Origin of the sequence: Streptomyces sp. MMG1533, from assembly GCF_001279775.1 — a bacterium.
Classification (GTDB): Bacteria; Actinomycetota; Actinomycetes; order Streptomycetales; family Streptomycetaceae; genus Streptomyces.
Genome location: NZ_LGDG01000178.1, coordinates 57444 through 104608 on the forward strand (window position 1 = coordinate 57444; position 47165 = coordinate 104608).

Sequence of the window (47165 nt, forward strand, 5' to 3'; positions counted from 1 at the left end):
GGCGATCAGCGGGGCGTGGAAGACGGAGCCGGCGAGGCCGTAGCCGACGAGGCCCACGCGGAGAGGGGTACCAGCAGTCTTGCGTCCAGTCATGTCCTCCACTTTCGCAACGCTGTTGCCAAAGTGCAAGCGTGGGGGACAATGGGGGTGTGAACAGGACGAACGGCAGGACGAACGGCAGGACGTACGGCAGTGGGTCAGCCAGTGGGTCCGGCGGTGCCAATCTGCTCGCGCTGCGCAGCCACAACGCCGCGCTGGTGCTCGACCTGCTGCGCACTGCGGGCTCGGACGGCATCAGCCGCCTCGAACTCGCCGAGCGGACCGGCCTGACCCCCCAGGCCGTCAGCAAGATCACCGCCCGGCTCCGGGAGGAGGGGCTGGCGGCGGAGGCCGGGCAGCGCGCGTCGACGGGCGGCAAGCCGCGCACGGTGCTGCGGCTGGTGCCGGGGGCCGGACACGCGATCGGAGTCCATCTGGACCGCGACGAACTGCGTGCGGTCCTTGTCGACCTGATCGGGACCGTGGTCGGCGAACGCCGGGCCACGCTGGACCTGGGCGCGCGTGCGGAGGTCGTGGTGGGGGCGGTGGCGCGAGAGGCCGAGTGCTTGGTGGCGGAGAGACTCGAAGCCTCTGGCACACCGCTCGCCCACGCCACCTCCCTCCTCGGCCTCGGCGTCGCCCTCCCCGGCCCTCTCGACCACGCCCGAGGCGTGCTGCACCGGGTCACCGGGTTTCCCGAGTGGGACGGGTTTCCGCTGAGGTCCGCGCTGGTACAGCGGCTCGGGGTGCCCGTCGTCGTCGACAAGGACACCAACGCGGCGGCGCTCGGGCTGGCCGTGGCGGGACACGGCGGCGGGGGTGGGTCCTTCGCCTATCTCCACCTCAGTACGGGGCTCGGCGCCGGACTCGTGATCGGCGGGGCCGTCCACCGGGGGGCGCGGACCGGCGCGGGGGAGTTCGGCCACCAGGTTCTCCAACTGGACGGGCCGCGCTGCGAGTGCGGGAACCGGGGCTGCATCGAGACCCTGTGCCTGGGCGCGGTGGCACGCGGCGAGATCGCGGAGGCGGCGCGGGTACTGGGCGAGGGCGCCGCGAACCTCGTCGCACTGCTGGACATCGACCTCGTCCTGCTCGGCGGCCGTACGGTCACCGCGACCCCGGATGCCTTCGTACGAGGGGTCGCGATCGTTCTCGACGCCCGCGCCCGGGGTGTGATGCCGGTGCCGGTGCGGATCGCCCCCGGCGGGGTCGCGGAAGGCGCGGCCCAGCTGCTGCTGGCGCCGCTGTTCGGGCGGGGCGACGGGTGACGCAGGCCCGTTTGTGCGCGCGGGTCGGGTGTGACCGAGCGGGGCGGGTCGCGCAGCCGGGCGCTGACGAGGTGCGGCACCTCTTCGGGTCGGGAGCCGCCCCAACGGCACGACTGCACGACTGCACGCGGACTGCGTGGCGCGACTGATGGCGGGTTGACCGCCCGCGGTTGGGCGAGGGCGGGCGCAGCTTGATGGGTACGGCAGCCCGCAGCCGCAGCCCGCAGCCGCAGCCGCAGCCGCAGCCCGCGTGGCGCGACTGCCCGCGGCTGGACGGCAGGCGACTTTCCGCGGTCTGTGCGGCTTGGCTGCCCGCAGGCTGCCTGCCCTGCTCGCCCGTCGCACGCACCCCCGCCAATCGGGCGGAATCCCGCCGCCATCGGTGCCCCGTCCGGCATGGCACCGTCGCCGCCCCACCCCCACCCGGCATGGTCATGTGTTCATGCGACTGCCCATGCTCATGCCCGTGCCCGCATCCGCATCCCTCTGCCTCGCAGCCGCCGCCTCCCTCGTGACCACACCGGCGCACGCCGACTCCTCCTGCGCCACCCCCGGTGACCGGGCCTTCCCGGTGACCACCCGGATCCACGGCGGCCCCGACTCCTACGAGGCCGGGGGCGGTTACGGCACCTGGTACCTGGACCTCACCAACACCACCACCCGGACCTGCACGAACATCCACCCTGTGGTCGTCCTCGCCGACGACGAGCGGTCCCTCGAGCCCTCCCAGCCCCGCCTGGAGTTCTACGACGGCACAGCGCAGGGCGGCACCCGCCCCCGCCCCGTCCGCCTAGAGCGCACCGACGCCGACGAACTCGTGGGCGTCTTCGCCGACGAGCAGGCCGGCTTCCCCGGCTTCACCGTCGGCCCCGGAAAGACCCTCACCGTGAAGGTCCGGCTCGCGGTCACCTCGGACGCGGTACCGAACGAGGTCACCGCCAACGCGGCCGTCGTGCAACGCCACGACGACGACGGCGACTGGATCGGCCAGTCCAACGACTACCGCTTCGGCATCGACACCGGACCGGCCCCGGAGCGCAGCCCGGCCTCCGAATCCACGGCACCCACCGCACCCACCCCCGACCGCTTCCCCTTCGCCGACGAAGCCGAGGAACTCGCCCGCACCGGCCGCCCCGGCTTCCCCGTGGTCGCCGCCCTCGTGGCCACGGCCCTGCTGCTCCTCACCGGCGGCGCCCTGGTGCTGGCCCGCAGACGCCGCTGAACCGGTCTTCCGCCTTCCCAGCAGAAACTGGCCATTCCCCAAGATCCGGCCACTGTTTAGGCTGGGGCGCACCCAGCACCGCGTACATGCGGCATGCGTACGGCAGGAGATCCCGCACATGGCAGACCGCAGGCCCATCGAGTCGTGGCTCACCGACATGGACGGTGTGCTCATCCACGAGGGCGTACCGATCCCCGGCGCCGACGCCTTCCTCAAGAGGCTGCGCGAGTCCGGGAAGCCCTTCCTGGTCCTCACCAACAACTCGATCTACACCCCGCGCGACCTGCACGCCCGGCTGCGGCGCATGGGTCTGGACGTGCCGGTCGAATCCATCTGGACCTCGGCCCTGGCCACCGCCCAGTTCCTGGACGACCAGCGGCCGGGCGGATCGGCGTACGTCATCGGCGAGGCGGGCCTGACCACCGCGCTGCACGACATCGGGTACATCCTCACCGACCACGAACCCGACTACGTCGTCCTCGGCGAGACCCGCACGTACTCCTTCGAGGCCATGACCAAGGCCGTACGGCTCATCGAGGCCGGCGCCCGCTTCATCGCCACCAACCCCGACGAGACCGGCCCCTCCACCGAGGGCCCCCTCCCCGCGACCGGTGCCGTCGCCGCGCTGATCACCAAGGCGACCGGCAGGCAGCCGTACTTCGCGGGCAAGCCGAACCCTCTGATGATGCGGACCGGCCTCAACGCGATCGGCGCCCACTCCGAGACCAGCGCCATGATCGGCGACCGGATGGACACCGACGTGCTGGCCGGCATGGAGGCCGGAATGCAGACGTTCCTGGTGCTCACCGGCCTGACCCGGCCCGAGCAGGTCGAGAACTTCCCGTACCGGCCGTCGAAGGTCGTGGACTCGATCGCGGATCTCGTCGACCGGGTCTGAAACCCCACCGGCCGGGAACATGACCCGTTCGGAGCAGTGCGGCCCCGCTGAGGATGCGGGGCCGCGGCCCGAGGGGGAGGCTCCAGGTATCTGGAGGTTCACGATGCGTTCCATACGTCTCACTCTCTGTACCGGCCTGATGCTCGGCACCGCCCTCACCCCCGCGGCGTACGCGGCGGACGGAGGGGGCATCGCGGTGACCCCCTCGTCCCCCGCCCCCGGTACCGACATCGCGCTGCGGGTCTCCGGCTGCACGGCCGCGACCGCCACGGCCGTCTCCGCCGCCTTCGTCGCGGAGGCCCGGCTCACCGGCGCCGACGGCACGCTCATCGGCGAGACCCGCATCCGCACCTCGCTCAGGGCGGGCTCGTACGACGTGAAGGTCACCTGCGGCGGCACCGACCGCACGGCCGCCCTGACCGTCGTGGAGAAGTCCTCGCAGTCCGGCCGGCCGACGCCTGAGCCCACCGCCCCGGCCTCCCCGGTCGCCCCCGTGCACGCGGGTGGCGGCGGCACCGCGCACCTCGCCGCCGTGAACACCGCCGAGGAGACCAGGCCCGCCGGCCCCGGTACCGGGCACGCCGTGATCGGGCTGATCCTCGCCGCGGCCGCCGCGGTGGCCGTCGTGCTCCGGAGTACCCGCCGGAGCCGCGGGACGGGCTGACCCGCCATGTCCGACCACGAACGTTCCTCCGGCTCCGGCCGTCTGCTGACCGGCGTGGCCTGGGCGGTGCTGCTGCTCGGGCTGTGGCTGTGGGGGCGCGAGGTGACCGACGTACGGCAAGGGATATCCGCGCCGACCACGGGTGACATGGCGGCGGTCGGGCGGCCGCCCGAGGTGGAGCTGCCGCCCGCACACCGGCCGCTCGGCGCGGCCGTGCCGCAGCGCGTCGACATCCCCTTCCTCGGGGTGCAGGCGCCGGTGGTGGCGCGGGGGCTCGACGGGGCGGGGGCGATCGAGCCGCCGCCGTTCGACCGGTCCGAGGTCGTGGGGTGGTACGCGGGCGGCGTCAAGCCGGGGGCGGCCGGGACCGCGCTGATGGTGGGGCACGTCGACACCGAGACCCGGCCCGCCGTCTTCTACAAGCTCAGCTCCCTCAAGCCCGGCGAGACGGTCCGGGTGCTCCGCGACGACGGCAAGCTCGCCGAGTTCACCGTGGACGACGTCCAGGTCGTCACCCGCGACGACTTCGACGCACAGCAGGCGTACGGTCCCCGCGAGTCCGGACGCGCCGAACTGCGGCTGATCACCTGCGGCGGCAGCTTCGACCGGGCGAGCCGCAGCTACACGGCCAACGTGATCGTCTCGGCGTACCTCACGGGCACGGGCCTCTAGGAGTACCCGCGGCCTGGTCCCGACGTCCCCGCACCGCGGAGGAAGTCACCGTCGGCGCGGACCTGGAGGTGAACAGTGACGTCTTCCGGGCGGCACCTGCCCGGTCGGCGACCCGCTCCCCCTGAAGCCGCCGACCGGGCTGGTCCTCAACCGCGCGCGCACGGGCTGCGGGAGTAGCCCGGCGCCGGCGCGGGAGGCTTGAGTGGCCGGGGGCTTGGGCCGTATGAGGAGACTCTAGAACGGATGAGCGCTGGGGCCCAGGGGTCGTCTGACGCCAAGTCCCGGCACGGTGGCTCTCCGTCATCCGCGCTGGTGATGCGAAGTCCGGCAGGGTGGTGAGCGGTTACTACGACGGTTCGTCGAAGGGCCTCTCCAACTCCCGGCGCACTTCGGTGTCGTCCGCGAGCCGCTCGTTGACCGCGCGCGTACCTCGACGACCGGTGCTGTAACAGCTCTCGGACAAGGCTCGGACGACCTCGTGGTCGACGCGACGGGTGTGTCAGGATTGAGACTTGGAACGGTGCACCCAAGGGGGAGTTGGATGTACGTCAGCAGGGGGGCTGGAACACGAGCTTCCGCGGCGGTGGTGCTGGGGGCGGCACTGCTGATCGCGGGGTGTTCCTCATCGGGAGACGGGGAGGACAAGGAGAACGACGGCGCCGGCGCCGGGATCACCCAACAGCCCAAGGCGACCGACCCGTTCTGGGTCAACCCGGACGGCAACGCGGCGGAGCAGGTGGCCGCCTACGAGAAGGCCGACAAGAAGTCGGACGCCGAGCAGATCCGCAAGATCGCCGAGCAGCCGACCGGTGAGTGGATCGGCGTGGAGAACCCGGAGCAGGAGGCACGCGGCTTCACCGAGGCCGCGGAGAAGGCCGACCGCACGGCCCTGTTGGTCCTCTACAACATCCCGCACCGCGACTGCGGCCAGTACTCGCAGGGAGGCGCCGCCGACGGCGACGCCTACCGGACCTGGATCGACGGCGTGGCCAAGGGCATCGGCGACCGCTCGACGACGGTGATCCTGGAGCCGGACGCCCTGCTGCACCTGGTCGACGGCTGCACGGGCGAGGAGTTCCACGAGGAGCGCTACGCCCTGCTCACCGAGGCCGTGGGCAAGCTCCAGGCCCTGAAGAACACCAAGGTCTACCTCGACGCGGGCAACGCCGGCTGGGGCCACCCCGACCAGATCTTCGAGCCCCTCCAGCGCGCGGGCATCGACCAGGCCGACGGCTTCTCCGTCAACGTCTCCAACTTCTACTCCACCAAGGACTCCATCGCCTACGGCAAGGACCTCTCCTCGAAGGTGGGCGACAAGCCCTTCGTCATCGACACCAGCCGCAACGGCAACGGCCCCTACACGGGCGGCAACCCCGACGAACGCTGGTGCAACCCGCCGGGCCGGGCACTGGGGGAGACCCCGACGACCAAGACGGCGGACCCCTTGGTGGACGCGTACGTCTGGGTCAAGCGCCCGGGAGAGTCGGACGGCGAGTGCAAGGGCGGCCCGAAGGCGGGCGAGTGGTGGGCGGACTACGCACTGAAGCTGGCCAAGGCTTCCGGATAGTCCCCGCTACGTGACTGGGGGCGCCCTCCGTGACGGAGGGCGCCCCCAAGTGCGTTGTGCCGCTGGGCCACCTGCTAGGGCACCTTCACCCACTGCGCCTTGCTCGGCGTCCCCTGGTCGTCGTTCACGAACACCATGTACCACCCCGACTGAACAAGGTTCCTGCTCTTCGGCACGGTCACCGTGATCTTGTTCCCGGACACCTTGTAGTCCAGCGCGATGGACCGCTGATCCACGTCGGTCACATGTGTCGACGCACTCGGCCGGATCAACCGCACCGACTTGATCGACGACGCGTGCTGCGAGGTGAACGTCCCCGACTCACCGCGCTCGATGGTCTGCGGCCCCCCGGAGAGCGACGGTCGCGAACCCTGGTACAGATACGGCGGCGTGTAGATCTCGATCCGCTGCTCGAACGTCCCCGGCTTCGTGTTCGCCTTGTCCGCGTACAACGAGTCCGACCCGAAGAACATCACCCGACCGTCCGGCAGCAGCAGCGACCCGGAGTGGTAGTTCCGGCCCACCAGCGGATCGGCGACCTCCTCGAACGTGTTGGTGTCCGGGTGGTAGAGCCGCGCCTGCAGGATGTTGGAGTCACCGCGCCCGCGGTAGTCCTCCGAACCGCCCGACACCAGCACGGTGTCGTCCGGCAGCACCGAGGCCTGCGCGTACCGCGTGCCCTTCTCCAGCGTCGGCCCGTCCACGAACTTCGGGCTGTCCGCCTTCAGGTCGACGATCCGCGTCTTGTTGCTGGACTGCTTGGACTCGCCGACCCCGCCACCGCCGATCACCATGTACTTCTCGTCCTGCGCCGGCGGCAGCAGCACGGTCCCGGACGTCTCCAGCAGGTTCGGGTCGCTCAGCCCGGGAATCTTGGTGAACTTGTTGCTGTCCACGTCCCAGACACCCGGCTCGCGGCCCACGTCGTCCGGCCCGTAGCCCGCGTTCGAACCCGAGTAGAAGACCTTGCCGTTCTGCATCAGGAACAGCGCCGGGTACGTCGGGAACTGCCTGGTCTTCGGCAGGTAGGTCCACTTCTTGGTCTCCGGGTCGAAGACCTCGTTCTTGCCCGGGACCAGCTGCCCGATGTCGTCGAGGCCGGAGACGCTGAGGATCTTCCCGTCGCTCAGGGTGGTGAGCGTCGGGTACCAGCGGGCCTCCTTCATCGGGTCGACCTTGATGTACTTCTCGGCGATCGGGTCGAACTCGAAGGCGTCCCGGATGCCCTGGAAGTCCTTCTTGTCGAGGGCGAGCTTCTGCGCGATGCCGTACGTGTTCTTGGCCTCGGCGCCGGACAGACCCTGGATGGTGTAGTTGTCCTGCGTGCCGGTCTCGTACTTGGCGCCGCTCTTCTGGGCCTCGACGTAGATACGGCCCAGACCCGGGGTGTTGCCGAGGAACTTGCCGGTCGCCTTGTCGAACTTCTTCGTCGCCCGCTCGACGACGACGGGGTCCTTCGACACGAAGGTCTTGCCGTTCTCCTTGCCCACGAACTTGGTACCCGCGGGCAGGGTGATCGGCTTGTCCGGGTTCTCGTTGTGGACGATCATCAGGCCGCCGGCCTTGGTGACATCACCCTTCAGCTTCTCGTACCGCTTGGTGCCGCCGGCGATCAGCAGGTTGCCGTTGGCGAGCTGAGTGTGGCCGGTGCAGAACAGGTCCTTGGGCGTCGGGACCTTCTTGATGGTGCCCTTGATCGGGTCCCAGATCCGGGTGTCGAACTTCTTGTCGTCGAAGTTGTCCTGGTTGTTGCCCGACCCCGCGACGAGCAGCACCTTGCCGGTGCGCAGCAGCGCCGCGTGGATGGTGTTCTGCCGGTACTCCTCCGGGAACTCGATGACGTCCCACTTGCCGTTCTCGGCTTTGTACTCCGGTTTGTTGATTTGGTACTGGTGGTATTTCTCGGTCCCGAAGCGGTAGAGCCACGGCCCGTTCATCCCGGCCAGCGCGAGCACCACCGCCGTGCCGATCGCGAGTCGACGGGCGCGGCGGCGGCCTGCACGGTCGTTCATTCCTTACGTCCCCCAAGTCCACCAAGGGCGATCTGCATGGTCTGGTCGCCCGTCCCGTTCGAAGCGGCCCAGCTCGGCTTGGGCTGCGGGGCGTGCTGGGCCGGCGTGCGCTGCGTGGGCAGCGGCTGCGGCTCGTAGGGCCCCCCGGGCCCCGCGGGGTCTGCGGGCTGGTGGGCGACCGGAGCCGCGTCCTGCGGCTCCTGCTCGGGCACGGCCGGCTTCTTCTTCTCCTGACGCAGCATGTGGCGCCAGGCGAAGATCGGCGTCGCGGTGATCAGCGTGGCGAACGTCGCCCAGATGATCATCGCGGGGTGCGAGTGCCCGAAGACGAATCCGGCGGCGATCGAGGCGCCGAAGAGCACGATGAAGTACCAGTGGTACCGGAAGGTGCCGAACCACCGGTCCGGGCTCGCCGAATCGCCCTTGGGCGTGACCACGAACTTGCTCTTGCGGCGCAGGACGGAGTCGATCAGCGCCTTCGCGTAGAGCGGCGCGGAGAGTGCGGACATCACCATGCCGGCCACACCGCCGGAGCCCTCCGGCTCGTGCGGCGAGACGTTGTGCCGGCGGTTCCAGATGTACAGGCCGATCTGCAGCGCCGAGGCGTTGCCGTAGAGCATCAGCCACACGGTCGGGTCGATGTTCACACCCGAGGCGCCCAGGCCCAGGAACAGCGCGCAACTCAGTGCCGCGAGGATCCAGTTGAGGGCGGACATCGGGTAGAAGATGATCATCATCGTGTAGTTGAAGAGCTTGCTCGGCGGCAGCGAGTACCAGCCCTTCCAGTACTGCTTGAGGATCGTCTCGTACGTCCCCCGCGACCAGCGCATCTGCTGGGTGAAGAAGTCCGTCCAGGCGCTGGGGCCCTCACCGACCGCGAGCACGTCCGGGGTGTAGACCGAGCGCCACTTCTTGCCCGTCGCCGGGTTCTTGTGGCGGTGGATCTCGAAGCCCGTGGCCATGTCCTCGGTGATCGAGTCGTACAGGCCGCCGACCTGCTTGAGCGCCTTGATGCGCACGGCGTTCGACGTACCCACGAACATCGGCGAGCCGTAGCGGTTGCCGGCGCGCTGGATCAGCGCGTGGAAGAGGAACTGCTGCGACTCGGCGGCCTTGGTGACGAAGTTGTCGTAGTTGCCGTAGACCTGCGGGCCGATGACGAAGCCGATGTTCGGGTCGCGGAAGAAGCCGAGCATCCGCTCCAGGTAGTTCGGCAGCGGCACGTGGTCGGTGTCGACGGAGGCGAAGAAGTCGTAGTTGTCACCGTGCGCGTCCAGCCAGGCGTTGTAGTTGCCGTGCTTGGTCTTGGCGCGGTGCGGGCCCTTGGCCTGGTTCCACTTCGCGACGCCCTTGCGGGAGAAGTGGTGCACGCCGAGGCGCTCGCAGACCTCCTTGACCGCCGGGTCGTCGCCCTCGTCGAGCAGCCAGACGTGCATGAGGCCGCGGTGGCGGATCCGCACCGCGGCTTCCAGGGTCTTCGTCACCATCTCCAGCGGTTCCTTGCCGGGCACGAAGGAGGTGAGGAAGGCCACTCTGGTGCCGGTCTCGGGCACCACCGGGATCGGGTCGCGGGCGACCAGGGTGGCGTGGGCGTTCGACAGCACGTTCATGCACCGGAAGAACTCGATCAGGCCGATCGAGACGAGCATCACGATGTCGAGCGCGGGCAGCCAGGAGAAGGCCGGGTAGTCGCGCTCGGTCCAGTGCTCGGGCTGGAGCAGCCAGGCCAGCAGGACCAGCGAGAGCAGCGGCGCGGCGGCGAGCATCAGCGCGACCCTGATGCGGTGCGGCTCCTGCGAGATCAACGAGCGGTACTGCACCCTGTACGGCTTGCCCGGATCGGGCTGCGTGAGGGGGCCGGCCAGTCTGCTGTAGTGCTCGTAGTCGTACTTGGGCAGTGTTTTCTTGATCCGGCGGAACGCACCGGTCCGATGCGAAGGCACCCTGAGCTGGGTGGTCTGGGACGGGTCGAAGTCCTGCCGGGCGCCCGTCGGCGTCGACGTCATGAGTCATTCCCCCCACACGCGGGAACGCCGCGTGTTTCGTCGTTTCCTTACGTCTGCTCAGGTCCCCCTCGACCTTCACAGCCGTATCAGCGGTGGGTCGCAGTCACCACATGCTCCACACTTACAAGACACGGAACCACGACCTTCCGGTTGCATGATGCCCCCCTCGGCATCCGGTCATGAACGGGGCCCCTCTCCCCGACCAACCGGGCAACCGGCTCCTTGCCCCCCAACTGCCGCGTATCCGCAGCATCTTGAAAACCAGGGTTCTACGGTGTTCATCATGATCGCAAGATGCGAAACGCGGTGTTTACCGGTCATACGCGTTCATTGTGGCGCCTGTGGGGGCCTTGTGGAGTCATTGTGGACGGCGGGGTGGTCGACGGCCCCGGCCGAACACGCAACAGGCCCCCCGCCTGGGCAGGGGGCCTGTCATGTCTGTGCGCCGCCAGGGACTCGAACCCCGGACCCGCTGATTAAGAGTCAGCTGCTCTAACCAACTGAGCTAGCGGCGCCCGCTGACCTGCACAACTCTACCGGATGGCGGAGGGTGTCACGGACCACCGGCGCGGCGCGGACTCCGGCCCGGAGGGGGTCCGCCGTACATCATTCGGACCGTCAGCATGCGCGTCGGGAAGACAGTTGAGAAACTGGCGAACGTGCACAGGTGCGGACATTTCCATTTGGAGCGTGAGGGGAATCGCATGACGACTCCGGTCTTCGAGGAATTCGATCCCGCGAGCGACTGCGACTGCCCCGGATGCGTTCACCGGCGGCTGATCCTGCCGTATGCCCCGACGTCCCCGGCCGGCCGTCACCCCGCCGCCCCCCGGGCGGTGATCCTCGCCGCGGCGGCCTCCACAGCGATCGTTTCCGGCCATTCGGCACCGGCCCTCGCCGCCCCCCACGTGCCCGCCCGCCCGGGCGTTCCCGCAGGTGACGAGCCTGATACCCCGCAGGGCGACAAGGCCCCGCTGCACGGCCCGGGCGGGCGTCCGGCTCCGGCGAAGGCGCCCACGACCACCCGCGCGGACATCGTCAAACGGGCCAAGGAGTGGGTCGCCGCGAAGGTCCCGTACAGCATGACCGGGTACTGGTCCGACGGGTACCGGCAGGACTGCTCGGGCTTTGTGTCAATGGCCTGGAACCTGCCCGGAAACGAGTGGACGGGCAGCCTCGACCAGTACGGGGTGCGGATCGCCAAGGACGATCTGCAGCCCGGCGACATCCTGCTCTTCCACAATCCGGCGGACCCCGAGGACGGCTCGCACGTCGTGATCTTCGGCGGCTGGACGGACTACACGCACACCTACTACATCGCCTACGAGGAGACCCGCCCGCACGCCCGCCGGCAGTCCACCCCGTACGCCTACTGGAGCCACTCCGGGCAGTACGTCGCCTACCGCTACAAGGGGGTCGCGGGCAGTACGGCGGGCGCGGAGCCGGACACCGCGAAACCGGCCGCCCCGGTGGATACGCCGTTCCCGGGAGCGGCGTACTTCGGGCCCGGCGCGAACAACAAGTACGTCACCCAGCTCGGCCGCATGCTCGTCGGGCGCGGCGCCGGCCACTTCTACACCTCCGGCCCCGGCCCGCGCTGGTCGGACGCGGACCGCAGGGCGACCCAGGCCTTCCAGCAGGCCCAGGGCTGGCTGGGCCGGCACGCGGACGGGCTGCCGGGTCCGCAGACCTGGGCGCTGCTGGTGACGGGGCAGGGCAGGGACGCCGCGGCCGGGGCGGCCGGGTCTCCCGCGCCCTCTTCCCCAGGGGTGCCCGGCTATCCGGGGCGGGCCGTGTTCCGGCCCGGGGCGAACAACCAGTACGTCACGCAGCTCGGGAAGCGGCTGGTGAAGAAGGGGTTCGGCAAGTACTACACGACCGGGCCGGGACCGCGCTGGGGCGAGGCGGACCGGCGAGGCGTCGAGGCCTTCCAGCGCGCCCAGGGCTGGCGGGGCGGCGCGGCGGACGGCTACCCGGGTCCGGAGACCTGGCGGCGGCTGTTCTCGTAGACCCGCGCACTGCCGCGGGAAAAGACCCACGCTGCCACGGGGAAAAAAACCCACGCTGTCGCGGGCAAAAACCCACGCACTGTCATGGCGTATCTGGCGCGGAGGCTGGAGGCACGCATGAGTACGACCACTTCCCACACCCCCGAGTCCGAGGGCCCGTCGAGGCCCGCCCGGCTCATCCAGAACGAGGCGACCACCGAGATCCCCGTCCACCTGCTCTTCCGCGACGAGCCCGACCCGGTGTCGGTGTCGCTGAAGCCGGCGATCGTGGGGCGGCGGCAGGGGACGGGGGAACAGCCCCGCTTCCGGCGGCAGGTGCCCCTGAAGCCCCGGCCAGCGCCGGAGGTCGATCCCGCACTGACCGAACGGCCCGCGCGGGTGCTGCCGGGCGCGGCGGGCGTGTTCGCCGGTGCCTGCGGGGCGGCCGGCTGTCTGGCCACGTCGTGGTGGTCGGGTGCGCTGCCGCCGCTCGCGGTTCAGGCGCTCGGGCTGCCGTCGTACGCCGGGGCCGGCCTCGGTCCCGCGCAGTGGGCGGCGTACGCGGGAGCGGGCGCCCTCGGGCTGTTCGGCTTCGGTGGGCTGGCCCGGGGCCGGACCGGGCGGGCCTGGGTGCTCGGCCTGTTCGGCCGCTACCGGGGCACGGTCCGGCGCACCGGCCTGATGTGGGTCAACCCGCTGCTGCTGCGCCGCCGGGTGGACGTACGGCTGCGGCACTGGCGCAGCGAGCCGATGCCCGCGGCCGACGCGAGCGGGGTCGCCCTCAGAACGGTGGTCCTGGTGGTGTGGCGGGTGCGGGACACCGCACGGGCCACGCTGGGCGTCGAGGACCACGAGACGTATCTGCGCGAGTGCGTGGAGGCGGGGCTCGCCCGGTTGCCGGTGGAGATGCCGGGATCCGGCCGGGGGTCCGCCGACACCGCCGGGGACGAGCTGACCCGGCTGGTCGCCGCGGACGCGGCGCCGGTCGGGATCGAGGTCTTCTCGGTGCAGCCGGTACGGGTGGAGTACGCGCCCGAGGTCGCGTCCGCGATGCACCGCCGCCGGATCGCGGCGCTGGACGCCCAGCACCGGGCGAGCGTGCTCACGTCGGTCGTGGACTCGGTGGAGGACACGGTGACGAGGCTGACCATGCGGGGGCTGGTGGAGCTGGACGACTACGAACGCAAGGCGTTGGTGAAGGACTTGACGGTGGCGTTCTGTGCCGGGCGGGGAGAGGCGGGGGCCGTGAATTGACCCCTGCGATTGGTATGGACATGTTCAAGGCGCGGCAATAATCTGGGACTTGGTCTAGACCTACCTGCACAGCTCACTGAACCTCCCCCACGTTCTCCAGGAGCGGCAGCATGCGCAAAAAGACCAAGTGGTACGCCGCCGCGCTCGGCCTCACGACGACCGGAGCCCTCGTGCTCTCGTCCGGAGGCGCGAGCGGCCACGGCTACACCGATCTCCCCATCAGCCGTCAGAAGCTCTGCCAGAACGGCTCCGTGACCAGCTGCGGCGACATCCAGTGGGAGCCGCAGAGCGTCGAGGGCCCGAAGGGCTTCCCCGGGTCCGGTCCGGCCGACGGCCGGATATGTTCCGGCGGGAACACGCGCTTCGCCCAGCTCGACAGCCCGAAGACCCCGTCGGGCGGCGCCTGGCCCGCCACCAAGGTGACGGGCGGCCAGAGCTACACGTTCCGCTGGCAGTTCACGGCCATGCACGCCACGAGCGACTTCAAGTACTACGTCACCAAGGCGGGCTGGAACCAGAACCACAACCTGGCCCGCTCCGACCTCAACCTCACCCCGTTCCTGACCGTCCCCTACGGCGGCCAGCGACCCCCGTCCACGCTCTCCCACAGCGGCACCCTGCCGTCCGGCCTGAGCGGCCGTCACGTCGTCGTCGCGGTGTGGACGGTCGCGGACACCACCAACGCCTTCTACGCCTGCTCGGACGTCACGTTCTGACCGCCGCCCGTCGGGGGGTGCCGGAACTCTGAGCCTTACTTGAGACAGTCGGGCACCCCCCGTGGGTACGTTCCCCACACGCCGCCGAACAGCACGGCGTGGAAACATCGGGGGACACCATGGAAGCGTTCTTCTTCGTCGTGCCGTTGCTCATGCTCGGGATCGTGGGCTTCGCCGCGTTCGCGGTGATCCGTCGCGCCCAGGAGGTCAGCAGCGCCTGGAACAGCGGCCTGACGGCCCAGGCGCGCTGTCTGCGGGCGTACACGACGACCAGCGGTGGCGGCAACGCGTCCGTGCACACGACCCTGCACCACGTCTACGAGTTCGTCACGTGGGAGGGCCGCGCCGTCCGGTTCGACGAGCCGGGCGGCCCGAGAACGACCGTCGAGGGCGACATCGTCATCGTGCACTACGCGGCAAGCCGCCCGGAGCGGGCCACGGCCAAGCCGCCGGCCCACGGGAAGCTGGCGGCCAGCACCGGCTGCCTGCTGGCGCTCCTCGGAGTGATCGCCCTGTTCTGCCTCGGCTTCATGGCCGTGGCGCTGGCGGTGTTCGTCTGACGGACGACTTCACGACCTGGGCCTCCACATCTGACGGCACGTCAACTAACGTGCGCGGCCATGGAGTCCAAGGCGCGCACGGTGGCCGAACTCGTCGCCGACCGGTGGGGTGACCACCGGCCGGGACTGTGGTGCGAGATGGGGGTCCCCCCGCTCGAGCGAAGCCGAGAGTGGGGGAGGGTGCTCACCCACCACGAGGTGGCGGCCGGTGCCGCGGCCCGGGCGGCCCTGCTGGCCGACCTCCTGCCGCCCCGTGCGCATGTCGGGCTCCTGCTCGACAACACCCCCGAGTACCCGCTGTGGCTGAGCGCCGCCGCCCTCGCCCGATGCGCCGTCGCCGGCGTCAACCCCACCCGTCGCGGCCCAGAACTCGCCCGCGACATCCTGCACACCGAGTGCCGGATCCTGGTCACCGAGCGCACCCACCTGCCACTCCTCACCGGCCTGGACCTTCCCGGCGTGCGCCTCCTGGTGACCGATGCGCAGGAGTACGACGACCTCCTCGCCCCTTACGCGGACGCGCGGCCGGACGCCTCCCGGGCCACCCCGGCCGACCACCTCCTCCTCTACTTCACCTCCGGCTCGACCGGCGCCCCGAAGGCGGCGCTGTGCTCGCAGGGCCGCCTGGCCGCCGCCGGACGCTCCCTGGCCGACCAGTTCGCCGTCCGCCCCGACGATGTGCACTACGTCTGCATGCCGATGTTCCACGGCAACGCGGTGATCGCCGACTGGGCCCCCGCCCTCGCGGCCGGGGCGGGCGTGGCGCTGCGCCGGCGGTTCTCGGCGTCACGGTTCCTGGCGGACGTACGGGCGTACCGGGCGACGTACTTCACCTACGTGGGCCGGGCGATCCAGTACCTCCTCGCGACCGAGCCGCGCCCCGACGACCGGGACAATCCGCTGCGGCTGGGCTTCGGCACGGAGGCGGGGGCGGTGGACGCGGCGGCCTTCGAGCGGCGGTTCGGGGTGCGGCTGGTGGAGGGGTACGGGTCGTCCGAGGGCGGCGCGGCGATCCAGTGGCGGCCCGGCACCCCGCCCGGCGCGGTCGGCCCGTCGGCCCCCGGACTCGCGGTGCTCGATCCGGCCACCCGCGAGGAGTGCCCACCGGCCGTCTTCGACGAGGCCGGGCGGCTGCTGAACGGCGACGAGGCCATCGGGGAGCTGGTGAACCGCGGCCCGAGCCCCTTCGAGGGCTACTGGCGCAACCCGGAAGCGGACGCGGCACGGCTGCGGGACGACGGCTGGTACTGGACCGGTGACCTCTTCTACCGCGACACCGACGGCTACCTCTATTTCGCCGGCCGCACCGACGACCGGCTGCGCGTCGACAGCGAGAACCTGGCCGCCGCGATGATCGAGAACATCCTCGCCCGGTACGAGGGGGCGGTGGCCGTCGCCGTGTACGCGGTGCCGGACCCGGTGACCGGGGATCAGGTGATGGCAGCGGTCGCGGGGGACTTCGAACCGCAGGCCTTCGCCGAGTTCCTGCTGGCCCAGCCCGACCTCGGGACGAAGATGGCGCCCCGGTTCGTGCGGGTGGTGGAGCGGATGCCGGTCACGGCCACGAACAAGATCCACCGGGCGCGGCTCAGGAAGGAGGGGGTCAGGTGTGCCGATCCGGTGTGGTGGCGGCCTCCCGGCGAGCAGACGTACCGGCGGCTGACCTCGGCAGACGCCGAAGGGCCCCTCGTGTCCACGAGAGGCCCTTCATCTGTGCGCCGCCAGGGACTCGAACCCCGGACCCGCTGATTAAGAGTCAGCTGCTCTAACCAACTGAGCTAGCGGCGCATGACTCCCGCCGACCGCTCTTCGCGGCCGACGACAGAGAAAATACTACCCGGTCCGGAGCAGTGCTTCTGACCGTGCCGACCCGCCGGGCAGACCCTAGATCGCCAGGGACAGCAGCACCGGAGCCGCCCCCCGGTTCAGCTTGTCCGCGGCCTGGCGGAGCCGGTGGGCGTGTTCGACCGGCAGGGACAGGGCGAGGCAGCCGACCGAGGAGCCGGCCGTGATCGGGACGGCCGCGCAGACCGTGCCGACGGCGTACTCCTGGAGGTCGAGGTGGGGCACCGTGGGCGGCTGGGTCTCCAGGCGGGAGAGCAGCAGCTTGTCGCTGGTGATGGTGCGCGAGGTGAGGCGGGCCATCTTGTGGCGGGAGAGGTGGTCCCGGCGGCCGTTGTGGTCGAGCTGGCCGAGGAGGCTCTTGCCGAGCGCGGTGGCGTGGGCGGAGTAGCGGAAGTCGACCCACTCGTTGACCGAGGGGGTCGCGGGGCCGTCGGCGTACTGGGCGATGGTCACCTCGCCGTCCACGTACCGGCTGATGTAGACGGCGGCGCCGATCGAGTCGCGCAGTCGGTCGAGGGTGCGCTGGAGCTTCTCGCGCAGGGCCCCCTCACGGCCCTGCGCGGAGCCGAGGCGGCTGAGGGCCGCCCCGGTGACGTACGCCCCGTCGGCGCCCTGCTCCACGTATCCCTCGCGGCGCAGCATCCTCAGGAGCGTGGTCAGTCGCTCCGAGCTCAGGCCGGTCAGGCGGGCGAGACGGGTGTCGGTGACTCCGGTGGTGTGTCGCGCCACGGTCTCCAGGACGCGCAAGGCGTCCTGGGCCGAGTGGTACGGCGCGGTCGGCTCGTGCATCAGCGCCACGGTGTTCCCCCTGCGCTCGCTCGGTCGCTCTTACAACTGGGCCGTAATCCGGACAGCGAATCCCTCCACGATAACGGGCAAGAGCCTTGCAGTGAGCGGCTGTTGACGAGATTACGTCGGTGCCGCAACCCCCTCAGCAGGGACACTGGCACTCTGGCATATGCCAAAGTCAAGCTCCGGTCGTTGGACCTCGGGTGTTGAGCCACGTTCACTTCTTGTAGTCACAGGACGGCGCTGAGAAATTCTCGCGTCCGGTCGTGCTCCGGCTCGCTGAAGATCTTCTCCGGCGCTCCCGACTCGATGACCCGGCCGGAGTCGAACATCAGGACCTGGTCGGATATGTCCCGGGCGAAGTTCATCTCGTGGGTCACACAGAGCATCGTGATGTCGGTGGTGCGGGCGATGTCCCGCAGCACGTCCAGGACGCCCGCGACCAGCTCCGGGTCCAGCGCCGAGGTCACCTCGTCGAGGAGCAGCACCTGCGGCCGCATCGCGAGCGCCCGGGCGATCGCCACCCGCTGTTGCTGGCCGCCGGACAGCTGGCTCGGGCGGGCGTCGCACTTGTCGGCGAGGCCCACCAGGTCGAGCAGCTCGCGGGCGCGCTCCTCCGCCTCGTCCTTGGACATGCCCAGGACGGTGACGGGAGCCTCGGTGATGTTCCTGAGGGCCGTCATGTTCGGGAACAGGTTGAACTGCTGGAACACCATCCCGATCTTCTTGCGGACCTCGCGGACCTGCTTCTCGGGCGCCGGGAAGAGCTGCTGGCCGTCGACGGTGATCGTGCCCTCGTCGGGCTTGGTCAGCGTCATCAGCAGCCGCAGGATCGTGGTCTTGCCGGAGCCGGACGGGCCGATCAGGGTGACGTGCTTGCCCGCGTTGACGGAGAAGTCGAGGTGATCGAGGACGGTGTTGTCCCCGAACCGCTTGGTGACCTGCTCCAGGCGGATCAGCTCGCTCCCGTCCACCGGCGGGTTGGCGTTGGCGTCGGGCTCTTTCATCAGGGGGGCGTCAGTGGACAAGACGTCGCTCCAGTGCTCGCAGGAGAAGGGAGGCCAGATAGGAAATGAGGATGAAGGCCACGCCGATCACGGTCAGCGGCTCGGTGAACTGGAAGTGCTGCTGGGAGTAGAGCCGCGCCTGGCCGAGCATCTCCAGCACGGTGATCACCATCAGCATCGGCGTGTCCTTGAGCATCGCGATGACGTAGTTGCCGAGCGCCGGCACCACGCGGCGGATCGCCTGCGGCAGGATCACCACCCGCCAGGTCCGGGCCATCGGCAGGTTGAGGGCCGTGGCGGCCTCCCACTGGCCGGGCGGCACGGCCTCGATGCCGGCGCGGTAGACCTGCATCGTGTACGTCGAGTAGTGCAGCCCGATCCCGATCACACCGGTGGTCAGGGCCGACAGGGTCACACCCCACTCGGGCAGCACGTAGAAGAGGAAGAACAGCTGCACCAGCAGCGGGGTGTTGCGCACGAACTCCGTGACCACGCCGACCGGCCAGCGCACCCAGCGCGACGGCGTGCGCATCAGCAGCGCCCACACCAGGCCGAGGGCGAACGAGATCAACGAGCCCAGGACCAGCGCCTGCAGGGTGACCAGCAGACCGTCCCAGAACTGCGGCATGAAGCCGCTCACGGCATCCCAGTCCCACTTCACGAGGCACCTCCGATGCTGCCGCCGACCCCGGTCGTCTGGGGGCGCGTGAGCTCGTCCTTGACGGACACCCCGCGCTGCGGCTCCTTGCCGACCCCCGCCTTCAGCTTCTTCTCCAGCCCCCGCATCACGCGGGTGAGCAGGAAGGCGATCACGAAATAGATCACCAGCAGATACGAGTAGATCTCCGCGCTCTCCTGCAGCGCCAGCCGCACCAGATTGCCGCTGAACGCCAGGTCGCCCATGCCCATCACCGACACCAGCGCGGTGCCCTTGAGCAGCTCGATCAGCAGGTTGGAGAACGGCGGGATCATCTCCGGCACCGCCTGCGGCAACAGGATCAGCCGCATCCGCTGCCAGGGCGTGAAGCTCAGCGCGATCCCGCCCTCCTGCTGCGCCGGGTCGACGGCCTTCAGGGCGCCGCGCACGATCTCCGAGCCGTACGCCCCGTAGGTCAGCCCCAGCGCGAGCGTGCCCGCCCACATCGGTACCAGCTGCCAGCCGAAGGCGATCGGCAGCACGAAGAACACCCAGAAGATCATGACCAGCGCGGAGGTCCCGCGGAACACCTCGGTGTAGAGGCCCGCGAGGAAGCGGACGATCCACAGCCGGTGGGTGCGGGCGACGCCGGCCACGAAGGCCACGGCCGCCCCGAGCAGCGCGCTGAAGACGAGGAGCTGGACGGTGGTCCATATCCCCTTGAGTACGAGTTCCCAGAGTCCCGAGGTCATCCGCCGCACAACTCCTTCGCGGTGAGGTCGGTCATCTCGGCCTCGGTGAACCCGAAGGGCTTGAGGATCCGGAACAACTCCCGACTCTTCTTCAGCTTCCGCAACTCGACGTTGAAGGCGTCCCGCAGATTGGTCTCGGTGGGCCGGAAGGCGAACGCGCCCCCGTCCACATGCGGTTTGCCGTCGACGAGCGGCGCGAAGGCCTTGGTGGCCTCGGCCTTGCCCGACTTCTTCACCACCTCCCGGGTGGTGAGCGCGGTCCCGGCGAAGACGTCGACGCGCCCCGCCTCCACGGCGTTCAGCCCGGCGACCTGATCCGGCACGATCAGAATGTCGCTCTCCTTGTACCCCGCCTCGACGGCGTACTGGATCTCGGCGTACCCGGTCCCGGTGGCGAACTTGGCCTTCTTCTCGACGATGTCCTTGTAGTCGTGCAGCCCCTTCGGGTTGCCCTTGCGCACGATGAACGAATCGAGCATCTGGTAGTCGGGGTCGGAGAAGATGACCTGCTCGCAGCGCTCGGGATTGACGTACATCCCGGCGGCGACGACATCGAACTGCTGCGAGTTCAGCCCCGGAATGAGCGACCCGAACTCGGTCGGCACGGGCTGCACCTTGTCGACCCCGAGCCGCTTGAAGATCACCCGTGCGAGCTCGGGCGCCTCGCCCGTCAGCTCGCCGTTCTTGTCGATGTACCCGAAGGGAATCTCCCCCGCGATTCCCAGCCGAACGACGCCCTGCGCCTTCAGCCGGTCGAGGAGTTCACCGCCCTTGATGCTCGACGCGGTGGCCACGCGCGAGCACCCGGCGGTCCCCAGCGCGCCGAGCGCCGCTACCCCCGCGAGCAGCGACCGGCGTGTGGTCCCGGACGTGTGTGTGCCATGTTCCATTGGTGGAGCCATGGCGGCGCAGCTACCCGAGAGCATGCGAGTTATGCAGATCGATTTCAGCCCCGATCTCCGACGAGGCCCTCTTGACCGGCGAGAGACCATGGAACGCATGGTTGATCGCTACATCGAAGTCTCCCTGGTCAAGCGCGGTATCACCTGCACGGCCAAACTCCTCGACGACCGCGCGCCGATCACCTGCGCGGCCGTCTGGGACGCCCTGCCGCTGGCCGGTGACGTCTACCACGCGAAATACGCACGCAATGAGATCTACGCCCTTTTCCCTCCTTTCGCCCAATCCGAGCCACCCCTGGAAAACCCGACAGTCACCCCCATCCCCGGCGATCTCTGCTATTTCTCCTTCGCCGGAGCGGAGTTGGGCACGCAGGCCTACGGCTACGACCGCGAGGTGCGCCCCGGCACCACGGTCGTCGACCTGGCCCTCTTCTACGAACGCAACAACCTGCTGCTCAACGCGGACGTGGGCTGGGTGCCGGGGATCGTCTGGGGCCAGATCGTCGAGGGCCTGCCGGAACTGGCGGACGCCTGCAACGACCTGTGGCGGACGGGGGCGGCGGGGGAGACGCTCAGCTTCCGGAGGGCGTGACGCCTGCCTCGTAGAGCGCATGCGCGGCCCGCAGCACCAGGTCGTCGCGGTGCCGGGCCGCCACCAGCTGAAGCCCTACCGGGAGGCCGTCGGCGTCCGCGCCCACCGGTACGGACGCCGCCGGCTGCTGGGTCATGTTGAAGGGGTAGGTGAAGGGCGTCCAGCCCGTCCAGCGGCGATGGCCCGAGCCCTTCGGGACCTCGGCGCCCGCCTCGAACGCGGTGATCGGGAGCGTCGGGGTGACCAGCAGGTCGTAGGAGTCGTGGAAGTGGCCCATGCGGCGGCCGAGTTCCATGCGGACATCGACCGCGGCCAGGTAGTCGAGGGCGGTGAGGGCGGCGCCCTGGGCGCAGATCTCCTGTAGGCCGGGGTCGAGCAACTCCCGCTGGTGGGGGCCGAGATGCTGGGTCACGCGGGCCGCGCCGCTGAACCACAGGGTGTGGAAGGCCTCCACCGGTTCGGTGAAGTCGGGGTCGGCCTCCGTGACGTACGCACCGAGTTCCGCGAGGCGCTCCACCGCCCGCCGGACCGCCGCCGCGACCGCCGGCTGGACGGCGACCTGGCCGCCGAGGGAGGGGGAGTAGGCGATGCGCAGGCCCCGCACTCCGCCCGACAGGCCCGCCGCGAAGGAGCCGGGCGGCGGGGCGAGGGCCGACCAGTCGCGGGAGTCCGGGGTGCCGATGACGTCGAGGAGCAGGGCGGCGTCGGCCGCGTCCCGGGTCATCGGGCCCACGTGGGCGAGGGTGCCGAAGGCGCTCGCGGGGTAGAGAGGGACGCGGCCGTAGGTCGGCTTCAGGGCGAAGATCCCGCAGAAGGCCGCCGGGATACGGACGCTGCCGCCGCCGTCGGTGCCGAGGGCCAGGGGTCCCGCGCCCAGCGCCACGGCCGCCGCCGCGCCGCCGCTGGAGCCGCCCGCGGTGCGGGTCGGGTCGTGGGGGTTGCGGGTCACGCCGTTGAGTGGCGAGTCCGTGACGCCCTTCCAGCCGAACTCGGGGGTCGTGGTCTTGCCGAGGAAGACCGCGCCGTGCTCGCGCAGCCGGGCGACGGAGGGTGCGTCCTCGTCCCAACGGCCCTGCTCGGAAATCGTCTTGGAGCCCTTGAGGGTCGGCGCCCCGCGCAGCAGCAGGATGTCCTTCACCGTGACCGGCACGCCGTCCAGCAGACCGGCAGGCTCGCCGCGCCGCCACCGGTCGGCCGACGCCGCCGCCTGTGCGAGTGCCTCGTCGGCGGTGAGCCGTACGAACGCGTTCACCACCGGCTGGATCCGCTCGGCCCGTTCCAGTGCCGCGCGGGTCGCGTCGACGGGGCTGAACTCGCCCTTGCGGTAACCGTCGAGGAGTTGTACGGCACTCAGGCCGGTGAGTTCGAGGTCCTGCTCCGTCATGCGCTCTCCAGCCGTGGGGAGTTCAGCGACCGGGGACGTAGCCCCGCTTCTTGTCGACCACGTTCGTCAGTGCTCTGCCCGCCTCCCAGCGCTCGTACAACTCCACGAACTGGGCGCCGAGTTCGTCCCGCCAGCCGACCGTGTCGCCGCTCATGTGCGGGGACACGATCAGGTTCGGGACCTGCCACAACGGGCTGTCGGGGGCGAGGGGTTCGTGCTCGAAGACGTCCAGGGCCGCGCCCGCGATCCACCGCTTGGCCAGCGCCTCGGCGAGCGCGTCCTCGACGACCAGCTGCCCCCGGCCGACGTTGACGAACCGCGCGGAGGGCTGCATCACGCCGAACCGGCGGGCGTCGAACATGCCGTGCGTCTGCTCCGTCAGCGGCGCCGCCGCGATCACCCAGTCGGCGCGGGCCATCAGCCGGTCCAGTTCCTCCGGGCCGTGGATACCGGTACGCGGGGTGCGCCCGACGAGTGCGGCGGTGATGCCGAGCGCCTTGAGCGTGGCGACGATCGCCCGCCCGATGGGCCCGGACCCGACGACGCACGCGCGCGTGCCGGCGACCCGCTGCGACTCGCGGTGCCGCCAGGTCCGCTCGCGCTGGAGATCCCACGTCAGGGGCAGATCCTTGGCCATCGCCAGGACCAGCGCGGCGACGTACTCGGCGATCGGCTGGTCGAAGACGCCCCGGGCGTTCGTCACCACCGTGTCGGATTCGGCGAGTTCGGGACACATCAGGTGGTCCACGCCCGCACTCGCCGTGTGCACCCAGCGTGGCCGAGGCCCCTCGCCCGGCCAGGCCGAGCGCACCGCGTGCGAGGCGAAGTCCCAGACCAGCAGCACATCGGCGGACGGCAGCCGCTCGGCCAGCGTCGACGCGTCCGCGTGCTCGATCCGGGCCCGGCCGGTGAGGCGGCCGAGACGGGGGAGCGGGTCGGCGTCGAGGACGAGGAGGGTGGGAGGGGGACCGGACGGGGAGGCGGTCATTCTGGAGCCGTTTCTGGAGCCGATGCTTTTGCCGGTTTCTTGACCCGGTTTCCTGACCTGGTTTCTGGAGCCGTTTTCCCGGATGGTGACGGCCGTCCGACATGGGCGGACATGAGCAGGTGACCATGGCGTGACCTGGGCGTCACGAGGACGGATTGACCACGCTCGCACCCGAACCTACCTTCGTCAACACGGGCACGTGCACGGTCCGTTCCCATCCCGCTTCCCACAGTGAGGCCGGTGTCTGCCATGGACGTTACCTTTCTAGGTGGTCCCCGCCCCCAGCGCGGCGTCGGTGTCGTCGCCCCCTTCGACTTCGCCCTCGACCGCGAACTGTGGCGCTGGGTGCCCGACGAGGTGTCCCTCCATCTGACCCGCACGCCGTACGTCCCCGTCGAGGTCAGCCTCGACCTGGCCCGGCTGGTCAGCGAGCACGAGACCCTGCACGACGCGGTACGCACCCTCACGGCGATCGCCCCCGAGGTCGTCGCCTACGCCTGCACCTCCGGCAGCTTCGTCGGCGGGATCGCCGGGGAACGCGCGATGTGCGGCGCGATGACCCACGCGGGCGCGCTGCCCTCGGTGACGACGTCCGGCGCGCTGCTGGAGGCGCTGGCCGAGCTGGACGTACGGCGGGTGGCGCTGGTGACGCCCTACACGGTGTCCGTCACCCGGGCCCTGGAGGAGTACGTGGCGGAGGCGGGTGTCGCCGTCACCGGTTGCGCGTACATGGGACTGACCAGGCACATCTGGAAAGTGCCGTACCGGGACGTGGCCGACATGGCGCGCCGGGCGGTGGACGGCGGCGCCGAGGCGCTCTTCATCAGCTGCACCAACCTGCCGACGTACGACGTGATCCCCCAACTGGAGGCGGAACTGCGCATCCCGGTGATCTCGGCCAACCAGGTGACGATGTGGGCGGCGTTGCGCCGATTGGGTACCCGAGCCGTGGGACCGTACCAGGCGCTGATCGATCCGGAGGCGCGGCGGACCGGTCCCGTACTGCCCGACGTGCCGGCACTGCCGGACGCGCAGGGCCTGTCGGACGTGCCGGGACTGCCGGACGAAGAACAGCAGCAGGAAGGCTGGACATGACCGCACTGGGATTCCTCTACCCGGGCCACTCCGCCGAGGACGACTACCCGCGCATCGAGCAACTGCTGGGCAGCGACATCCGGCTGGATCTGGTCCACACCGACATCGGCGAGGACGCCCACCGGGTCGACGCCCTGCTGGAGATGGGCTCGGCGGGGCGGCTCGCCGCCGGCGTCGGGGAGCTGCGCATGGCCGGCGCCGAGTCGGTGGTCTGGGCGTGCACCAGCGGCAGCTTCGTGTACGGCTGGGAGGGCGCCCACGACCAGGTGCGCGCCCTTGCCCGTACGGCGGGCATGCCGGCCTCCTCCACGTCCTTCGCCTTCGTGCACGCGGTACAGGAGCTCGGGGTGGGGCGGGTCGCGGTGGGCGCGACCTACCCGGACGACGTGGCCGGGCTGTTCGCGGAGTTCCTGCGGGCGGCGGGCATCGAGGTGACCGGGGTCCGCGGGTCCGGGATCATCACGGCGGCGGAGGTCGGGACGTGGGGTGAGGCGGAGGTGTTCGCGCTCGCCCGCGAGGCGGACGACGAGTCGGCGGAGGCGGTACTGCTCCCCGACACGGCGCTGCACACCGCGGCCCACATCCCGGCCCTGGAGAAGGAACTCGGCAAGCCGGTGCTGACGGCGAACCAGGTCACGGTGTGGGAGGCGCTGCGGCTGGCGGACCGGCGTGTGAACGCACCCTCGCTGGGCGCCCTGTTCACGAGGGAACCCATCGTGCAGGCCTGACCCTCCCCGCGAGGTACCAGGGAGCTCCGCCCCCTGGCCCCTCGACCTGTGCCCACCCGCCACCCGCCACCCGACTCGGTCGGCCGAGAACGCACCGTCCCGGGGCTCCGCCCCCAGACCCGACCTGTGCCCACCCGCCACCCGACTCGGTGGGTGGGCACAGGCCCTGCGGTCTGGGGGCGGAGCCCCGGCGCGCGCCCGCACCGGAGCCGGGCAACAGGGAATAAGCGGGGACTGCCTCCTGTTAACCCCCGGAGGACAGCGCACGGCCCACCACAGGAGGCACCCACCGTGACCGCAACGGCAGACGAGACCCGGGGAACAACGCACGGCACCGCCCCCACCCCCCTCTCCGTACTGGACCTGGTCACCGTCGGTGCCGGACGCACCGCCACCGACGCCCTCCGCACCAGCGTCGCCATCGCCCGCCTCGCGGAGTCCCGCGGCTACCACCGCTACTGGGTCGCCGAGCACCACTCCATGCCCGGCATCGCCTCCTCCTCCCCGGCCGTGATCCTCGCCCACCTCGCCGCCCACACCACCCGCATCCGCCTCGGCTCGGGAGGCGTGATGCTTCCCAACCACGCCCCGCTCGTCATAGCGGAACAGTTCGGCACGCTGGAAGCCATGGCCCCCGGCCGCGTGGACCTCGGCCTCGGCCGCGCCCCCGGCACGGACGGCGCCACGGCCGCCGCCCTCCGCCGCGCCGACCGCCTCGACGAAGGCGCCGACGACTTCCCCCAGCAGCTCGCCGAGCTGATCCGCTTCCTGGACGACGACTTCCCGGACGGCCACCCCTACCGCCGTATCCACGCCGTACCCGGCCCGATCCAGGCGACCTCCCCCGGTGGCGTCCAGGACCCGCACCGCCCGCCCGTCTGGCTGCTCGGCTCCTCCGGCTTCAGCGCCCGCCTGGCCGGCTCCCTGGGCCTGCCCTTCGCCTTCGCGCACCACTTCTCGGCGCAGAACACCATCCCGGCCCTGGACCTGTACCGGGAGTCGTTCCGGCCCTCCGCCGCCCTCGACGAGCCCTACGCCCTCATCGGCGTCTCCGCCCTCGCCACCGACGACGAGAAGGAGGCCCGCCGTCAGGTGAAGGCCGCCGTGCTCAACATGATCCGGCTGCGCACCGGCCGCCCTGGCCTCGTCCCCACCCCGGAGGAGGCCGAGGCCTACGAGTTCAGCCCGATGGAGCGCGACTTCGCCGACTCCTGGAACGCCAACGTCATCCACGGCACCGCCGACGAGGTCCGCTCCGGCCTCGACGACCTCCACAAGCGCACGGGCGCCGACGAGCTGATGATCACGGGCAACGCCCACAGCGGGGACGTACGCCTGCGCTCGTACGAACTCATCGCCGACGCCTACGGGCTGCCCACCACCTGAGCCCCGCGGCGCCCGTCACACCCGTACGTCCAACAATCCGGAGATACGATCCGGCGGCACCGGCCGCGAGTACAGCCACCCCTGGCCGGTGTCGCACCCGATCCGCCGCAGCCGGGACGCCTGCGCGGACGTCTCCACGCACTCCGCGGTGACGGTCAGGCCGAGCCGGTGGGCGAGCTGGATCATCGCCTCGACGACGACCTCGTCGGCCGGGTTCGGGGGGACGCCCTCGCCCTCGTACTGGAAGCCGCGTACGAAGGACCCGTCCAGCTTCAGCACCGACACCGGGAGCCGGCTCAGATAGGCCAGGTTCGAGTAGCCGGTGCCGAAGTCGTCGATCGCGATGCCCACGCCCATGTCGCTGAGCGCCTGGAGGGCTTGCAACGGGCGCCCTGCCGAGCCCATCACCGCCGACTCCGTCAGCTCCAGCTGCAACAGATGCGGCTCCAGCCCCGTCTCCGCCAGGATCTCCGCGACATCCGCGACCAGATCCGAGTCCCAGACCTGACGCACCGCCACGTTCACGCTCACGAAGATCGGCGGCTCGTCGGGATGGTCCAGCTGCCACTGCCGCGCCTGGCGGCAGGCCGTGGCGAGGACCCAGCGGCCGAGCTGCACGATCGAGCCGTCCTCCTCGGCCAGTCCGATGAACCGATTCGGCGTCAGCATTCCGAACTGCGGGTGATTCCAGCGCACCAGGGCCTCGACGCCCCGCAGCCGGCCGTCCTCCATGCACACCAGCGGCTGGTACTCCAGGACGAACTCGTCGCGGTCGACGGCCGGGCGGAGCGTGGAGGCGAGAGCCTGGCGGGTCATGCGGTGGGCGTTGCGCTCCGGGTCGAAGAGGGTCCAGCGGGCCTTGCCGTCGGCCTTCGCCCAGTACAGCGTGGTGTCGGCGGCCTGCATCAGACCGGTGGCCGAAGTCCCGGCCGCCTGGCGTTCCACCACGCCGATCGAGGCCGACACCGACATCCGCCGACCGGAGAGGTCGAAGGGGGCCTGCACCGCCTCCAGTACGGCCTCGGCGAGATCGGCGAGCTGCTCGGTGCCGGTGGAGTCCTCGACGAGCAGGGCGAACTCGTCCCCGCCGAGCCGGGCGACCAGCGGGGCGGTGGCCCGGCCGTGGCCCGCCTCGTCCGCGCAGCGCGTGAGGCGTTCGGCGACGGCGGCCAGCAGCCGGTCGCCGACCCGGTGGCCGAGGGTGTCGTTGACGGCCTTGAAGCCGTCCAGGTCCAGGTAGCACAGCCCGATCCGGCCGGTGCCGCTCCGCTCGTACGACTCCGCCTCCAGCGCGGCCGAAAGGCGTTCGAAGAACAGGGTGCGGTTGGGCAGCCGGGTCACCGGGTCGTGCATCTGCAAGTGCCGCAGCCGCGCCTGGAGTTCACGGCGGGCGCTGATGTCGGCGACCGACAGCAGGACCCCCGGTTCGTTCTCCGCCAGGGGAACGACGGTGACCTGCACCCACAGGGAGTGCCCGTCGGGGTGTTTGAGGCGGCGCGTGCAGCGCAGTTTCGCCTGGCGGCCGCGCAGCACCTCGCGGTAGGCGTGCCAGGTACGGGCGTCCGAGGCGAGGTCCACCAGATCGGCGGCGAGCCGGCCGGTCAGCGACTCGGAGGCGCCGAGCAGGGTGTCGAACATGTCGTTGGCGTCGACCACCAGGCCCTCGCGATCGACGACCGCCATCGCGAGTGGCGCGGCGCCGAACGCCGAGCGGTAGGACACCGCGTCGTACGACGCGGTCTCGATACCGGGAGACGTGCGGACATCACTCTCTGTTACGACTGACCCGTCGAGGTCTGCCGCGGCCGTCGGCCCTTCGGACGTTCCGCTCACCGCTTGCTCCCGCAGTGCACTCGATCGCTGTCCGCCAGGAAAGTGTGCCGATCATAGAGGCTGGCCCCAGGCCCTTCCAGCCACAGACCAGTGTCCCGGACCAACAGGCCCTTCTGCCAGATCGTTTCTGCATGCGTCTGGACGGGTCCTTTAGGCGCCTGACCAGTTGTGACGTTCCGTGAGCGATTCGGGGGTGTCGGTCCTGAGGGTTCTTCGGCCTTCTCACTCGTCTGGTGCAGACAAACAGGGCGTAGTACGACAATAACCAGCAATCTGGGTGCGGTGTCCCGTGAACCGTACCCGGAGGTCCCTGTGCCGCGTCCGTTCCCGCGTCCCCGACTGCGCAGTACCGCGGCCGTGTTCACGACGTTGTCGGCGCTCGCCGCGACCTCCCTCGTGACCGGGCCCTCGGTCGCCGAACCGTTCGCGGGCACGCCGTGCGCCCTCCAGCGCACGGAGGCCCACCACTCGGAGGGCGTGGACACCTGGAACGCCGCCTATCCGCGCCCGGCCCGCTCGCTGGACGCGGTGATGGTCTTCCTGTCCTTCCCGGACTCCGTCCCGCTGACCACCCCGGCCGAGCTGACCGCCGACCACTTCCCGGCCACCAGCCGCTTCTTCGAGCGCGCCTCCTACGGCAGGTTCACCCTGCGCGCGCACCCGCTCCGCCACTGGATCCGGATGCCCCGCCCCTCGACGTCGTACGCCATAAAGCGCGACTGGAACGCCGCCCACCGCGCCGCCTATCTGCGCGACGCGCTCGCCGCGGCCGACGGGCAGGTCGACTTCTCGCGCCACGACGTCGTGTACCTCGTCGCCGATCCGGACGCGCCCGGCGTGGACTCCGACGCGACGAAGGTCGTCAACCTCGACTCCCCGCTGCGGGCCGACGGCACCGACATCCGTCGGGTCGTCACGGTGTTCGAGCAGCATCCGCCGGACCGGCTGGTGCTGGCCCACGAGACCGGGCACGTCTTCGACCTGCCCGACCTCTACCACCGCCCGGTGGACGGCAAGGGCGACTGGGACACCTTTGTCGGCGACTGGGACCTGATGGGCAGCCAGTTCGCGCTGGCGCCGGACCTGTTCGGCTGGCACAAGTGGAAGCTCGGGTGGCTGAAGCCCCGACAGGTGGCGTGCGTACGGGGAGCCGGGCCGACCCGGCTGACGCTGGAGCCGCTCGGCGCGGGCCCCGGCGTCCCGGCCGTGGGTGCCGCCGGGGCACCGGCCTTCGGGCTGGGCAGCGGGACCAAGCTGGCGGTCGTGCGCACCGGGGCCGACAGCGCTCTTGCCTTCGAGGCGCGCGGGCCCGTCGGCAACGACGCGGAGGTCTGCCGGCCGGGCATCCTCGTCTACCGGGTGCGCAGCGGCGCCGCGTCCGGCGGCGGACCGGTCGAGGTGATCGACGCCCACCCCCGCAGCGAGGCCTGCTGGGAGACCTCGGTCTACCCGCCCCTCGCGGACGCCCCGATCGGTCTCGGTGAGAGCTTCACGGTGCCGGGCGAGGACGTCAGGGTCGAGGTGGAGGGGCGGACGGTCTCGGGGGCGTGGACGGTGAAGATCACGAACGGATAAGCGCTCGTCCGGTTCCCTTTTCGGCGATACGAGAAAGGCCCCTCGCTTTCGCGAGAGGCCTTTTCGTGTCTGTGCGCCGCCAGGGACTCGAACCCCGGACCCGCTGATTAAGAGTCAGCTGCTCTAACCAACTGAGCTAGCGGCGCCTGCTGACGTCGTAGACCTTAGCATCCTGATCGGCCGGGGGAAAAATCGATATCCGCACGGCCGCGCGGGCCGCTCGTACGGCCGCCCAGAGCAGGATCTCGGGGCCCGGCAGCCAGGGGCGACGGGTGTCCGGGGCGACCAGCCAGCGGCAGCCGGACGGGGTGGCGGAGCCGACGGCGGCCATCGGTGCGGGGACGGTCACCGCGTCGCCGGTGCCGTGGCACAGCAGCGGCGGGATGGCTCCCGTACGCCCGAACTCCTCCCAGTGCAGGAGCGAGGGCAGCCGCTGTGCCGTGCCGGGCGCGGCGAACAGCAGCATTCGGCCCCGGAACGCCGCGACCGGCCCCGACCCGGGGCCCTCGTCCCACAGCCGGTCGAGCATCCGGCGCCCGAAGATCGCGGGCGCGCCGACGACGTCGAAGGCGGTGCCGCAGGGCAGGACGACCGGGGCGTCGGGCCGCTCGTCCCAGAGCGCGAGGGTGCTGCGCGGATACGTTCCCGCCGAGGCGAGCCAGGCGGCTCCGTCCGGGGTGACCCCCGAGACGTCGAAGCGGTCGGAGACGGTCTCTTGGCGTGTGCTGCTCATGCCGACAACATCTACTCGGCGTGAGCATTCCGTCTCCCAGGGTTGCCGGAAATCGGGACGGGCTGGGGTGCGAAGGGGTATCTTGCCCGCCCGGCATATGCCATGCGGTGCATGCCCCGCGTGCCGCATCCCGCTGCCGCATCCCGGGTGCGGCTCGGTGGCTCCGCGGCTCACACCGGGTCGGCGTGTCCCGGTCCCTCGGCGCCCCGCAGCAGATCCCGGCCGAACTCGACCATCTTCTTCGCGTAGTCCTCGGTCCACTCGGCCCGCGCGGCGATGTCCGCCGGCGTCAGCCGGTCGAAGCGGCGCGGGTCGGCCAGCTGGGCCGCCGCCATCGCCTGGAACTCCACGGCACGGTCGGTCGCCGCGCGGAACGCGAGCGTCAGCTCCGTCGCGCGGACCAGCAGGGCGCGGGGGTCGTCGATCGACTCCAGATCGAAGAAGTGCTCCGGGTCGTCGGCGACCTGCGCGGGCTCGAAGAGCAGGGGCGCGGGGCGTAGCCGCGGTTCGTTCCGACGCGGCGTGGGCTCCGCCATGTCTTCTCCTCCTCGTAGTCACGGTTGACCCGTCGGTGGGTGGGCCACCGTCCATTGTCCCGCGCCCGCGCAAGAGGGCCGGGACCCGCCAGGAGTCTCAAGGTCTCCAGGCCAGGCGATGTTCCCCGAGCTGCGCAGGCACCGCGTGGTTCGCCTCCCGGCCGTCCGGGCCGTGTTCATCGGCGCTTCCGGCGGCGTGTCGGACTTCGTCCGGCGATCGGTGGCGTGGCAGTCGTCGGTGTCGATTGTGCCGGTCACGGTCGCCAGGCCACCCTGTGCTCCGCCAGATGCGCCAGCACCGCATGGTTCGCCTCCCAGCCGTCGGGGAACTTCACGAGCGTTCCCAGCTGGACCGGTTCCGTCGACGGGTAGTCGTCCAGCAGGTCGGTCACCCCCTCGCGGCACACCACGATGCAGGCGTGCCGGTGCCGGGAGGCCAGGACGCACAGGCGGCCCGTCTCCAGGTGGAACGCGGTGGCGTCGGGGCGGCCGGAGAGCGGGTGCAGGACGACCGTGACGTCGTACTCGCGGCCCTGGAGGCGGTTCGCGGTGTCGACGGTGACGTCCGTGACGCCCAGCTCGGCCAGGGCCGCGCGGACCGCCGCCGCCTGGTCCCGGTGCGCCGTGCCGACGGCGATCCGGTCGGCGGTCAGGGGCGTGGGGTCGGGGGAGCGCTCCGACGTGGCCGCGCCACCCCGGTCGAGCAGACGTCGTACGACCGTCGCCACGGCCCGTACCGCCTCGGGATCCGTCCGTGGGGTGTGCCGCGCGGGCAGCTCCAGCAGGCCCCAGCCGGACTCGGCCGCCTCGTCGATCACCCGGTCGGGGCCGGAACCGTCCGCCGGGACGGCGAAGGCGAGCCGCCGGTCGCCGTGGTCCGTGCCGCTGCGGAAGGGCGTGTACGGGTAGAAGGCGTCGGAGACGAGGGGTGCGGCCGACGCCGGGAGCCGCCAGGACACCGGCAGGCGGTGCTGCGGCAGCTCGGGGTTGTGGGCGAGCAGGGTGGTCACGGCGGAGGCCGAGGGGTCGTACGACAGGCCCGCCCACTGTTCGCTGCCCACGATCGCGAACGGGTCCAGCTGGCCCGGGTCGCCCACGAACAGGGCCCGCTCGAAGAGCCCGGCCACGGCGAGCAGTGCGTCCGAACGCATCTGGTAGGCCTCGTCGACGATGGCGTGTCGCCACGGCACGTCGACCTTGACGTGCCCCCACTTGGCGGCCGTGGAGATCACGACCGCGAGCCCGGTGAGGTCACCCGCCTTCGCCGACTTCCGTACGTTCACAAGGTCGTCGAGCGCCTTGTCGTACGGGTCGGCGTCACTGCTGTGCAGGCGGCCGACCGGCAGGTCGGGGTTCTTCTCGGCGAGTCTGAGCACCAGGTCGTCGACCTGGGCGTTGGTCTGCGCGACCACCATCAACGGGCGCCCCGCGTCGGCCAGTTCCAGCGCCGCGCGTACGACGAGCGTGGACTTGCCGGCGCCCGGCGGGGAGTCGACGACGACACCGCGCGCCGAGCCGTGCAGGGTGTCGTGGAGGATCGCCTCGGTGGCGCGGGATGCCTCGGCGCCGGGATCGAAGGCGGTCACAGGACGTCCTCCTCGGTCACCGGGTCGGGAGCCGGTGTCGTCGGCTCGCCGGGCGGCCCGCCGTGCGTCCACGGGGTGTCTTCCGGGTCGGGCAGCTTCGCCCCGCCCCGCTGCTCGTGCTCGAAGAGCGTGAAGCAGACCTGGTCGCCCTTCTCGGGCACGGAACCGGCCTCGGGCTCCTTGCCGCGGCCCATCTTGTCGACGATCCGCAGGACGAGCAGATCCTCCGCCTCCTGGCCCACGAACTCGGCGGCCTGCGGTTTCCCGCCCAGCGCGCGGTACACCTTCACTCGCTCCCCGAGATGCGGCCGGTCGTCCGTCCGGACGGTCACCAACGGGCGCGGGCTCGGCCGCTTGCCCTCGCTGTACGCCATGACGACGTCCGTGACCTCGCCCGCGAACGCCTCCCCGGCCAGTCGTCGGCCCGCCATCACCAGCGGGTCGTCGAGGGCTTCCTGCGCCTCCAGGCGGGCCTGTTCGCGCTCGCGCGCGGCGAGCTTGTTCGCGGCGGTGACCGCGTCGTCGCGGCGCGGCTGCGGGGGCTCGCCGGCCAGCACACGGTCGCGGTGGCCGGTGAACGACCAGCGATCGCGCGTCCACCGCTCCTCGACGTGCGCCCCCTCGGGCAGCTCCCGCAGCAGCTCCAGGCCGCGCCACACCGCGTCCCAGGTGGGGCGGGTCCGGCTCTCGACCAGGGCGCGGATCTCCCGCTCGGCGGCGGTGAGCACGCCGAGCCGGTCGTCGGCTTCGAGTCCGTCCTCGGCGGCGGAGAGGGCGATGCGGGCGCGGTCGTAGCGCTCGAAGGCGGGGGCGAGCAGTTTGTTGTCGAACGCCGGGTCCGTGGCCGGCCCGGCGGGCGGGCACAGCAGCTGGCCCTGGGTGTCCCGCACCAGCTCGGCCCGAAGGGCCGCATCGGCGCCGGACATCCCCTCCGGCGGGTCGATCCAGGCGAGCAGCGCGCCCAGGTGCTGGTCCTCCAGGGTGGACTGGCCGGTGGCCCAGTGCCGGGCCAGCACGTCGGTCATGGCCAGCAGCAGCGAGGAGCCGGGCACGCGGGCGCGCTCCCCGAAGTGGGTCAGCCAGCGGCCGAGCAACGGCAGCCGGGGCGGCGCGGGGTACGGGGTCTCCGGATCCTGTTCCGCCGTACGCCTGAAGCGCATGGAACGCCCGAGGAGCCGTACCAACTCCACGCCCGCGCGGCTCGGCACGATCAGCTGTGGGGCGTCCGTGCACAGCTCGACCTCGACCTTGACCCGCTTGCCGGTCTCCGGGTCGGTCTCGGTGCGCTCGGCGGCCTCGACGGACTCGGCGTACGCGTCGACGTACGGCAGGACGACGTCGGCCAGCTCCGCCAGGAACGCGAACCTGAGGTCACGGTCGCGCGGCTGCGGTACGACCAGCAGCTGCGGGGCGTCCCGGTCGGTCCCCACCAGCGCGCCGAGCGGGGCACCGGCCTCACCCGCGGTGGTGAGCGGCACGAGGACGAGGGGGTGCCCGGACAGCCGCCGGTGCCGGACGGTGGCGGCGGGCTGGGCGCGGCCGGTGCTGACGGCCTCGAGGCGGGCCAGGGTGGAGATCAGCGACATGCGGCCACTCCCCGACCGAGGGCCTCTGCCCTCAGCTCGGCCGCCCTTCTGAGCGCCGCCACCGCCGGATCGTCCGGATCCCCGGTCTCCCCGCGGGCCGCCGCCAGCACGTCCTCGACCGTCGTCAGACCGCCGAGTTCGGCGCGCACCGAGCGGCCGAGGGAGGTCACCGCCCCGTCCGTGCGGGAGCGGTCCCGGCAGTGGAAGGCCAGCTCGCACGCGGACAGGCACTCGGGCGCGTACGTCGCCGGGACCGCCTCGACGGCCGCCGTCAGCTCGCCCGCGGGCAGGTCGGGGGAGAAGCAGACGCCCTCGGGGAGGGCGTCTGCGATGTCCTGGACGCGGGTGAGGCGGGCCAGCTGACGGGCGGTCACCGCGCGCTGCTTGCGGACGTCGACGGCGGACGCGGTGGCGAGGTTGGAGAAGTCCTTCGGGCAGACCAGGAGGACGTGGTGACGCACGCGCGGGGGCGGGGCGCTGTCCTGGGCGCGCTCCTTCGGCTCCGCGCCGAGACGGGCGGCGACCTCCTCCAGCGCCAGCACGTACACCGCGGCCTGCCGGGCGGCGGCGCCCACCTTCGCCGGGTCGGCCGAACCGTCCAGCATGGGGAAGGACTTGATCTCCACGACCGTCCAGCTGCCGTCCGGGTGCACGACCACCGCGTCCGGCTCCAGGAAGGCGGGCGAACCGGCGACGTCGAGCGCCAGCATCGGGTGGTCGAGGAGCGTCCAGCCGCCGGTCGCGGTGGCGTCGCGCAGGGCGAGGACCGTACGGGCGGTGCGGCCCTCGGGGCCGATCGCGGTCAGCTCGGGCACCTCGGCGTCCGACGGCGGCTCGGCCCTGCGGTCCAGCTTCTCGTGCACCAGCCGCAGCAGTTCCGCGCCGCCGTCCGCCTTGACCCGCGCTTCGAACGCGTTGCCCCGGGTCAGGGCGAACTGCGACTGGCCGAAGGCGGACGGCGAGCCCAGCGCGTCCGCCAGCGCCGCCTTGTTCACCCCGGCGCCGTCCAGGATCGCCCGCCGCCTGCAGCCGGGGTTGGCGGCGAGTGCCGCAAGAGCGCGCGCGTCCAGCGCCTTGGCCGGTACCTCGGGGCCGCGCAGCTCAGCGAGCCGCTGCCGCAGCCCCGTCTCCCGCGTCCGTGGGAGAGGCACTCGGCTCGGCTCCGCCTGCGAACTGGGACTCGCGCTGCCGTGGAATGTGCTCACCCGCGGAAGTCTGGCATCCGTCACTGACAATTGAGGCGGGTGCGCCCCCAGAGCCCGACGCGACAGCCGCGAACCGGACCCGCATCGGCGCCATGACCCGCTGCGAGTAGCGCATGACGACCGGCGCGAGGAGCAGCCCGACCCCCATCACCGCAGCCCCCGCGACCGCGTCGAGGAAGTAGTGGTTGGCGGTACCCATCACGACGATCGTGGTCACCAGCGGATAGCCGACACCGGCGACCTTCGCGGTACGCGTCCTGCCGTACATCCACAGCATCACGCCGCACCACAGCGCCCAGCCCACGTGCAGGCTCGGCATGGCGGCGTACTGGTTGGTCATTCCGCCCATGCCCCGCGGGGCGCTCGCCTCGCCGCCCCACCAGCCGTACGAGCTGTACTGGGCCATCGTGTCGACGAAGCCGTGGCCCGAGGAGAGCAGCCGGGGCGGGCAGGTCGGGAGCAGGGTGAAGCCGATCAGACCGATGAAGGTGGACGTCATCAGCCAGGTGCGGGCCATGCGGTAGTGCAGGGCGCGGGACCTGAACAGCCAGACCAGGATCGCGGGCGTGACCAGATAGTGCAGCGACGCGTACCAGAAGTCGGCCGGGACGCCTATCCACGCCTCGGTCGTGAAGAGCCGGTTGAGCGGGTGCTCGGCGTTGATGTGCAGGAACTTCTCGACGCGCAGGATCGCCAGACCGTGGTCGACGGCACTCGTGACGTCACCCCGGACGAGGAGCCGGCCGGCGGAGTAGCAGGCGTACACCAGCACGATCAGCGGCAGCTCGGTCCACCAGCGCAGCCGGGGTCGTGGGGCCACCTCGATGCCCGGTGTCTCGGTCTGCGGCATCCGATCGCCCTCCCCCTTCGTCTCGCGGCGTCCGGTGTCTCTGCCCGGTCGTGCCACTTTACGGCGTATGCGCGCGCCGCCGTGGCACGCCCCCGGCCCTCAAAGACGCAGAGATCGCCCGCCGGGTTGCCCTGAGGTCCGCCCCGTCCCAGCGTGCGCGATGATGGAGGACCCCGCCTCTCATTTCTCCCGGAAGGGTCTCTTCATGGCACCGCGCATCCTGCTGGCCCGGCACGGACAGACGGAGTGGTCGCTGTCCGGCAAGCACACCGGCAGGACCGACGTACCGCTCCTCGAAGAGGGCCGGCGCGGCGCCAAACTGCTCGGCGAGCGTCTGCACCGGGCGCCGTTCGACGGTCTCGCCGGGGTCGAGGTGCGCACCAGCCCGCTGGCCCGCGCGCGTGAGACGTGCGGACTGGCCGGATTCGGGGAGCGCGCGAGCACCTGGGACACGCTCATGGAGTGGGACTACGGCTCCTACGAGGGGATGACCCCGCAGGAGATCCAGGACATCCGGCCCGGCTGGCTCATCTGGCGCGACGGCGTGCCCAAGGGCGAGTCGCTCGCCGAGGTGACCGCCCGCGCGGACGAGGTGGTGGCCTGGGCCCGCGCGGAGGACCGGGACGTCCTGGTGTTCGCGCACGGGCACATACTCCGGTCCATCGGTGCGAGGTGGCTGGGGCTGCCGATCGATTTCGCGGCGCGGATCAGGCTCAACCCGACGTCCTTGTCGGTGCTCGGGTGGGCTTACGGGGAGCCTGCGATCGAGAGCTGGAACGACCTGGGACACCTCTCCTAGGCACTCCGCTCATGCGATGCGCGGCAGGCTCGCGTGCCGTTCCAGGAATGTCGACACCCCCGACGCCCGCCGGTGCGGCAGCAGCACTCTCGCCGTGCCCGCGAGCATCGTCTGGATCCTGGACGACTGGACCTGGCCCAGCAGGTCCAGCACTCGCATCCCGGCCGCCGCGGCCTCGTCGGGACGTCCCCCGCGCGCGAGGTCGTCCGCCAGCTCCGCCGTATAGAGGGCGATGTTCCGGGTGAAGTGCGGGTCCTGGAGCTGAGCCGCACGGGCCGCGTGCCGGGCCGCGCGCCGCCAGTCCCCGAGCGTCGACCAGCACTGCGCCTCCAGCCCCTCCAGCTCGGCCTCTCCGTAGAAGCTCATCCACTCGGGGTCGGCGTCCGAGTGGCCTCGCTCGAAGAGAGCCTGTGCGCGGGCGAGCGCCTGTTCGCAACCGGTGCGGTCGGCGAGCCCGGCCCAGCCGCCCGCCTCGCGCAGCGCGAGCAGCGACATCAGTCGGGCGGAACCCAGCGGACGCCCGACGCGTTGCGCGGCCTGCGCGGCGCGCACCGCCTCGCGTGGCCGGCCCGCGTCCCGCGCGAGGAACGCCGTGTTGCAGAAGGCGTGCGCCTCGAGGCCAGGGTCACCGGTCATCCGGGCGGTCGCGAGCGCCTCCGCGTAGTGCGAGCGGGCGTCGTCGAAGCGGCCCGAGTCGTGGGCCAGCCAGCCCACCGAGATGGCCAGTTCACCGGCGCCCGAATGGAGCCGTTCGGCGGTCGTCTGCCGGGTCGTGTTGGCGTCGAGCAGGGCATAGGCGGCGCGCAGCGGGGCGGCCGCACGCCGGTAGAGGCCGTCCGCGCCGTGCCGGTCGTCGAGCAGCCGGATCCTGCGGACGGCCTCTTCGAGGGCGCCCGCCTCGCTCGTCCCGACGCGTCGGACGGGGCGTTCCGCGGCCGAGGCGTCGAAGGCGAGTGTCAAGGGGCCCAGCGAGGCGGCGGCCATCGTGGCGCCCCCGCTGGTCATGAATGCGCGACGCAGCACGTCGCTCTCCTCGTCGTTGTCGTGCGTCTCGTACGGGTCCTGCGTGTCATACGGCTCGTCCGCCCCCGGCGTCTCACCGGCGGTGTACGCCCGGATCGCGGCGCCTGAGGGGGTCGAGTCCTCGGGTGCGCGTGCCCCGCGTCCGCGTACGGACGAGCGGGGCGCGAACCCGAGGTCGGTGAGCGTGCGGCCGGGGAACATGTGCAGGAACACCCGTTCGTACGCATAGTTGGGACAGCGGATCTCACCCGCCTCGACCCGGCCGACATAGCGTGCGTCGCAGCTGACCCGCTCGCCGATCTCGCGGGCGGCCCGCCGTACCGCCGCGGCGAACTCGGCCGGTGAGCGCTGTCCGCGCAGCTGCCGGAACGCGACGTTCGGCCGCGGTGGTAGGGGGGACTGGGACGAGGTCACCATTGACGACGCCATGTTCGGGTCCTCTCGTGCGAACCGTCGAACCATGCCGGAACCAAGGTGGATTCACGGTGAGTTGTCCGTGTGGCTCCCCGTTTCCGGCGGGCAAGAACGTACCTGCTGTGTCGGACCCGCCATGCGGTGTTTGGCTACAAACCGGATATCTCATCCGAGATCTGCCATGAACTGCCATCCTTTGCGGCGGACTTCCTCCGTAGCCGTTGACACACGGGCGCGTTGAACCCTGCGGACCGGGAGCCGCCCGACTTCCGACCGTTCGTTGGAAGAGGGGTTCCGTGGTGGAGGCCGGCATGGAGACCAGACGCAGCGCCGATCTTGGTACGCCGTACACGTCCAGTGCCCCGGCCGCGCGTCCGGACGCCGCGTGCGATGTCGTCACGGTGCCGACCCGGCACGGGCTCGAGGCGGTCGACATCCTGCGGCGCGGGGCGGGCGACGACGCGATGGGGCCGGTGCTGCACGACGACGACTGCGACACGCTGGGTTTCGTGGTGCCGCGGGGGACCGCGGCCGGGTGGGACGTACCGGGCAGTACGTGTATGGAGACGGACGGGCGGGGGCTGCGGCTGAGCCCCGAGCCACCGGTGCAGGGCTCGGACTGGCTGCTGCCGCCGGGCGACGCGGACCTCGCGACGGATCCGACGGTGCTGCGGGCGGCGCTGGGGGAGGCGGCGCGGCTGATCGAGGCGGCGGACAACTGCCGGTGAGGTGTCTTCGGCGGTGAGCGGCACCGCGGCTGGGCGGGGGTGGGGTGCGCGGCCCGGCGCCACGATATGCCGCCCGCGCCCACCCTCCCCCCGCTCTCGGCTTCGCTCGGGCGGGGGACCCCCATCGCCCCAGCGGCACGACTGCCCGCGGATTGCGACAATGGCGCAATGGGAAAGTCCAGGAACCCCCGGCGCGGAAGCGGGGCCGCAGCCGTCGTCGAACCCGTGGACGGCGGGCTTGCCGAGCTCATACCCGATCGGGACCGGGCGCGGGCCTGGACGCTGTTCGTCGACGGGGCGCCGCAGTCGCACGTCGATCTCGACGACCCGGCGTACCTGTCCTTCGAGTACCAGCGGAGGCTCGGGCACGTCATCGACCTGGCCGCGCCGCCCGGCAAGCCCGTGCACGCCGTGCACCTCGGCGGCGGCGCGTTCACCCTCGCCCGTTACGTCGCCGCCACCCGCCCCCGCTCCACCCAGCAGGTCGTCGAGCGCGACGCGGCCCTCGTCCAACTGGTACGCCGGGAGCTGCCGTTGGACACGGGGGCCCGGATCCGGGTGCGTTCCGTCGACGCCCGCGAAGGTCTCGCCAAGGTGCCCGACGGCTGGGCCGACCTCGTCATCGCCGACGTGTTCAGCGGGGCCCGCACCCCGGCCCACCTCACCTCCACCGAGTTCCTCGACGAGGTCCGCCGGGCCCTGAAGCCGGGCGGTCTCTACGCCGCCAACCTCGCCGACGGACCGCCGCTCGCCCACCTGCGCGGCCAGATCGCCACCGCGGCCGCCCGCTTCCCGGAACTCGCACTGGTCGCCGACCCGACCGTCCTGCGCGGCAAGCGCTTCGGCAACGCGGTCCTCGTCGCCTGCGACCACCCGATCCCGATCGCCGAACTCACCCGCCGCGCGGCCTCCGACCCGCACCCGGGCCGCGTCGAACACGGCAGGCCGCTCACCGACTTCGCGGGCGGGGCCGTACCGGTGAGCGACGCGGCCGCGGTGGCCTCCCCGGCGCCGCCTGCATCCGTGTTCCGGTGACGTGACTCAGTAGTTCCCGATCTCCACCCGCGGCGGCCCGTCGTGCCAGGTGCAGAACACCGACACCCGGTCCGCGCCCGAGGAGAACTCCACCCGGATCCACGACTCCGTCTTCCACACCTGCATCGACCAGCCGGTGCCGGGCGTCGCCGACACCAGCGTCGCGGACGTCTCGCCGAGGTCGAACACCGCGCGGCCGCCGTCGGTGTCGTAGCTCTTGACCTGTCCGGACTCGGTGGGGGACGGGCTGGGATTCGTCGTCGGTGCCTTCGACGGGGGCCGCGTGGGAGTCGGGGACGGCCCCCGCGACGGGCTCTTCGACCGGGACGGCGTCGGCCGGTTCGTCGACGACGCCAGCGGCTTCGACTCCTGCGTGGTCGCGTCGGCCGCCGTGATGGGCAGGGCGCGCGGCGGGTCGTACGCCGTGCCCGCCATCACCGTGTGGACGCCCCACCACGACAGCGTGACCGCCGCGCCCGTGGCGAGCGTCCAAGCCAGAACGTGCATGAGTCCTCTGCGCATCGCGGGCCATACTGCCTCACGCGTCCCACGGATGTCGCCCGGTCCCGGCCCCGTTTCCCACAGGCGGGAAGTTGTCCACAGGCGCCGGATGAGGCTCCGCCGCATGGCGTACGGTGCGGCGCATGGCAAGTGTGCTCGTGGTCGAGGACGACCAGTTCGTACGCTCGGCGCTCATCCGGCATCTGACCGACGCCGCCCACACGGTGCGCAGCGTCGGCACTGCGCTGGAGGCGCTGCGCGAGGTCGCCCATTTCCGTTTCGACGTGGTGATCCTGGACCTCGGTCTGCCCGATCTCGACGGCTCCGAGGCCCTGAAGATGCTGCGCGGCATCACCGACGTCCCTGTGATCATCGCCACCGCCCGGGACGACGAGACGGAGATCGTCCGGCTGCTGAACGCGGGGGCGGACGACTACCTGACCAAGCCGTTCTCGGTCGACCACCTGTCGGCACGGATGGCCGCCGTCCTGCGACGGTCCCGCACCGCCGTCGGGGACGCCCAGCCGGAGAGCGTGCTGCGCGTCGGAGGCCTGACCGTCGACCCGCTGCGCCGCCAGGCCGAGTTGGACGGCGTACGACTGGACCTCACCCGACGCGAGTTCGACCTGCTCGCCTTCCTGGCCGGCCGGCCAGGTGTCGTCGTACCCCGCAAGGAGCTGCTGGCCGAGGTGTGGCAGCAGTCGTACGGCGACGACCAGACCATCGACGTCCATCTGTCATGGCTGCGTCGCAAGCTCGGCGAGACGGCGGCGAGTCCGCGCTATCTGCACACGCTTCGGGGCGTCGGCGTGAAGCTGGAGCCACCGGGATCGGAGCCGGCGCGATGAGATGGGCACTGGTCAAGGTCTCGCTGGCGGTCACCACCATGGTCGTGGTCGCCTTCGCGATCCCGCTCGGACTGGTCATCAAGGAGATGGCCCGCGACCGGGCCTTCTCCAACGCCGAACGACAGGCCGCGGCCGTCGCCCCCGCCCTGTCCATCACCACCGACCGCGACCAGTTGGAACGGGTCGTCGCCTCGGCCGGGTCGGACGCGGGCCTGGCCGTGCACATACCGGCGTCCGAAGGCGCCTCGGCCGTCGACCTCGGGCGCCGGCGCGCCGCCGACGGGGACATCGCGACCGTGCGGAAGCTGGGCCGGGCCTCCACCAGCGAGGTGCGCGGCGGCTCCACGCTGCTCCAGCCGGTCGCGCTGAGCTCCGGCAAGATCGCGGTCGTCGAGGTGTACGTCCCGGAGTCCGAGGTCAGCAACGGCGTCGCCACCGCCTGGGCGGTCCTCGCCGGGGTCGGTGTCGCGCTCGTCGTCGGCTCGGTCGCGGTCGCCGACCGGCTGGGCGTGCGGATGGTGCGGCCCGCCCGGCGCCTGGTCGAGGGCGCGCACGAACTGGGGGAGGGGAAGCTGGGCGCGAGGGTGCCGGAGGAGGGGCCGACCGAACTGCGGCTGGCGGCGGTCGCGTTCAACTCCATGGCCGACCAGGTCGTACAACTGCTCGCCAATGAGCGGGAGTTGGCTGCCGACCTCTCTCACCGGCTGCGGACACCGCTGACCGTGCTGCGGCTGAACGCGGCCTCGCTGGGGGACGGGCCGGCCGCCGAGCAGACGCGGCACGCGGTGGCCCAACTGGAGCGCGAGGTCGACACGATCATCCGGACCGCCCGGGACGCCAAGCCGCAGACCGCGGCGGCCGGACCCGGCGCCGGGTGCGACGCGGCCGAGGTCGTGCGGGAGCGCATGGCGTTCTGGTCGGCGCTCGCGGAGGACGAGGGCCGCAAGTGGCGGGTGGCCGGGGCCGACCGGCCGGTGCGGATACCCGTGGGCCGCCCGGACCTGGCCGCCGCCCTGGACGCCCTGCTCGGCAACGTCTTCCGGCACACCCCGGAGGGCACCGCCTTCGCGGTCGACCTGCACAACGGCGAGGACGCGGTGATCGTGCTGGTGTCCGACGCGGGGCCGGGCATACCCGACCCCGAGGCGGCGATGGCGCGCGGCCGGGGTTCGGGGAGCGCCGGGTCGACCGGGCTCGGCCTCGACATCGTGCGGCGGCTCGCGGAGGAGACGGGCGGGGACGTGCGGATCGGGTCGTCGGTGCTCGGCGGGACCGAGGTGCGGATCTGGATCCAGCTGGACGGGCGTGAGCGTGCGCCTCTCCGACGGGGGCACCGAGGCTCCGTACGACGCCGTCGCAGAGGCCGACTGGTCTCTACCTTTAACCGGTCCCGATCCCTTCCTTAAGCGCGCCCTAAGACCGCCAACCTCCGTCCTGATCAGGCCGTTTGTCCGATTCCGGATCGCTAGCGTGCTGCCGCACCCCACCCTCGAAGAGCGAAGGCAGACACGTGATGAGCACGCATCGGCGCAAGGTGAGCGGGAGAAGCAAGACGATCGGCGGGGCTGTCGCCGCTGCGGCGGTCGGCGGCGGCGCCATCCTGTTCAGCGGAACCGCCCAGGCGGCCGGAATCGGTGCCGCGTACACGAAGACCAGTGACTGGTCGACGGGTTACACCGCGCAGTACGTCGTCACGAACAACAGCGGCGCGGCGGAGAAGGACTGGACGCTGGAGTTCGACCTGCCGTCGGGGTCCACGCTCGGCTCCCTCTGGAACGGCGAGTCCCGTGTGACCGGGCAGCACGTCACCGTGACGCCGCCGAAGTGGGACACGGACGGGCTGGCCGCCGGCGAGGCGGTGACAGTCGGCTTCGTCGTGACCGGCACCGGGGCCCCGACCGGCTGCCTCATAGACGATGCCAAGTGCTCCGCGGACGACGGCGCGACCCCCGAGCCCAGCGGCCGCCCGACTCAAACCGCGACGCCGACGGCGACTCCCACGCAGAGCGCCACCACCACCGCCACCCCCTCCCAGAGCTCCGGCACCGGCACCGGCACCGACGCCGGCTTCGCCCCCTACGTCGACACCTCCCTCTACCCCGCCTTCGACCTGGTCGCGAGCGCCGGGGCGACCGGCGTGAAGCACTACAACCTCGCCTTCGTCACCGACGGCGGCGGCTGCACGCCGAAGTGGGGCGGGGTGACGGACCTGGCGAGTGACGCCGTGGCGGCCCAGATCGGCGCACTGCGGGCCGAGGGCGGTGACGTGCGGGTCTCCTTCGGCGGTGCCGCCGGGTCCGAGCTGGCCACGGCGTGCTCCTCGGCGGACGCCCTGGCGACGGCGTACGGGAAGGTCGTGGACGCGTACGGCCTCACCAAGGTCGACTTCGACGTCGAGGGCGGCGCGCTGCCGAACACGGCCGCGAACACGCGTCGGGCGCAGGCCGTCGCGAAGCTCCAGGAGCAGCACCCCGGCCTGGACGTCTCCTTCACCCTCCCGGTCATGCCCGAGGGCCTGACCCAGGACGGCGTGAACCTGCTCGCCGACGCGAAGGAGAACGGCGTCGCGGTCACCACCGTCAACATCATGGCGATGGACTACGGACCGGCGTACAGCGGCGACATGGGCACCTACGCCGAGCAGGCCGCGACCGCCACGCAGGCACAGATCAAGGGCGTGCTCGGACTGAGCGAAGGCGCTGCCTGGAAGGCCGTGGCCGTCACCCCGATGATCGGCGTGAACGACGTGACTTCGGAGATCTTCAAGGTCGACGACGCGACCCAGCTGGTGGCCTTCGCGAAGGCCAAGGGACTCGGCGGGCTGTCGATGTGGTCGGGGACCCGCGACAAGCAGTGCGCAGGCGGGGCCAAGGGCTACGCGGACGCCACGTGCAGCTCGATCATCCAGGACGAGTTCGCGTTCTCGAAGGCGTTCGCCGTCTACGAGTGATCCACTCCGGGGCGGGAGAGTTCGTGTCGATTACGTTTCGACAAATCGAGCCGACAGCTATTGACGTATGACCTGACATGGGGCTGTCATTGCGCCATCGTGTTCGGTCAAGTTGATTTCTGGTCGGTTTCGGCTGGATCTCATGCCCTCCGAGACCGAACCCTCCCGTCAGGAGCCGTACATGCGTGACCTCTCCCCCTCCGGTCTCTCCCTTCCCTCTCCCAGCCGCCGCACCCTGCTGCGCGGTATGGGCGGCGCGGCCCTGCTCGGCGCCGGAATACCCCTGCTGAGCGCCTGCGGCGGCAGCGGCACGTCCGCCGACCCGAAGACGGTCACACTCGGCTCCAACTCGTCGGACGCGGTGCCGAAGAAGGCGTTCGCGGAGATCTACACGGCCTTCACCAAGCAGTCCGGGATCAAGGTCGACGTCAACACCAAGGACCACAACACGTTCCAGGAGCAGATCAACTCGTATCTGCAGGGCACGCCGGACGACGTGTTCACCTGGTTCGCCGGCTACCGGATGCAGTTCTTCGCGGCGAAGAAGCTGGCCACCCCGATCGACGACGTGTGGGCGAAGATCGGCGCCAACTTCCCCGAGGCGATGCAGAAGCTCAGCAAGGGCGAGGACGGCAAGTACTACTTCGTGCCGCTGTACACGTACCCCTGGGCCCTCTTCTACCGGAAGAGTGTCTTCCAGCAGCACGGCTACGAGGTTCCGACCACCTGGGACCAGCTGGTCGCCCTGTGCAAGCAGATGAAGAAGGACGGCCTGGTCCCGATCGCCTTCGGCGACAAGGACGCGTGGCCCGCGATGGGCACCTTCGACCAGATCAACTTCCGCACCAACGGCTACGACTTCCACGTCGACCTGATGGCGGGCAAGGCCTCCTGGACCGACGCCAAGGTGAAGGCCGTCTTCGACCACTGGTCCGAGATCCTGCCCTACCACCAGGACGGCGCCGTCGGCCGCACCTGGCAGGACGCCGCGCAGACCCTGGTGTCGAAGAAGGCCGGCATGTATCTGCTGGGCACCTTCGTGGGCCAGCAGTTCACCAACAAGGCCGACCTCGACGACCTCGACTTCTTCGCCTTCCCGGAGATCGACCCGGCCTACGGTCAGGACACCGTGGAGGCGCCGACCGACGGCTTCATGCTCTCCAAGGCCCCCAAGAACGACTCGGGCGCGGCCAAGCTGCTGGAGTACCTGGGCACGCCGGAGGCCGAGCAGATCTACCTCAAGGCCGACTCCAGCGTGGTGGCCGCCTCGTCCAAGGCCGACACCTCCTCGTACACCGCGCTGCAGAAGAAGGCGTACGAGATGATCTCCGGCGCGAAGAGCCTGACGCAGTTCATGGACCGCGACAGCCGCCCGGACTTCACCTCCACGGTGATGCAGCCCGCGCTGCAGAACTTCGTCCGCAACCCCAAGAACGTCGACAGCATCTTGTCGTCCATCGAACGCCAGAAGAAGACGATCTTCGCGTCCGCGTGAGCGGGGCGAGTGAGAGCGACATGACGACGACGCCCACCAAGGACCAGGAGGCGGCCGCGCCGCCTCCTGGCCCCGCCTCCGTCAAGAGCCCCAAGAGGGCACCCGCGGGGCACAACCGCCTGCTCACCCGCCGCGACCGCATCACGCTCGGCCTGATGGCGGGCGTGCCGACGATCCTGCACGTCGCCCTGGTGTGGGTGACCGCGCTCGCCTCGATCGCGCTCGCCTTCACCACCTGGGACGGCATCGGCTTCGATTCCATCAAGTGGGTCGGGCTGGACAACTTCAAGCAGTTGTTCACCGACAACCCGCAGTTCTGGCCTGCCCTCCAGCACAACGTCATCTGGTTCGTCGTGCTCATCCTGATCCCGACCCCGCTCGGCCTGTTCCTGGCCGTACAGCTGGACAAGAAGATCCGCTTCAGCCGGGTCTACCAGACCGCGTTCTTCCTGCCGGTCGTGATGTCGCTGGCGGTCATCGGCTTCGTCTGGCAGCTG

Annotated in this window: 43 protein-coding genes and 3 tRNA genes (1 of these 46 only partly in view); 24 read left to right on the plus strand and 22 right to left on the minus strand. The window is 71.1% G+C overall.

The genetic code is table 11. The features are described 5' to 3' along the window. Nucleotides 1-93: the beginning of a Gfo/Idh/MocA family oxidoreductase gene (locus ADK57_RS18535; RefSeq protein WP_053750583.1), read on the minus strand. The gene continues 1008 nt to the left of window position 1, outside the view; only the first 93 of its 1101 coding nucleotides appear in the window; its start codon is at nt 91-93; its stop codon lies off the left edge, out of view. 56 nt (nt 94-149) lie between these two features. Between ADK57_RS18535 and ADK57_RS18540 the strand changes: the two genes are divergently transcribed. From ADK57_RS18540 to ADK57_RS18565, 6 genes are all read left to right on the plus strand, one after another. After that, the gene (locus tag ADK57_RS18540; protein ID WP_053750584.1) at nt 150-1307 is read left to right on the plus strand and encodes an ROK family transcriptional regulator; all 1158 of its coding nucleotides are present in this window, start codon (nt 150-152) and stop codon (nt 1305-1307) included. Nucleotides 1308-1767: 460 nt separating this feature from the next. Next, on the plus strand, nt 1768-2529 hold the full coding sequence (locus ADK57_RS18545; RefSeq protein ID WP_234390291.1) for a hypothetical protein: 762 nt from the start codon (nt 1768-1770) through the stop codon (nt 2527-2529). Between the two features lie 118 nt (nt 2530-2647). Further along, entirely contained in the window at nt 2648-3427 is a 780-nt protein-coding gene (locus tag ADK57_RS18550; RefSeq protein ID WP_053750586.1) for an HAD-IIA family hydrolase, read from the plus strand. Between the two features lie 103 nt (nt 3428-3530). Next, nucleotides 3531-4091 (plus strand): hypothetical protein, encoded by a 561-nt coding sequence (locus ADK57_RS18555; RefSeq protein ID WP_053750587.1) that lies wholly within the window; start codon nt 3531-3533, stop codon nt 4089-4091. A 6-nt stretch (nt 4092-4097) separates the two neighbouring features. After that, nucleotides 4098-4763, plus strand: a complete 666-nt coding sequence (locus ADK57_RS18560; protein WP_053750588.1) for a class F sortase — start codon at nt 4098-4100, stop codon at nt 4761-4763. A 541-nt stretch (nt 4764-5304) separates the two neighbouring features. After that, complete coding sequence (locus ADK57_RS18565; RefSeq protein ID WP_053750589.1) at nt 5305-6330, plus strand: glycoside hydrolase family 6 protein; 1026 nt, start codon at nt 5305-5307, stop codon at nt 6328-6330. Between the two features lie 74 nt (nt 6331-6404). Here ADK57_RS18565 and ADK57_RS18570 read toward each other — a convergent pair whose 3' ends face one another. The 3 genes from ADK57_RS18570 to ADK57_RS18580 all read right to left on the minus strand — a co-directional run bounded on the left by ADK57_RS18570 (nt 6405) and on the right by ADK57_RS18580 (nt 10863). After that, the gene (locus tag ADK57_RS18570; protein ID WP_053750590.1) at nt 6405-8342 is read right to left on the minus strand and encodes a kelch motif-containing protein; all 1938 of its coding nucleotides are present in this window, start codon (nt 8340-8342) and stop codon (nt 6405-6407) included. Continuing rightward, the gene (locus ADK57_RS18575; RefSeq protein WP_053750591.1) at nt 8339-10348 is read right to left on the minus strand and encodes a glycosyltransferase family 2 protein; all 2010 of its coding nucleotides are present in this window, start codon (nt 10346-10348) and stop codon (nt 8339-8341) included. The genes ADK57_RS18570 and ADK57_RS18575 overlap by 4 nt, the downstream gene beginning before the upstream one ends. 441 nt (nt 10349-10789) lie before the next feature. After that, nucleotides 10790-10863 (minus strand) — tRNA-Lys (locus ADK57_RS18580). 189 nt (nt 10864-11052) lie between these two features. Here ADK57_RS18580 and ADK57_RS18585 point away from each other — a divergent pair. The 5 genes from ADK57_RS18585 to ADK57_RS46550 all read left to right on the plus strand — a co-directional run bounded on the left by ADK57_RS18585 (nt 11053) and on the right by ADK57_RS46550 (nt 16615). After that, the gene (locus ADK57_RS18585) at nt 11053-12357 is read left to right on the plus strand and encodes a peptidoglycan-binding protein (RefSeq protein WP_053750592.1); all 1305 of its coding nucleotides are present in this window, start codon (nt 11053-11055) and stop codon (nt 12355-12357) included. A 117-nt stretch (nt 12358-12474) separates the two neighbouring features. Further along, nucleotides 12475-13590, plus strand: coding sequence for an SPFH domain-containing protein (locus ADK57_RS18590; protein ID WP_053750593.1), 1116 nt, complete (start codon nt 12475-12477; stop codon nt 13588-13590). 110 nt (nt 13591-13700) lie between these two features. Further along, entirely contained in the window at nt 13701-14306 is a 606-nt protein-coding gene (locus ADK57_RS18595) for a lytic polysaccharide monooxygenase auxiliary activity family 9 protein (protein WP_053750594.1), read from the plus strand. 119 nt (nt 14307-14425) lie between these two features. Continuing rightward, nucleotides 14426-14866 carry a DUF3592 domain-containing protein gene (locus tag ADK57_RS18600; RefSeq protein ID WP_053750595.1) on the plus strand — a complete coding sequence of 147 codons (441 nt, stop codon included), beginning with the start codon at nt 14426-14428 and terminating at the stop codon, nt 14864-14866. A 60-nt stretch (nt 14867-14926) separates the two neighbouring features. After that, nucleotides 14927-16615 (plus strand): AMP-binding protein, encoded by a 1689-nt coding sequence (locus ADK57_RS46550; RefSeq protein ID WP_078973204.1) that lies wholly within the window; start codon nt 14927-14929, stop codon nt 16613-16615. On the opposite strand, the gene ADK57_RS18620 is transcribed toward ADK57_RS46550, so the two are convergent. The 6 genes from ADK57_RS18620 to ehuB all read right to left on the minus strand — a co-directional run bounded on the left by ADK57_RS18620 (nt 16581) and on the right by ehuB (nt 20786). Next, a tRNA-Lys gene (locus ADK57_RS18620) sits at nt 16581-16654 on the minus strand. The genes ADK57_RS46550 and ADK57_RS18620 overlap by 35 nt on opposite strands. Nucleotides 16655-16750: 96 nt before the next feature. After that, nucleotides 16751-17509 carry an IclR family transcriptional regulator gene (locus tag ADK57_RS18625; protein WP_053750599.1) on the minus strand — a complete coding sequence of 253 codons (759 nt, stop codon included), beginning with the start codon at nt 17507-17509 and terminating at the stop codon, nt 16751-16753. A 221-nt stretch (nt 17510-17730) separates the two neighbouring features. Then, the gene (gene ehuA, locus ADK57_RS18630; RefSeq protein ID WP_053750600.1) at nt 17731-18507 is read right to left on the minus strand and encodes an ectoine/hydroxyectoine ABC transporter ATP-binding protein EhuA; all 777 of its coding nucleotides are present in this window, start codon (nt 18505-18507) and stop codon (nt 17731-17733) included. Between the two features lie 10 nt (nt 18508-18517). Then, a complete protein-coding gene (gene ehuD / locus ADK57_RS18635; protein ID WP_053750601.1) occupies nt 18518-19168 on the minus strand; it encodes an ectoine/hydroxyectoine ABC transporter permease subunit EhuD in 651 nt (216 codons plus the stop codon). Beyond that, nucleotides 19165-19896, minus strand: coding sequence for an ectoine/hydroxyectoine ABC transporter permease subunit EhuC (gene ehuC / locus ADK57_RS18640; protein ID WP_053750602.1), 732 nt, complete (start codon nt 19894-19896; stop codon nt 19165-19167). The genes ehuD and ehuC overlap by 4 nt, the downstream gene beginning before the upstream one ends. Beyond that, nucleotides 19893-20786 carry an ectoine/hydroxyectoine ABC transporter substrate-binding protein EhuB gene (gene ehuB / locus ADK57_RS18645; RefSeq protein ID WP_107091583.1) on the minus strand — a complete coding sequence of 298 codons (894 nt, stop codon included), beginning with the start codon at nt 20784-20786 and terminating at the stop codon, nt 19893-19895. Before ehuB ends, ehuC begins: the two co-directional genes overlap by 4 nt. Nucleotides 20787-20895: 109 nt before the next feature. On the opposite strand from ehuB, the gene ADK57_RS18650 reads away from it, so the two are divergent. Further along, a complete protein-coding gene (locus ADK57_RS18650; protein ID WP_053750604.1) occupies nt 20896-21390 on the plus strand; it encodes a DUF3830 family protein in 495 nt (164 codons plus the stop codon). On the opposite strand, the gene ADK57_RS18655 is transcribed toward ADK57_RS18650, so the two are convergent. Together ADK57_RS18655 and ADK57_RS18660 are read right to left on the minus strand one after the other, a co-directional pair. Then, nucleotides 21371-22774, minus strand: coding sequence for an amidase (locus ADK57_RS18655; RefSeq protein ID WP_053750605.1), 1404 nt, complete (start codon nt 22772-22774; stop codon nt 21371-21373). The genes ADK57_RS18650 and ADK57_RS18655 overlap by 20 nt on opposite strands. 22 nt (nt 22775-22796) lie before the next feature. Then, on the minus strand, nt 22797-23762 hold the full coding sequence (locus tag ADK57_RS18660) for a D-2-hydroxyacid dehydrogenase (protein WP_053750606.1): 966 nt from the start codon (nt 23760-23762) through the stop codon (nt 22797-22799). Nucleotides 23763-24011: 249 nt separating this feature from the next. Here ADK57_RS18660 and ADK57_RS18665 point away from each other — a divergent pair, with 249 nt between their 5' ends. From ADK57_RS18665 to ADK57_RS18675, 3 genes are all read left to right on the plus strand, one after another. Next, entirely contained in the window at nt 24012-24857 is an 846-nt protein-coding gene (locus ADK57_RS18665; protein ID WP_053750607.1) for an aspartate/glutamate racemase family protein, read from the plus strand. Further along, nucleotides 24854-25585 (plus strand): aspartate/glutamate racemase family protein, encoded by a 732-nt coding sequence (locus ADK57_RS18670; RefSeq protein WP_053750608.1) that lies wholly within the window; start codon nt 24854-24856, stop codon nt 25583-25585. The genes ADK57_RS18665 and ADK57_RS18670 overlap by 4 nt, the downstream gene beginning before the upstream one ends. A gap of 291 nt (nt 25586-25876) precedes the next feature. After that, nucleotides 25877-26971: an LLM class flavin-dependent oxidoreductase gene (locus ADK57_RS18675; RefSeq protein WP_053750609.1), complete on the plus strand. Its 1095-nt coding sequence runs from the start codon at nt 25877-25879 to the stop codon at nt 26969-26971. 15 nt (nt 26972-26986) lie between these two features. Here ADK57_RS18675 and ADK57_RS18680 read toward each other — a convergent pair whose 3' ends face one another. Further along, nucleotides 26987-28804, minus strand: coding sequence for a putative bifunctional diguanylate cyclase/phosphodiesterase (locus tag ADK57_RS18680; RefSeq protein ID WP_053750610.1), 1818 nt, complete (start codon nt 28802-28804; stop codon nt 26987-26989). A gap of 312 nt (nt 28805-29116) precedes the next feature. Here ADK57_RS18680 and ADK57_RS18685 point away from each other — a divergent pair, with 312 nt between their 5' ends. Beyond that, nucleotides 29117-30379: a M6 family metalloprotease domain-containing protein gene (locus ADK57_RS18685; RefSeq protein WP_053750611.1), complete on the plus strand. Its 1263-nt coding sequence runs from the start codon at nt 29117-29119 to the stop codon at nt 30377-30379. Between the two features lie 72 nt (nt 30380-30451). On the opposite strand, the gene ADK57_RS18690 is transcribed toward ADK57_RS18685, so the two are convergent. The 7 genes from ADK57_RS18690 to ADK57_RS18715 all read right to left on the minus strand — a co-directional run bounded on the left by ADK57_RS18690 (nt 30452) and on the right by ADK57_RS18715 (nt 36875). Then, nucleotides 30452-30525, minus strand: a tRNA-Lys gene (locus ADK57_RS18690). Next, entirely contained in the window at nt 30516-31112 is a 597-nt protein-coding gene (locus tag ADK57_RS46555) for a bifunctional DNA primase/polymerase (protein WP_063785978.1), read from the minus strand. The genes ADK57_RS18690 and ADK57_RS46555 overlap by 10 nt, the downstream gene beginning before the upstream one ends. Before the next feature lie 170 nt (nt 31113-31282). After that, nucleotides 31283-31648: a hypothetical protein gene (locus ADK57_RS18695; protein WP_053750612.1), complete on the minus strand. Its 366-nt coding sequence runs from the start codon at nt 31646-31648 to the stop codon at nt 31283-31285. A gap of 254 nt (nt 31649-31902) precedes the next feature. Beyond that, nucleotides 31903-33234 (minus strand): AAA domain-containing protein, encoded by a 1332-nt coding sequence (locus tag ADK57_RS18700; RefSeq protein ID WP_053750613.1) that lies wholly within the window; start codon nt 33232-33234, stop codon nt 31903-31905. Next, nucleotides 33231-34820, minus strand: a complete 1590-nt coding sequence (locus tag ADK57_RS49975) for a hypothetical protein (RefSeq protein WP_053750614.1) — start codon at nt 34818-34820, stop codon at nt 33231-33233. The genes ADK57_RS18700 and ADK57_RS49975 overlap by 4 nt, the downstream gene beginning before the upstream one ends. Continuing rightward, nucleotides 34811-35971 (minus strand): hypothetical protein, encoded by a 1161-nt coding sequence (locus tag ADK57_RS18710; protein ID WP_053750615.1) that lies wholly within the window; start codon nt 35969-35971, stop codon nt 34811-34813. The genes ADK57_RS49975 and ADK57_RS18710 overlap by 10 nt, the downstream gene beginning before the upstream one ends. After that, nucleotides 35922-36875, minus strand: a complete 954-nt coding sequence (locus tag ADK57_RS18715) for a phosphatase PAP2 family protein (protein ID WP_053750616.1) — start codon at nt 36873-36875, stop codon at nt 35922-35924. The genes ADK57_RS18710 and ADK57_RS18715 overlap by 50 nt, the downstream gene beginning before the upstream one ends. Nucleotides 36876-37080: 205 nt before the next feature. Between ADK57_RS18715 and ADK57_RS18720 the strand changes: the two genes are divergently transcribed. Further along, nucleotides 37081-37674 carry a histidine phosphatase family protein gene (locus tag ADK57_RS18720; RefSeq protein ID WP_053750632.1) on the plus strand — a complete coding sequence of 198 codons (594 nt, stop codon included), beginning with the start codon at nt 37081-37083 and terminating at the stop codon, nt 37672-37674. 9 nt (nt 37675-37683) lie between these two features. On the opposite strand, the gene ADK57_RS18725 is transcribed toward ADK57_RS18720, so the two are convergent. Continuing rightward, nucleotides 37684-39126, minus strand: coding sequence for a hypothetical protein (locus tag ADK57_RS18725; protein WP_053750617.1), 1443 nt, complete (start codon nt 39124-39126; stop codon nt 37684-37686). Nucleotides 39127-39422: 296 nt separating this feature from the next. On the opposite strand from ADK57_RS18725, the gene ADK57_RS18730 reads away from it, so the two are divergent. Continuing rightward, nucleotides 39423-39839 (plus strand): hypothetical protein, encoded by a 417-nt coding sequence (locus tag ADK57_RS18730; protein WP_053750633.1) that lies wholly within the window; start codon nt 39423-39425, stop codon nt 39837-39839. A 168-nt stretch (nt 39840-40007) separates the two neighbouring features. Beyond that, a complete protein-coding gene (locus ADK57_RS18735; RefSeq protein ID WP_053750618.1) occupies nt 40008-40874 on the plus strand; it encodes a spermidine synthase in 867 nt (288 codons plus the stop codon). A gap of 6 nt (nt 40875-40880) precedes the next feature. Here ADK57_RS18735 and ADK57_RS18740 read toward each other — a convergent pair whose 3' ends face one another. Then, on the minus strand, nt 40881-41396 hold the full coding sequence (locus ADK57_RS18740) for a hypothetical protein (protein ID WP_053750619.1): 516 nt from the start codon (nt 41394-41396) through the stop codon (nt 40881-40883). 122 nt (nt 41397-41518) lie between these two features. Between ADK57_RS18740 and ADK57_RS18745 the strand changes: the two genes are divergently transcribed. The 5 genes from ADK57_RS18745 to ADK57_RS18765 all read left to right on the plus strand — a co-directional run. Next, nucleotides 41519-42223, plus strand: coding sequence for a response regulator transcription factor (locus tag ADK57_RS18745; protein ID WP_053750620.1), 705 nt, complete (start codon nt 41519-41521; stop codon nt 42221-42223). Then, entirely contained in the window at nt 42220-43629 is a 1410-nt protein-coding gene (locus ADK57_RS18750) for a sensor histidine kinase (protein ID WP_053750621.1), read from the plus strand. The genes ADK57_RS18745 and ADK57_RS18750 overlap by 4 nt, the downstream gene beginning before the upstream one ends. A 107-nt stretch (nt 43630-43736) precedes the next feature. Beyond that, nucleotides 43737-45173 (plus strand): cellulose binding domain-containing protein, encoded by a 1437-nt coding sequence (locus ADK57_RS18755; protein ID WP_053750622.1) that lies wholly within the window; start codon nt 43737-43739, stop codon nt 45171-45173. Nucleotides 45174-45354: 181 nt separating this feature from the next. Beyond that, nucleotides 45355-46668 carry an ABC transporter substrate-binding protein gene (locus tag ADK57_RS18760; RefSeq protein ID WP_053750634.1) on the plus strand — a complete coding sequence of 438 codons (1314 nt, stop codon included), beginning with the start codon at nt 45355-45357 and terminating at the stop codon, nt 46666-46668. 20 nt (nt 46669-46688) lie between these two features. After that, nucleotides 46689-47165, plus strand: a 477-nt coding sequence (locus tag ADK57_RS18765) for a carbohydrate ABC transporter permease (RefSeq protein WP_199830616.1), incomplete at its 3' end; no start/stop codon positions are given.

Bases quoted from the DNA above. Each gene is read 5' to 3' on its own strand.
- ADK57_RS18565 (WP_053750589.1), top strand. From the start codon at position 5,305: ATGTACGTCAGCAGGGGGGCTGGAACACGAGCTTCCGCGGCGGTGGTG.
- ADK57_RS18730 (WP_053750633.1), top strand. From the start codon at position 39,423: ATGGAGACCAGACGCAGCGCCGATCTTGGTACGCCGTACACGTCCAGT.
- ADK57_RS18595 (WP_053750594.1), top strand. From the start codon at position 13,701: ATGCGCAAAAAGACCAAGTGGTACGCCGCCGCGCTCGGCCTCACGACG.
- ADK57_RS18650 (WP_053750604.1), top strand. From the start codon at position 20,896: ATGGTTGATCGCTACATCGAAGTCTCCCTGGTCAAGCGCGGTATCACC.
- ADK57_RS18585 (WP_053750592.1), top strand. From the start codon at position 11,053: ATGACGACTCCGGTCTTCGAGGAATTCGATCCCGCGAGCGACTGCGAC.
- ADK57_RS18755 (WP_053750622.1), top strand. From the start codon at position 43,737: ATGAGCACGCATCGGCGCAAGGTGAGCGGGAGAAGCAAGACGATCGGC.
- ADK57_RS18665 (WP_053750607.1), top strand. From the start codon at position 24,012: ATGGACGTTACCTTTCTAGGTGGTCCCCGCCCCCAGCGCGGCGTCGGT.
- ADK57_RS46555 (WP_063785978.1), bottom strand. From the start codon at position 31,112: ATGAGCAGCACACGCCAAGAGACCGTCTCCGACCGCTTCGACGTCTCG.
- ehuB (WP_107091583.1), bottom strand. From the start codon at position 20,786: ATGGAACATGGCACACACACGTCCGGGACCACACGCCGGTCGCTGCTC.
- ADK57_RS18720 (WP_053750632.1), top strand. From the start codon at position 37,081: ATGGCACCGCGCATCCTGCTGGCCCGGCACGGACAGACGGAGTGGTCG.
- ehuC (WP_053750602.1), bottom strand. From the start codon at position 19,896: ATGACCTCGGGACTCTGGGAACTCGTACTCAAGGGGATATGGACCACC.
- ADK57_RS49975 (WP_053750614.1), bottom strand. From the start codon at position 34,820: ATGTCGCTGATCTCCACCCTGGCCCGCCTCGAGGCCGTCAGCACCGGC.
- ADK57_RS18740 (WP_053750619.1), bottom strand. From the start codon at position 41,396: ATGCGCAGAGGACTCATGCACGTTCTGGCTTGGACGCTCGCCACGGGC.
- ADK57_RS18715 (WP_053750616.1), bottom strand. From the start codon at position 36,875: ATGCCGCAGACCGAGACACCGGGCATCGAGGTGGCCCCACGACCCCGG.
- ehuA (WP_053750600.1), bottom strand. From the start codon at position 18,507: ATGAAAGAGCCCGACGCCAACGCCAACCCGCCGGTGGACGGGAGCGAG.
- ADK57_RS18745 (WP_053750620.1), top strand. From the start codon at position 41,519: ATGGCAAGTGTGCTCGTGGTCGAGGACGACCAGTTCGTACGCTCGGCG.
- ADK57_RS18655 (WP_053750605.1), bottom strand. From the start codon at position 22,774: ATGACGGAGCAGGACCTCGAACTCACCGGCCTGAGTGCCGTACAACTC.
- ADK57_RS18750 (WP_053750621.1), top strand. From the start codon at position 42,220: ATGAGATGGGCACTGGTCAAGGTCTCGCTGGCGGTCACCACCATGGTC.
- ADK57_RS18760 (WP_053750634.1), top strand. From the start codon at position 45,355: ATGCGTGACCTCTCCCCCTCCGGTCTCTCCCTTCCCTCTCCCAGCCGC.
- ADK57_RS18600 (WP_053750595.1), top strand. From the start codon at position 14,426: ATGGAAGCGTTCTTCTTCGTCGTGCCGTTGCTCATGCTCGGGATCGTG.
- ADK57_RS18735 (WP_053750618.1), top strand. From the start codon at position 40,008: ATGGGAAAGTCCAGGAACCCCCGGCGCGGAAGCGGGGCCGCAGCCGTC.
- ADK57_RS18660 (WP_053750606.1), bottom strand. From the start codon at position 23,762: ATGACCGCCTCCCCGTCCGGTCCCCCTCCCACCCTCCTCGTCCTCGAC.
- ADK57_RS18725 (WP_053750617.1), bottom strand. From the start codon at position 39,126: ATGGCGTCGTCAATGGTGACCTCGTCCCAGTCCCCCCTACCACCGCGG.
- ADK57_RS18590 (WP_053750593.1), top strand. From the start codon at position 12,475: ATGAGTACGACCACTTCCCACACCCCCGAGTCCGAGGGCCCGTCGAGG.
- ADK57_RS18555 (WP_053750587.1), top strand. From the start codon at position 3,531: ATGCGTTCCATACGTCTCACTCTCTGTACCGGCCTGATGCTCGGCACC.
- ADK57_RS18695 (WP_053750612.1), bottom strand. From the start codon at position 31,648: ATGGCGGAGCCCACGCCGCGTCGGAACGAACCGCGGCTACGCCCCGCG.
- ADK57_RS18545 (WP_234390291.1), top strand. From the start codon at position 1,768: ATGCCCGTGCCCGCATCCGCATCCCTCTGCCTCGCAGCCGCCGCCTCC.
- ADK57_RS18670 (WP_053750608.1), top strand. From the start codon at position 24,854: ATGACCGCACTGGGATTCCTCTACCCGGGCCACTCCGCCGAGGACGAC.
- ADK57_RS18550 (WP_053750586.1), top strand. From the start codon at position 2,648: ATGGCAGACCGCAGGCCCATCGAGTCGTGGCTCACCGACATGGACGGT.
- ADK57_RS18570 (WP_053750590.1), bottom strand. From the start codon at position 8,342: ATGAACGACCGTGCAGGCCGCCGCCGCGCCCGTCGACTCGCGATCGGC.
- ADK57_RS46550 (WP_078973204.1), top strand. From the start codon at position 14,927: ATGGAGTCCAAGGCGCGCACGGTGGCCGAACTCGTCGCCGACCGGTGG.
- ADK57_RS18575 (WP_053750591.1), bottom strand. From the start codon at position 10,348: ATGACGTCGACGCCGACGGGCGCCCGGCAGGACTTCGACCCGTCCCAG.
- ADK57_RS18560 (WP_053750588.1), top strand. From the start codon at position 4,098: ATGTCCGACCACGAACGTTCCTCCGGCTCCGGCCGTCTGCTGACCGGC.